This is a genomic window from Terrimicrobium sacchariphilum (genome assembly GCF_001613545.1).
Taxonomy (GTDB): Bacteria; Verrucomicrobiota; Verrucomicrobiia; order Chthoniobacterales; family Terrimicrobiaceae; genus Terrimicrobium; species Terrimicrobium sacchariphilum.
The window spans coordinates 3038696-3096366 of sequence record NZ_BDCO01000002.1; the positions used below are offsets into that span (position 1 = coordinate 3038696).

Annotated in this window: 53 protein-coding genes (2 of these 53 running past the window's edge); 44 read left to right on the plus strand and 9 right to left on the minus strand. The window is 61.1% G+C overall.

Annotated elements, in window-relative coordinates; genetic code table 11:
* The 8 genes from TSACC_RS14275 to TSACC_RS14310 all read left to right on the plus strand — a co-directional run.
* A protein-coding gene (locus tag TSACC_RS14275; RefSeq protein ID WP_169809650.1) for a 4-alpha-glucanotransferase crosses the window boundary here: on the plus strand, positions 1 to 1601 show its 3' portion. 61 nt of this gene lie to the left of the window's left edge; 1601 of the gene's 1662 nt are visible here — the last part of the coding sequence; its start codon lies off the left edge, out of view; the stop codon is at positions 1599 to 1601.
* A 62-nt stretch (positions 1602 to 1663) separates the two neighbouring features.
* Positions 1664 to 2008: an HU family DNA-binding protein gene (locus tag TSACC_RS14280; protein ID WP_075079918.1), complete on the plus strand. Its 345-nt coding sequence runs from the start codon at positions 1664 to 1666 to the stop codon at positions 2006 to 2008.
* An 816-nt stretch (positions 2009 to 2824) separates the two neighbouring features.
* The gene (locus TSACC_RS14285; protein ID WP_075079919.1) at positions 2825 to 3025 is read left to right on the plus strand and encodes a hypothetical protein; all 201 of its coding nucleotides are present in this window, start codon (positions 2825 to 2827) and stop codon (positions 3023 to 3025) included.
* A gap of 353 nt (positions 3026 to 3378) precedes the next feature.
* Positions 3379 to 4293: a nucleoside hydrolase gene (locus TSACC_RS14290; protein WP_075079920.1), complete on the plus strand. Its 915-nt coding sequence runs from the start codon at positions 3379 to 3381 to the stop codon at positions 4291 to 4293.
* 43 nt (positions 4294 to 4336) lie between these two features.
* Positions 4337 to 5107, plus strand: coding sequence for an SAM-dependent methyltransferase (locus TSACC_RS14295; RefSeq protein WP_075079921.1), 771 nt, complete (start codon positions 4337 to 4339; stop codon positions 5105 to 5107).
* A 134-nt stretch (positions 5108 to 5241) separates the two neighbouring features.
* The gene (locus TSACC_RS14300; protein ID WP_075079922.1) at positions 5242 to 5700 is read left to right on the plus strand and encodes a hypothetical protein; all 459 of its coding nucleotides are present in this window, start codon (positions 5242 to 5244) and stop codon (positions 5698 to 5700) included.
* A 64-nt stretch (positions 5701 to 5764) separates the two neighbouring features.
* Complete coding sequence (locus tag TSACC_RS14305) at positions 5765 to 6772, plus strand: NAD-dependent epimerase/dehydratase family protein (protein WP_075079923.1); 1008 nt, start codon at positions 5765 to 5767, stop codon at positions 6770 to 6772.
* An 11-nt stretch (positions 6773 to 6783) separates the two neighbouring features.
* The gene (locus TSACC_RS14310) at positions 6784 to 7677 is read left to right on the plus strand and encodes a glycosyltransferase family 2 protein (protein ID WP_075079924.1); all 894 of its coding nucleotides are present in this window, start codon (positions 6784 to 6786) and stop codon (positions 7675 to 7677) included.
* Positions 7678 to 7927: 250 nt separating this feature from the next.
* On the opposite strand, the gene TSACC_RS21885 is transcribed toward TSACC_RS14310, so the two are convergent.
* From TSACC_RS21885 to TSACC_RS14335, 6 genes are all read right to left on the minus strand, one after another.
* On the minus strand, positions 7928 to 8098 hold the full coding sequence (locus tag TSACC_RS21885; RefSeq protein ID WP_153811437.1) for a hypothetical protein: 171 nt from the start codon (positions 8096 to 8098) through the stop codon (positions 7928 to 7930).
* A gap of 24 nt (positions 8099 to 8122) precedes the next feature.
* The gene (locus TSACC_RS14315) at positions 8123 to 10120 is read right to left on the minus strand and encodes an alpha-1,4-glucan--maltose-1-phosphate maltosyltransferase (protein WP_075079925.1); all 1998 of its coding nucleotides are present in this window, start codon (positions 10118 to 10120) and stop codon (positions 8123 to 8125) included.
* Positions 10117 to 11106: an aminoglycoside phosphotransferase family protein gene (locus TSACC_RS14320; protein WP_075079926.1), complete on the minus strand. Its 990-nt coding sequence runs from the start codon at positions 11104 to 11106 to the stop codon at positions 10117 to 10119. Before TSACC_RS14320 ends, TSACC_RS14315 begins: the two co-directional genes overlap by 4 nt.
* A gap of 3 nt (positions 11107 to 11109) precedes the next feature.
* Positions 11110 to 12081 (minus strand): nucleotidyltransferase family protein, encoded by a 972-nt coding sequence (locus TSACC_RS14325; RefSeq protein ID WP_075079927.1) that lies wholly within the window; start codon positions 12079 to 12081, stop codon positions 11110 to 11112.
* A gap of 1 nt (position 12082) precedes the next feature.
* A complete protein-coding gene (locus TSACC_RS14330) occupies positions 12083 to 13918 on the minus strand; it encodes an FG-GAP repeat domain-containing protein (protein WP_075079928.1) in 1836 nt (611 codons plus the stop codon).
* Between the two features lie 68 nt (positions 13919 to 13986).
* Positions 13987 to 15321 carry an APC family permease gene (locus TSACC_RS14335; RefSeq protein ID WP_075079929.1) on the minus strand — a complete coding sequence of 445 codons (1335 nt, stop codon included), beginning with the start codon at positions 15319 to 15321 and terminating at the stop codon, positions 13987 to 13989.
* Between the two features lie 26 nt (positions 15322 to 15347).
* Here TSACC_RS14335 and TSACC_RS14340 point away from each other — a divergent pair, with 26 nt between their 5' ends.
* From TSACC_RS14340 to TSACC_RS14390, 11 genes are all read left to right on the plus strand, one after another.
* Complete coding sequence (locus TSACC_RS14340; protein WP_075079930.1) at positions 15348 to 15695, plus strand: hypothetical protein; 348 nt, start codon at positions 15348 to 15350, stop codon at positions 15693 to 15695.
* Positions 15696 to 15740: 45 nt separating this feature from the next.
* Positions 15741 to 17339 carry an apolipoprotein N-acyltransferase gene (gene lnt, locus TSACC_RS14345; RefSeq protein WP_153811438.1) on the plus strand — a complete coding sequence of 533 codons (1599 nt, stop codon included), beginning with the start codon at positions 15741 to 15743 and terminating at the stop codon, positions 17337 to 17339.
* Between the two features lie 48 nt (positions 17340 to 17387).
* Positions 17388 to 17621 (plus strand): phosphoribosylformylglycinamidine synthase subunit PurS, encoded by a 234-nt coding sequence (purS, locus tag TSACC_RS14350; protein WP_075079932.1) that lies wholly within the window; start codon positions 17388 to 17390, stop codon positions 17619 to 17621.
* On the plus strand, positions 17618 to 18331 hold the full coding sequence (purQ, locus tag TSACC_RS14355; RefSeq protein ID WP_075079933.1) for a phosphoribosylformylglycinamidine synthase subunit PurQ: 714 nt from the start codon (positions 17618 to 17620) through the stop codon (positions 18329 to 18331). Before purS ends, purQ begins: the two co-directional genes overlap by 4 nt.
* Positions 18332 to 18354: 23 nt before the next feature.
* Positions 18355 to 20583: a phosphoribosylformylglycinamidine synthase subunit PurL gene (gene purL, locus TSACC_RS14360; protein WP_075079934.1), complete on the plus strand. Its 2229-nt coding sequence runs from the start codon at positions 18355 to 18357 to the stop codon at positions 20581 to 20583.
* A 143-nt stretch (positions 20584 to 20726) separates the two neighbouring features.
* Positions 20727 to 21791, plus strand: a complete 1065-nt coding sequence (locus tag TSACC_RS14365; RefSeq protein ID WP_153811439.1) for a LacI family DNA-binding transcriptional regulator — start codon at positions 20727 to 20729, stop codon at positions 21789 to 21791.
* Positions 21792 to 21857: 66 nt separating this feature from the next.
* On the plus strand, positions 21858 to 22601 hold the full coding sequence (locus TSACC_RS14370) for a PEP-CTERM sorting domain-containing protein (RefSeq protein WP_075079936.1): 744 nt from the start codon (positions 21858 to 21860) through the stop codon (positions 22599 to 22601).
* Between the two features lie 47 nt (positions 22602 to 22648).
* Positions 22649 to 24382, plus strand: a complete 1734-nt coding sequence (locus TSACC_RS14375) for a right-handed parallel beta-helix repeat-containing protein (protein WP_075079937.1) — start codon at positions 22649 to 22651, stop codon at positions 24380 to 24382.
* Entirely contained in the window at positions 24379 to 25980 is a 1602-nt protein-coding gene (locus TSACC_RS14380) for a hypothetical protein (RefSeq protein WP_075079938.1), read from the plus strand. The genes TSACC_RS14375 and TSACC_RS14380 overlap by 4 nt, the downstream gene beginning before the upstream one ends.
* On the plus strand, positions 25977 to 26633 hold the full coding sequence (locus TSACC_RS14385) for a prepilin-type N-terminal cleavage/methylation domain-containing protein (RefSeq protein WP_075079939.1): 657 nt from the start codon (positions 25977 to 25979) through the stop codon (positions 26631 to 26633). Before TSACC_RS14380 ends, TSACC_RS14385 begins: the two co-directional genes overlap by 4 nt.
* A gap of 28 nt (positions 26634 to 26661) precedes the next feature.
* Positions 26662 to 28104 (plus strand): Gfo/Idh/MocA family protein, encoded by a 1443-nt coding sequence (locus TSACC_RS14390; RefSeq protein WP_084400484.1) that lies wholly within the window; start codon positions 26662 to 26664, stop codon positions 28102 to 28104.
* Between the two features lie 48 nt (positions 28105 to 28152).
* On the opposite strand, the gene TSACC_RS14395 is transcribed toward TSACC_RS14390, so the two are convergent.
* On the minus strand, positions 28153 to 28380 hold the full coding sequence (locus TSACC_RS14395) for a hypothetical protein (protein ID WP_075080758.1): 228 nt from the start codon (positions 28378 to 28380) through the stop codon (positions 28153 to 28155).
* Between the two features lie 107 nt (positions 28381 to 28487).
* Here TSACC_RS14395 and TSACC_RS14400 point away from each other — a divergent pair, with 107 nt between their 5' ends.
* The 25 genes from TSACC_RS14400 to TSACC_RS22760 all read left to right on the plus strand — a co-directional run bounded on the left by TSACC_RS14400 (position 28488) and on the right by TSACC_RS22760 (position 56928).
* Positions 28488 to 30314, plus strand: a complete 1827-nt coding sequence (locus TSACC_RS14400; protein ID WP_075079940.1) for an ATP-binding cassette domain-containing protein — start codon at positions 28488 to 28490, stop codon at positions 30312 to 30314.
* A 211-nt stretch (positions 30315 to 30525) separates the two neighbouring features.
* Positions 30526 to 31281 (plus strand): YebC/PmpR family DNA-binding transcriptional regulator, encoded by a 756-nt coding sequence (locus TSACC_RS14405; protein WP_075079941.1) that lies wholly within the window; start codon positions 30526 to 30528, stop codon positions 31279 to 31281.
* Positions 31282 to 31304: 23 nt separating this feature from the next.
* Positions 31305 to 32891, plus strand: coding sequence for a transcription termination factor Rho (gene rho, locus TSACC_RS14410; RefSeq protein WP_084400486.1), 1587 nt, complete (start codon positions 31305 to 31307; stop codon positions 32889 to 32891).
* Between the two features lie 302 nt (positions 32892 to 33193).
* Positions 33194 to 33643 carry a division/cell wall cluster transcriptional repressor MraZ gene (locus TSACC_RS14415; RefSeq protein WP_075079942.1) on the plus strand — a complete coding sequence of 150 codons (450 nt, stop codon included), beginning with the start codon at positions 33194 to 33196 and terminating at the stop codon, positions 33641 to 33643.
* Between the two features lie 147 nt (positions 33644 to 33790).
* Positions 33791 to 34777 carry a 16S rRNA (cytosine(1402)-N(4))-methyltransferase RsmH gene (rsmH, locus tag TSACC_RS14420; RefSeq protein WP_075079943.1) on the plus strand — a complete coding sequence of 329 codons (987 nt, stop codon included), beginning with the start codon at positions 33791 to 33793 and terminating at the stop codon, positions 34775 to 34777.
* A 14-nt stretch (positions 34778 to 34791) separates the two neighbouring features.
* Complete coding sequence (locus tag TSACC_RS14425; RefSeq protein ID WP_153811440.1) at positions 34792 to 35160, plus strand: hypothetical protein; 369 nt, start codon at positions 34792 to 34794, stop codon at positions 35158 to 35160.
* Entirely contained in the window at positions 35157 to 36938 is a 1782-nt protein-coding gene (locus TSACC_RS14430; protein ID WP_084400487.1) for a peptidoglycan D,D-transpeptidase FtsI family protein, read from the plus strand. Before TSACC_RS14425 ends, TSACC_RS14430 begins: the two co-directional genes overlap by 4 nt.
* Positions 36935 to 38425, plus strand: coding sequence for a UDP-N-acetylmuramoyl-L-alanyl-D-glutamate--2,6-diaminopimelate ligase (locus TSACC_RS14435; RefSeq protein WP_202815974.1), 1491 nt, complete (start codon positions 36935 to 36937; stop codon positions 38423 to 38425). The genes TSACC_RS14430 and TSACC_RS14435 overlap by 4 nt, the downstream gene beginning before the upstream one ends.
* Before the next feature lie 3 nt (positions 38426 to 38428).
* Positions 38429 to 39793: a UDP-N-acetylmuramoyl-tripeptide--D-alanyl-D-alanine ligase gene (locus TSACC_RS14440; protein WP_075079946.1), complete on the plus strand. Its 1365-nt coding sequence runs from the start codon at positions 38429 to 38431 to the stop codon at positions 39791 to 39793.
* Positions 39793 to 40929: a phospho-N-acetylmuramoyl-pentapeptide-transferase gene (gene mraY / locus TSACC_RS14445; protein ID WP_084400488.1), complete on the plus strand. Its 1137-nt coding sequence runs from the start codon at positions 39793 to 39795 to the stop codon at positions 40927 to 40929. The genes TSACC_RS14440 and mraY overlap by 1 nt, the downstream gene beginning before the upstream one ends.
* Positions 40926 to 42242 (plus strand): UDP-N-acetylmuramoyl-L-alanine--D-glutamate ligase, encoded by a 1317-nt coding sequence (murD, locus tag TSACC_RS14450; protein WP_075079947.1) that lies wholly within the window; start codon positions 40926 to 40928, stop codon positions 42240 to 42242. Before mraY ends, murD begins: the two co-directional genes overlap by 4 nt.
* Positions 42243 to 42303: 61 nt before the next feature.
* A complete protein-coding gene (locus TSACC_RS14455; protein ID WP_075079948.1) occupies positions 42304 to 43197 on the plus strand; it encodes a LysM peptidoglycan-binding domain-containing protein in 894 nt (297 codons plus the stop codon).
* Positions 43198 to 43263: 66 nt separating this feature from the next.
* Positions 43264 to 44406, plus strand: coding sequence for a putative lipid II flippase FtsW (ftsW, locus tag TSACC_RS14460; protein WP_075079949.1), 1143 nt, complete (start codon positions 43264 to 43266; stop codon positions 44404 to 44406).
* The gene (gene murG, locus TSACC_RS14465) at positions 44403 to 45515 is read left to right on the plus strand and encodes an undecaprenyldiphospho-muramoylpentapeptide beta-N-acetylglucosaminyltransferase (RefSeq protein ID WP_075079950.1); all 1113 of its coding nucleotides are present in this window, start codon (positions 44403 to 44405) and stop codon (positions 45513 to 45515) included. Before ftsW ends, murG begins: the two co-directional genes overlap by 4 nt.
* Positions 45512 to 47797 (plus strand): UDP-N-acetylmuramate--L-alanine ligase, encoded by a 2286-nt coding sequence (gene murC, locus TSACC_RS14470; RefSeq protein WP_075079951.1) that lies wholly within the window; start codon positions 45512 to 45514, stop codon positions 47795 to 47797. The genes murG and murC overlap by 4 nt, the downstream gene beginning before the upstream one ends.
* Positions 47797 to 48708 (plus strand): D-alanine--D-alanine ligase, encoded by a 912-nt coding sequence (locus TSACC_RS14475; RefSeq protein WP_075079952.1) that lies wholly within the window; start codon positions 47797 to 47799, stop codon positions 48706 to 48708. The genes murC and TSACC_RS14475 overlap by 1 nt, the downstream gene beginning before the upstream one ends.
* Entirely contained in the window at positions 48705 to 49664 is a 960-nt protein-coding gene (locus TSACC_RS14480) for a cell division protein FtsQ/DivIB (protein WP_075079953.1), read from the plus strand. The genes TSACC_RS14475 and TSACC_RS14480 overlap by 4 nt, the downstream gene beginning before the upstream one ends.
* The gene (gene ftsA, locus TSACC_RS14485) at positions 49664 to 50884 is read left to right on the plus strand and encodes a cell division protein FtsA (RefSeq protein WP_075079954.1); all 1221 of its coding nucleotides are present in this window, start codon (positions 49664 to 49666) and stop codon (positions 50882 to 50884) included. Before TSACC_RS14480 ends, ftsA begins: the two co-directional genes overlap by 1 nt.
* 6 nt (positions 50885 to 50890) lie before the next feature.
* The gene (locus TSACC_RS14490) at positions 50891 to 52315 is read left to right on the plus strand and encodes a cell division protein FtsZ (protein WP_075079955.1); all 1425 of its coding nucleotides are present in this window, start codon (positions 50891 to 50893) and stop codon (positions 52313 to 52315) included.
* Positions 52316 to 52419: 104 nt separating this feature from the next.
* Entirely contained in the window at positions 52420 to 52959 is a 540-nt protein-coding gene (locus TSACC_RS14495) for a hypothetical protein (RefSeq protein WP_153811441.1), read from the plus strand.
* A gap of 15 nt (positions 52960 to 52974) precedes the next feature.
* On the plus strand, positions 52975 to 53346 hold the full coding sequence (grrA, locus tag TSACC_RS14500) for a GrrA/OscA1 family cyclophane-containing rSAM-modified RiPP (protein WP_075079957.1): 372 nt from the start codon (positions 52975 to 52977) through the stop codon (positions 53344 to 53346).
* Between the two features lie 70 nt (positions 53347 to 53416).
* Positions 53417 to 54604 (plus strand): cyclophane-forming radical SAM/SPASM peptide maturase GrrM/OscB, encoded by a 1188-nt coding sequence (gene grrM / locus TSACC_RS14505; RefSeq protein ID WP_075079958.1) that lies wholly within the window; start codon positions 53417 to 53419, stop codon positions 54602 to 54604.
* Positions 54601 to 55158, plus strand: coding sequence for a hypothetical protein (locus TSACC_RS14510; protein ID WP_075079959.1), 558 nt, complete (start codon positions 54601 to 54603; stop codon positions 55156 to 55158). The genes grrM and TSACC_RS14510 overlap by 4 nt, the downstream gene beginning before the upstream one ends.
* 400 nt (positions 55159 to 55558) lie before the next feature.
* Positions 55559 to 56611, plus strand: a complete 1053-nt coding sequence (locus TSACC_RS14515; protein ID WP_075079960.1) for an LLM class flavin-dependent oxidoreductase — start codon at positions 55559 to 55561, stop codon at positions 56609 to 56611.
* A gap of 68 nt (positions 56612 to 56679) precedes the next feature.
* Entirely contained in the window at positions 56680 to 56928 is a 249-nt protein-coding gene (locus tag TSACC_RS22760; protein ID WP_169809651.1) for a type II toxin-antitoxin system Phd/YefM family antitoxin, read from the plus strand.
* Between the two features lie 15 nt (positions 56929 to 56943).
* On the opposite strand, the gene TSACC_RS14520 is transcribed toward TSACC_RS22760, so the two are convergent.
* Both TSACC_RS14520 and TSACC_RS14525 read right to left on the minus strand, forming a co-directional pair.
* Complete coding sequence (locus tag TSACC_RS14520; protein WP_153811442.1) at positions 56944 to 57498, minus strand: hypothetical protein; 555 nt, start codon at positions 57496 to 57498, stop codon at positions 56944 to 56946.
* A gap of 52 nt (positions 57499 to 57550) precedes the next feature.
* Positions 57551 to 57671, minus strand: partial view of a cupin domain-containing protein gene (locus TSACC_RS14525; RefSeq protein ID WP_075079962.1) — the end only. Its footprint extends 326 nt past the window's final position; 121 of the gene's 447 nt are visible here — the last part of the coding sequence; the start codon falls outside the window, past its right edge; its stop codon occupies positions 57551 to 57553.

The following is a 57671-nucleotide window of genomic DNA, read 5'->3' on the forward strand; positions in this document are numbered from 1 at the left end:
TTGTGACCTGGGCGGCCAGCCACGGGTTTGGCGCGGTGCAGGTGCTCCCGGTGAACGAAACCGGCAACGACTCCAGCCCCTATAACCTGCTGAGCGCCTTTGCCCTCGAGCCCTCGACCATCGCCACCACGCCGCGGGTCATCCCCGAGCTGGACGAGGTGAGTTACAACAAGGTCCTCAGCGACCACAACGTCCGCGCCCTGCAGGAAGGCCGGGTGCAGTACGGACCCGTAAAAACGCTCAAAAACGAACTGCTCCAGGCCGCCTTTGCCAACTTTCAGGCCAAGCCCGACAAGAAGCGGGCCAAAGCCTTCCAGGACTTCCAGAAGCAGAATGCCGACTGGCTGGTCGATTACAGCTTTCACCGCGCCCTCGTGGCCTGGAACCGCACCGAACTCGTCACCGAGTGGCCGGCGGAGCACCGCAGCCCGATCGCCGCGCAAGCCTGGGCGGACAAGCTCGACTCCGCCACGCGCAAGAAGCTCGACCTGAGCCGGAAATACTACGCCTTCATCCAATGGATCGCCTACGACCAGTGGCTCGCCGTGCGCCAGCATGCCGAGGCTGCGGGCGTGGCCCTCATCGGCGACGTGCCGGTTGGCGTGAGCCTCTTCAGCGCCGATGTATGGCGCGAACCGGAGATCTTTGACCTCGTGCGATCCAGCGGCGCTCCGCCGGAGAAGGTCTTCAAATCCGACCCGTTCACCGAGCAGTGGGGGCAAAACTGGGGCTTCCCGCTCTACGCCTGGGAGCGCATGTCGCGCGACAACTTCTCCTGGTGGCGGCGTCGGCTGCGGCTGCTGAAGGAATTCTTCCACCTCATGCGCGTCGACCATGCGCTCGGGTTTTTCCGCATCTACAGCTTCCCGTGGCGGCCGGAGGAGAATGCGAAGTTCATCGACCTCACGCCCGAACAGGCGGCCGAAATCACGCAAGGGCCGCTGCCGTGTTTCGTCGACCGCGACGACTCGACGGAGGAAAACCGCGAGTTTAACCGCCTGCATGGCGAGATGATCCTCAAGGTCTTCATCGAGGAAATGGGCGAACACCTGCTCATCGCCGAGGACCTCGGCGAGGTCGCGCCTTACGTACGCCCCACCCTCGCCAAGCTCGAGGTGCCGGGTTTCAAGATTCCCCAATGGGAGCGCGATTGGGACCGGCTGATCAAGGGTTCGCAGTATCCCCGCCTGAGCCTCGCCACCTTTGCCACCCACGACCACCCGCCGGTGAAGAAACACTGGACCGCGCTCTACACCGACGCCCTGAGCGAGGACCAAAAGACCCGCGACGCGGCCATTCACTCGATGTGGGAGCTCATGGACTTCTGCGGGCACCCGGATATCAAGCTCCCACAGCCCTACACCGAGGAAATCCACCAGATTTTCGTAAAAGGTCTCTTCGCCTCCAACTCCTGGCTGGCCGTCCACATGATCACCGACCTGCTCGGCACGGACGAGCAGTACAACGTCCCCGGATCTGCCGGAGACACGAACTGGACGCAGCGAATGAACGACCCCGTCGCTCGCCTAAACGAGGTCTGGGCGGGGGTTCTGCCTGCCATAGAAACCGCGGTTACCGAGACCGGACGGCGAGCTATTTGATTGCAAAGCTTGCGGTTGCAGGGATTTCCGTGTACTAAGCCAAGGCAGAACATCAGGACGCAATGGCAAACCTCACGAAAAGGGATCTGGTCATCAGGATCAGCAAGGAAACCGGGCTTGTTCAACAGGATGTCTTTGATGTGATCCAGAAAACCCTGGACTACATCACGGACGCCCTCGCCAACGGCCAGGACGTGGAGCTTCGCAACTTTGGGGTCTTCGAAGTTCGTCTGACGAAATCGCGCGTGGGCCGCAATCCGCACAAGCCTGAACACGACGTGACGATCCCGGCCCGGGCTACGGTTAAGTTCAAGTCCGGCAAGATCATGCGTCAGCGCGTCCTTCTTCGCACCGACGAGTTGAAGAACGCCACACCGGGCGACGCCGAGACCGCCCCGAGCGCGTAAGTCGCTTTCCTTCTCTTCCAAGCCTCAGGGGCCAGCCACTCCGCTGCCCCCTTCCCCGCTTCGTCTCTGGAGCGGTGGGTTTTTTCCCAAAAAGGCGTAATCACGCCCGGCTGCCGCCGACTTTGCGGCAAAGTCCGTCCATCCAGCCGCGCCGCCGGTGCCGCTTCCCTTCGTTTCCTCGTTTCCTACTAGGGAGAGGAAACGAGAAACGAAGTAGGACAAGCAGGCCCGGCCCTGAGAAGGGCGAACCGACCGGCTTGCGTTCCAACCATTTACGCGGTCCTCGCTCCCGATTTCCATGTAGATCGACGAACGACCCAGCGCCCCCCTCAAAGCAGTGCGTCCACTCCCGAGTCGCCCACCCCGCTCCACCCCCAGCCCCGACTGGCTGTGGCTTTCCCGAATCCCTCGCCTCCCCGAGGCCCTCTCGTTCGTTTCTCGTTTCCTCTTAAGGAGAGGAAACGAGAAACGAACGAAAACCGGGAGGGCCGCCCGCGATGAAGCGCGTCATTCCAGCGGACCCAACCGCACATCCATGGGGAGATCTGTCAGCGGAAAAACTTTGCAAAAGTTAGCGAGAGGAAAAACCGCTGCCGCACCTCGAGTGGTCCCCGCTTCAAGACTTTCTCAAAAAGGCTCCTGTTGAGCCGAGGACGCCGTTGCGCCACCAAAAGTGCGAGTAGGTACCTACTGCACACCGACCCCGTAGCGCCTTGGCAGCACCATTGGCAATGCTCCTGCCATCGCATGACACCGCCTAACAACCTCCATGGAATTCCGCCGCATAGCGCCCAAGTTGACAGCGCAGCCAGCGGTATGAACGCCTCATTTGACATCATGCCGGAGGGGATGAACAAAAACACCGATCACTCCCCGTGCAGCGCTCCCAACGGCCCCCTGCCCGCCTCCACAAAGCCCGAGAAGGAGCGCCACCAGGCTCCGCCTGCGAAGGAACCAAGAAAGCCTCGCCATGGGAAAAGGCGCAATCCCTACATCGACTGGCCGGGATGCTTTTGAGACAGCCACTCGCATTCGAGGTAGTTCCGAAGACAAACACGACTCCCTTGGAGAAGACGCCAGTGTCACCGGTGATACTGGCTCACAGCCTCCGATCGGCGAAAAGCTCGCTCAAGCTCGTCCAACCACTGGCCGTCGCTCCCTCCGTTCGTTTCTCGTTTCCTTTCCTTAATAGGAAACGAGAAACGAACGCGACGGGCCGCCTACGAGGCGCGGAATCTTCCGGAGCGTGCAACGGCTGCCGATTTCGAGGAGGCTGCCTTCTCCGGTCCATTGTCCGAATGAGGGTTCCGCGTTCGCTCCTTGCTGCGGTCGGGCGGCGGGAATAGCCTGCCGGTTTACTCTCTCCCCGCATGGCCATTCCTGTCATTCTGGATACCGATATCGGCACGGATATCGATGATACGTGGGCGCTGGCGCAACTCCTGCGCTGCCCGGAACTCGACCTCAAACTCATCCTCACCGCGACGGGCGATGCGGTTTATCGCGCGACGATCACGGCGCGATTTCTCGAGGTGGCGGGCAGGACGGACATCCCGATCGGCCTGGGGGTGAATTCCCATCCCATGACGGACGGGCGCAATCAGGACCCGTGGATCAGGGGCTACGACCTGGCCTCCTATGGCGGCGAGATCGCGGAGGACGGCGTGGGCCGCCTCATCCGGATCATCGAGGAAAGCACGGAGCCGGTGACGATCATCGCCATCGCGCCGTCCGGGAATCTCGCGGCGGCGGTGACCCGCGCCCCGCACATCGCGGCCCGGTGCAGGCTGGTCGGCATGTTTGGAAGCTTCGATGTCGGCTACTCCGGCGGCCTGCCCGCGAGCAATGAAACCAACGTGCGCATGGACCCCGCCGCCCTGCGCACCGTGCTTGCCGCCGACTGGCAGGACGTGCTGATCACGCCCCTCGATACCTGCAACGCCGCCGTGCTCACCGGCGAGAATTACCACCGCATCTGGTGCGCCACGAGCGACCCCGTCCTGCGCGCCGTGATCGAGAACTACTGCATCTTTGCCCCGCTCGTGGGCTGGATGCATTGCGACTACTTCGCCACCCGCTCGACCATTCTCTTCGATTGCGTGGCCGTGTACCTCGCCTATGCCGAGGATCTGGTCGAGACGGAGGCGATCCGCTTCGACATCACCGACGACGGCTACACCATCCGCGACGATGCCGCCCCCTACCCCGCCCGCGTCGCCCTGCGGTGGAAGGACCTCGACGGCTTTCTAAACCATCTGACGGAAAGGCTGCTGGCGGGAGCGTAGATCAGCACCCCGCCAATACCCCGCTTTTGCTTTTTTTACCTCAATGTCATCCGATCCCGCCCCTCCCGTAGACATCCCGCGCATCTTCAACATCATGGAGAGCGCGCACCGCATTCATAACCCGATCACCCCCGAAAAGCTCGCCACTCTCGGCGCTGCGTTGCGGCTCAAACCCGGAGCGCACGTACTCGACCTCGGCAGCGGCTCGGGGGAGATGCTGTGCACCTGGGCGCGCGATCATGGAATCACCGGGGTCGGAATCGACATGAGTCCGGTGTTCACCGCACAGGCAAGGCGTCGCGCTGAGGAACTCGGCGTCGCGGACCGGGTCGCCTTCCTCCATCGAGATGCCGCAGGCTATGTCTCCGAGGAAAAGGTCTGCGTGGCCGCCTGTGTCGGAGCCACCTGGATCGGCGGGGGAGTCGACGGCACCATCGAGCTGCTGACGCGGAGCTTGCGTGACGGCGGCATCATCCTCATCGGAGAACCCTTTTGGCGGCAGCTTCCGCCCTCGGACGACGTCGCCAAGGGATGCCTCGCCCATTCCCTCTCCGACTTCCTCCTGCTCCCAGACCTCCTCGCCTCCTTTGGCCGCCTGGGCTACGACGTCGTCGAGATGGTTCTCGCCGATCAGGACGGTTGGGACCGATACGAGGCGGCCAAATGGCTCACCATACGCCACTGGCTTGCCGCCAATCCCGACGATGAGCTTGCGCACGAGGTGCGCGCCAAGCTGACCTCGGAACCCGTGCGTTATGCCACCTACACGCGCGAGTATCTCGGCTGGGGCGTGTTTGCGCTAATGGCGAGGTGATATCTGGAGCCGTGGGGTCTGACCCCTCCAAACCCGGCGTCTGACCGAGAGTCACTCGCCACCGCGAGACAAGCCATGTCCTATCCTTGGTTTTCTCTTCCATAGAGTCTACAAGCAAACAAAGCTTAGACCTCATGGATTGCGCCAAGATTGCGGGAATCGGATACCTTATTCTCGCCGCATCGATTTCCGCCTGTACCACACCCAAACACGCCGAAGCCCTTGCGCCCTCCTCAGCAGTCGCTCAGCTCGCCACCTATGAAAAACGGGATGGCGCGCTCGACGCCGAGAAGGACTTTCAGAACGGCAAAGTGCACTTCCTCGCCGTGCAGGGCTATGCCCTGACCGTCCCCGGGGTTGATGACTTCTTTCCGAAGTTTTCCCATACGTACAAATACCACGTCATCGAAGGCACCTCGGATGTCATCCAGAACTCCAGGGACCTCCAACTCCAAGCGACTGCCGAATCCTACGCCCGAGCGTATAATCTCAAGCTGGCCCGGCTAGTTGAGCTACGAAGCCAACCAAGAAAAAAAGAAAACAATCCATGCATATCACCCGCAACGAAGACAGCCCCTAGTTCCAAGGCATAATCCGAGCCTAAATTCTGTTTATTACTGGACATTCTCAGCGCAGGATGGCTTCTAGAATAGCTAGATGTTTCGGAAAAATGTAAGAGTATTGGTCGCCGGTGCAGGCGGATTTATCGGAGGTCATCTGGTATGCAATTTACTAAAAGCAGGATTTCAGGTGCGTGCAGTTGACAGGAAGCCCCAATGGCAGTGGTACCAACGTTATGGAGAAGCAGAAAACCTGACATTGAATCTCGAGGAGAAGGAAGCCTGTATTCAAGCAGCCAATGGTTGCGACGAGATATACAACCTTGCAGCCGACATGGGAGGAATGGGGTTTATCGAGCTAAATAAAGGAAAGTGCATGCTTAGCGTCCTCATCAACACTCACCTTCTCCAAGCCGCTCAAATATGCGGTGTCCCCCGCTTCTTTTACGCCTCTTCTGCCTGCGTCTATGCAGGATACAAGCAAACGGAAACAAGCAATCCAGGATTGAAGGAAACGGATGCTTATCCGGCTGATCCCGAGGACGGCTACGGTTGGGAAAAGCTCTTCAGTGAAAGGATGTGCCGTCACTTCATGGAAGATTTCGGCATCGAAACTCGGGTGGCTCGCTACCATAACGTCTATGGCCCAAACGGCACTTATGATGGAGGACGAGAGAAAGCTCCTGCTGCTATTTGCCGAAAAGTGATCACAGCACTTCGCTCCGGAAAACTAGAGATCGACATTTGGGGGGATGGATTACAAACCCGTAGCTTTCAATATATAGACGATTGCATTTTCGGAACTCGAGCGATCATGGACAGCCAAATCCGCCAACCCCTCAACCTCGGAAGCGCAGAGATGGTATCCATCAATCAACTCGTTGCGATCGTGGAGGATATTGCCGGCGTGAAGCTGAAGCATAATTACCAGTTGGACAAGCCGAAGGGTGTTCGGGGCCGAAGCAGCGACAATACGCTTATCAAGGAACTTCTCGACTGGGAACCATCGATTTCTTTACGCGAGGGAATGGAAAAAACATATGCGTGGATTTATGATCAAATCGCTTCTGAAAAATCCGACTCTTCGATAGTGAATCGTTTTTAGCACCCTGTGACATGACAAACGACACAACGCGCAATGCAGCTAAAGTATATGTTGTAATCCCTGTTTATAATCGTCTTGAGTTGACATTGGGCTGCTTGGCTTGTTTGGAAAAACAAGATTATCGGAATTTTGAATCAATTCTTGTCGACGATGCCTCAACCGATGGCACCTCGGACCTTGTTGCCGAGAAATATCCGACCACTAGAATCATTCGAACTGTAGGAGACCGCTGGTGGACCGGGGCAACCAACGATGGCATACGCCTCGCGATGGAAACGGCTTCGGATGACGACTATATTCTGCTTTTGAACAATGACTTGGTATTCCCGCCCAACCTCCTGCGGGTTCTAACCTCAACACAAAACGCAAAAGGAAAAAATTCTGTTATCGGAGCGATCACGCTGGATTCTCGCGACGGTAAGACCATCCGCAATGGAGGCACGAATTTAAATCCGTGGACGATGAAGTTCTCTTTTCCCAACGCGGGACGATCGATTGCGGAGTTCTCGTCAGGACATGTGGAACCCACGGTCTACCAAACAGGCAGAGGGGTTCTCTATCCGGCGTGGATTTTTAGGAAATACGGGATGTTTGATGACATCCATTTCAAACAGTGTGGAGACTGCGAATTTCCCCTGCGTCTCGCCCATCAAGGAATAAGCCTCTGGATCGCCTACGATGCTCAGGTGCAGACTAATGATAAGGATACAGCCCAAATCAATCACACGGTTCGGAAAAAGCTTTCGGATTGGAGAGAGTATTTTTTTGGAGTTCGTTCCAACACGAATCTGAAGTACCAATACTATTTCGCTCGCGCGGCATCACGGCCCTTCTACAGACCGCTAGGTATAGGAATATACCTTTCCCGGGTGTTTCTAGGATTTGCCAAACGCGTAGTCAGATAGAAACCCCTCCCGCTCCAGGCATGCGCTGTGATCAATGAGCACAGGCAGGAAACCCGACATCCCTGTAGCGGAGCACAGTAGGTCAGGCGTCATTAATCAAAAAAGATCAAAGGGTCAGCGCGAACGGCTTTTTGGCAGCCCTTATCTGCATTTACCGCTTCCTCGTAGGCCCAACGCCTAATCTCCGAGCCTTATCGTCTCAGAGAATTCCCCGCTCCGCCTTGTCTCCACTTATGAGGACACGCTTCAGCTATTCAAGGGACGCAAAGGGGAGGTTGCGCCAGCCCTGAAAGGCTTCCCGCAACTCGGCGTCGTTCCGTGAGGTCTTGCGCCCGCACTCGTCGGGCGAAATCAAATTGGTCACACGCCGTCGCCGGGCGCGAGTGGCGAGCCATTCGGCTTCTGTCCACTTCGTTTTCATGGCGAGGACTATACTCGAACTCTCTTACAAATACACATCCCTACCCCCTTCGCGACCGGCCCAGCGGCGGACTCGGAAGATGTGGGCGGGGCGGGTGTGGGGGTTGAGGGAGACGAAGTTGCGGGAACCGGTCCAGGTGAAGCGTTCGCCGGTGAGCAGGTCCTCGACCTGATAGGTCTCGCGGTCGCCGATGCCTAGCTCCTCCAGCGGGACGTGCACGAAGGCGGTCTGCGGGTTGTAGGGGTCGACGGTGACGATGAAGAGGAGGGCGTTGTCCCCGGCGACGGTCTTCTTGCTGTAGAAGAGGATGTTGTCGTTGTCGGCGGGGTGGAAGCGCAGGTTGGCGTATTCCTGGAGGGCGCGGTTGTCGCGGCGGATGGCGTTGAGCCGGGTGACGTAGTCCTTGATGTTGCCGGGGGCGTTCCAGTCGCGGCCCTTGAACTGGTATTTCTCGGAGTCGATGTACTCCTCCTTGCCCGGAATGGGGGCGTTTTCGCAGAGCTCGAATCCGCTGTAGATGCCGTAAACGGGCGAGAGCGTGGCGGCGAGGAAGGCGCGAATGAGGAAGCCGGGGCGTCCGCTGCGCTGGAGATACTCGGGGAGGATGTCGGGGGTGTTGGTAAAGAAGTTGCCCCGGAAGTAGTCCTTCATCTCCGTCTGCGTAAGCTCGGTGAGGTACTCGGTGAGCTCCCACTTCGTATTGCGCCAGGTGAAGTAGGTGTAGCTCTGGGTGAAGCCGACCTTGGCGAGGACCTGCATCATCTTGGGCCGGGTGAAGGCCTCGCTGAGGAAGATGGCGTCGGGGTAGGTCTCGTGGATGTCGCCAATGAGGTACTCCCAGAAGGAGACGGGCTTCGTGTGGGGATTGTCCACGCGGAAGGTGCGGATGCCGATCTCGCACCAGAAGGCGATGACGTCGCGCATCTCCTGCCAGAGGGCCTGCCAGTTGTCGTTGTGGAAATTCAGCGGGTAAACGTCCTCGTATTTCTTCGGCGGGTTCTCGGCGTACTTGATGGTGCCGTCGGGACGCTTGAAGAACCACTCGGGGTGGCTCTCGACATAGGGATGGTCGGGCGAGCAGTTGATCGCGAAGTCGATGGCGATCTCCATGCCGCGCTTTTTCACCTCGCCGATGAGCCAGGACAAATCCTCGAGGGTGCCCAGCTCGGGGGCGACGTCCTTGTGGCCGCCGCCGTTGACGCCGTGGCGGTGGTTGCCGATGGCGTAGGGGACTCCGGGTTCGCCGGGCTCGGCGTGGAGCGAGTTGTTGCGGCCCTTGCGGTTCGTCTCGCCGATCGGGTGGATGGGCGGGAAGTAGATGACGTCGAAGCCCATGGCCTTGGCATCGTCAATACGCGGCAGGCAGTCGCGGAAGGTGGAGCCGCTGTCGGCCTTGCCCTCGGCGCTACGCGGGAAGAACTCGTACCACGCGGCGTAGGCGGCGCGCTCGCGGTCGACCCAGAGCGGGAGCGGGGCGTGGGTGGTGGAGAGCGAGCGGTCGGTCCACGCGATCATGAGCGCGGTGAGCTCGAGGCTGGCGGAAATGGTGCTGAGCGCCTCGGCGTCGGCCTGCTGGAGCTGGGAGGCGAAGGCTTTCAAGCGCTTCGCATCGGGCGATTTCCCGGCGCGGGCGGCGGCTTTGCTGACGAGGCTGGCGCCCTCGAGCGCCTCGCTCTTCAGGTCGCGGAGGCCGCCGTTGAATTTCTTGCGCACCTCGTCCTGCCACGAGCGGAAGGTGTCGCCCCAGGCTTCGACGGTGTATTCCCACGCCCCGATCTGGCCGACGGAGAGCGTGCCGGTCCAGCGGTCATTCTGCCCGAGCGTCATGGGCGTCTCGCGCCAGGCGGCGTCGCCTTTGGGACGCCACTTCAGGACGGCGGTGACGAGGTCGTGGCCTTCCTTGAGGATGTCGGCCTCGACGACGAGGTCCTGGCCGGAGATGCGCTTGACGGCGTAGCGGCCGCCTTCCAGTTGCGGGGTGATATGGTCGATGACGACGGTGTCGGCTTCGCTCAGCTTCATGGCAGGGAGTCGAGGAGTTTTACGAAAGGGTCGAGCCCGTCGAGGCGGGCGGCCACCTCGCGAAGGGATCGGCGGGCGGCGGGGATGTGGGCGAGGAAATCGGCGCGGCCCTTGTGGAGGCCGAGGAATCCGTAGGCTCCGAGCGCCTGCATGAGCCGCTGGAGGGCGCACTCGTGATAGACCTGCTCGAAGTCGGGCGCGATCTCCAGCCCCTCGCGGCGGGCGGCCTGCTGGTAGTAGGCGAGGAGGTGGTCGCGTTCGCTGCCGGAGAGCGTGACGTAGGGATCGTAAAGGAGCGAGGCCACGTCGTACTGCGGCAGGCCGGGGCGCATGCCCTGGAAATCAATGAGCCACGCCGCGCCCTGGTGGATGAGGATATTCTGCGACTGGAAATCGCGGTGCACGAGCACGCGCGGCAGGTGCGCGAGATGGTCGGCGATGCCGGTGAGCGCGGGCAGCGTGGCGTAGCGTTGAACCGTGGCGGCATCGAGGCCGAAGTGCGCCCCGAGGCAGTGCTCGAAAAAGTATCCCTGCTCCCACAGGTAAAGCTGTTCGCTGAATTCCCGCTCCAACCGGATGCCTGCGCCCTCGATGCGGCGGGTGGCGGAGGTGTGCATGCGGGCCACCTCGGTGAGCGCAGCCTCGTAGAGCGGGCGGCGGATTTCCCATGGCTCCGCGCGGTAGGCCCAGAGATCGTCATGGCCGAGGTCCTGCATCCAGATGAGGCCCTCCTCCGGGTCGTGAAAATAGATCTTCGGCACGCGCACACCGGCGGCGGCGAGGAACTGCGCGATGTCGACGTAGTGGCGGTTTTCCTCCTTCTGGCTGGAGTACTTCACCACGATCATCGAATGCTGCCCGGCGGCCTGGATGCGGTAAAATTTGCGATCCGACCCGCCCTTTTCCAACGGGCTGACCTCGAAGTCCTCGGTGGAGAAATCCGGGAAGCGCTCAAAGGTCTGGTTGATGACAGAGTGCGGCAACATTGCTTAAAAGTCGGCGTTGCGCCGATCCCCGCCAGCATGGCGATGGTCCCGGACAATGCAAGATTCCAAGCGAGCCCCGGGGGCGATTTCCGCGCCTTCCCAGAGGACGGTGTCATGAAGTTCGGCTCCCGCGCCCACCTTGGCCCCCTCCCCGATGGCGACGAAGCCTTTCAACGTCACATCGACGGGCAGGCGGACGGAGGGGTGGATGGGCTCCGGCCAGGGGCGGTCGAGCGGGTAGGTCAGCGCGAGGTCGCCTGCGGCGATACGACGGTGGCACTCCAGATAGGATTCGCGCGTGCCGAGGTCGAACCACGTGCCCTCGTCGAGGATCACGCCGCCGATGGGGGTTCCGGCGCGGATGAGGCCGAGCAGGATGGGAATGATCGAGGTGATCTCCCCCGCCGGGATGTGGTCGAAGATCGCGGGCGAGAGGACGTAGACGCCGGTGAAAAGGAACGACGGGAGATTCGCGCCGAGGCCGAGCTGATTGCGCACGTCGGCCATGAGGCCGGTGTCGGGATTCCACTGCACGTGGAGCGGGCCGCCGTGGGAGCGGAGGCCGATGGTGGCGATATTGCCGCTGCGGATATGCGAGGCGATGAGTCGGTCGATGGCGAGATCGGCGAGGACGTCGCCATTGAAAACGAGGAAGGGCTCGTCGCCGACAAGGTCCTGGATGTTCTTGATGCCGCCGCCGGTGTCGAGCAGGACCGGCTCGTGGCGGAAGGCGACACGGCAGCCCGCGTACTCCGCGGCTCCCCCGCTTTCGCCGAGCAGGGTCGAGTAGGCCTCGGCCCGGTGGTGGGTATTGACGATGAACCGCGAAACGCCAAACGCCCTGAGGTGATCGAAGGCGAAAGTGACGAGCGGTTTGTGAAAGATGGGAACGAGCGGCTTCGGTCGATCCTCGGTGAGCGGGCGGAGACGGGTCCCCAGCCCCGCCCCAAGCACGAAGGCCGTCGAAATCCCCATCCTATTTCTCGGTCAGCTTGAAGTCGTCGAAGTACACCGTGCCAGCACCCGGAGAGAGGGTGAACATGATCTCGATGGCCCCGCTAGACTGGGTGGTGGGATCATTGAGCTTGCGGTCCTTCACCGAGAGGCGGAAGTCCTTGCTGACATCGGCCCAGGCCGGACCAGCGCTAAAGGGCGCCTCTATGCTGCCGGATTCCTCGAGCACGTTGCGGATGATCTTCACATCGCCACGACTGCCACCTTCGATCTTGCGATCATCGCTCAGCTTGCGGGTGATGTTCCAGGCGGCCATGACCTGCCCCCCACTCAAGCCGCTGCCTTTGACCTTGAAGGAAATCGTGTAGGATTTTTCCACCTTGAGCGGCACACCGTAGACGCGAAGCAGAAAGGTATTCGCCGGCATGACACGCATGACCTCGACCGCCCTGTCCTCACCCGCGGGATCAGCTTTCTTGTGCTCAACCTTTGGATCGAGGGAGCCGGAGTACGAATTCGCAGCCGGTGGGGCCATGACCTTGTTGGGGCTCGGCACATAACCGACCTTGAGGCAGGCCTTGCCTTCCGGCGGATTGGCGTCCGGATCGTCGGCAGCGGTGACGACGTTCATGTAGCCGTAAAAGTTTCCGCGTTCGAGGCCGTAGCTGATATCCCAGCCGCTGGGGAGGCGGAAGGGTTTGGTGCCGGCGTCGCCCTTGAGTTCGACGGGCTGGCCCCACTTCGGCTCGGTCTTGGTGCCGGTGTTGTAAATGACAGCCACGCGACCATTGGTCTTGCCCACGACGATGTCGAACAGACCGTCGCCGTTGAGATCGCCTGTAGTGATGGTCGAGATGCCACCGAGAGAGATCGGGGTACCAGTCGAGCCACCAGCGGAGAGGAACGACGTGAACGGAAGCTCCACACCGGGTTTCCACGGCTTGCCGTCATTCAGGTGGAGGGCGATTTTGCCCGTACGCTCAGTGACGAGGAGATCGGGCAGGCCGTCGCCATTGTAATCCACCACGGTGGGAGAGAGCTGCTCACGTCCGTCGCCAAAGGCGATAACGGTGCGGTTGGTCTCCTCAAAGACCGGACGGGCGGGCGAGCCGGAGTTGATCAGGAGATGGATATTATTGGCGGAGTAGGAGCCTTCTCCGAGGAGGAGGTCCTCCTTGCCATCGCGGTTCCAATCCCATACGGCGGGCGAAAAGACGTTGCCCCACTTCGTATTCGATCCCTTGGCAGTCGGGACGACGATCTTGTTGATATCGGAGGGCTGGCGAAAGTCAGGCTTCGCGCCGGAACCATCGTTTTTCAGGAAGAGGACTTCACCCCAGTAGTTGCCGATATAGAGGTCGTTCTTGCCCGAGCGCTGGCTGTCATACAGGGCAAAGCGGGGAGCGAGGCGCACGGTGGGAGGCAGTACGCCGCCCCGGCGATCCGGCGAGGGAATCCAGCTGCGCGTGAGAAAAATCGGGACGATCTCGGCGGTGGTGAACTTTGGTTCTGTCTTGGTGCCCTGGTTGAAATAGATGCGCATGTACCCGGTCGGGTCCATGGTCACGATGTCGGGGAGGCTGTCGCCATTCATGTCGGCGACCTGGACGGAAACCGGCATGCTGCTGTCCGCCACAGTGCCGCTGGTCATAAGGACCGGCACCTGCTCACGATCCCCGGCGAGGAAGCCGGCGGCATCCACGCCGTCCCAGAGGTCTTCGCGAGTGCGGGAAAGTTCGAAGCCGCCGTTACGAATCAGCGCCTTGGGAGGCGCCGGGGCGGGAGAGGGAGCTTGAGCGATGAGGCTCTGCGCGACGGAAAAGACCGCCAGTATGGCCAGAGGGGAAGAGATGCGCATTTTTCTGAAATCCGAACGAGTGACAATGCCTCGAAGCGAGGGGGAATTGCAAACGGTTTCGCTCCGCCTCAGTCCATACCGACCAACTTCGAGCGGTCGGGGCGCATGATGAAGTACAAAATGCTGATCAGGACGATAAGGACAAGGGCAATGAGGGGCGCTTTTGGGTCGGCCCCGGCAGAGGCGAGGCGCGAGCCGATGAGGACAAAGCACACGATGCAGCCGAGGATGGGTATGAAGAGCGGAATCTCAAACTTCCCGGGCTGCTCGCCCTTGCGGAGCTTCAGCACGATGAGCGAGGCGTTCATGAGGGCGAAAACCAGGAGCAGGAGGAGTGATGTGGCGGAAGCAAGATCCTTGATGTCCCCCGCGAAGGCGAGACAGGAAACCATGAGCGCCAGCACGAGGATTGAGACATACGGAGTGCGGCGGGATTTGTGCACGGTGCCGAGAGCGGAGGGCAGGAGGCCCTGCTTTGCCATGCCGTACATGAGACGGGACCCCATGATGAAATTCATCAACGCGGTATTGGCCACAGCGAACAGGGTGATGAAGGTGTAGGTATTCTTTGGCAGCCACGGAGCGGCCACGGCAGTGATCTGGGCGAGCGGAGCTCCGAGGCTCAGATCGCCGAGGCGGGAATACGGAACCACGGAAACCGCCGCGATGCTGACCAGGATATAGACTACCGTGACGCAGGCCACCGCGCCGACGATGCCCCAGGGCATGTTTCGCTGGGGGTTTTTGACTTCCTCCGAAAGGTTCAGCAAATCCTCAAAGCCGACAAAGGCGTAAAAGGTCAATACCGCGCCCGAGAGGACAAGACCCGGCGAAATCGCCCCGGCGGAAGCGGGAACCTCCAGGTAATCGACCGAGCCGAAATACGGCAGGCTGACCCAGATGACAAAAAGCAACCCGCCGACCTCGACAAAGGTGCAGACGATGTTGACCCACACGCATTCGCGGATGCCGATAAAGTTCACCAGCGTAAGCAGCCCGATGAAGCCGAGGAAGAGCAGCCAGAGTGGCGGCAGACCGACAAGCGGCTGAAGATACTGCGCAAAAACCCGACTGCCGGCCGCCATGGAGGTGAGGCCCGAGAAAACAACAGCCAGGCCAACCACGTAGGAAAGAAACTCCCAGCCAAACGCCCGCTCAGTGACATAGGCCGCTCCGGCGGCACGAGGGTGCCGGGAAGCGAGGGAAGCATAGGACAGGCCCGTAAAGAGCGCCGCGATCATGGAAAATACGAAAGCCAGCCAGACAGCGTTGCCCATCTTTCCCGCCGCGACGCCGATGGTGCCATAGATACCGGCGCCGATCATATCGCCGACGCCGTAGATGATCAGCGCAAAGAGCCCGATATTCCGCGCCAGGGCGGTATTGTCCTTTCCCTCGCTCATAGGCGGGCGATAATGAGGAAATCCCGATGAGTGGCACGAAAAAAACCCTCTTCACCGGAATCGCGGTCGCCGCCGCCCTGATCGTCGCTTGTGCGCTCGGGTGGATATTAACGCATTCCCTCCCACACACGGAACCCGTCTCGAGCCGCCAGGCGCTGGTGGAGGCAAACGGCCAGGTCCTCGCGCGCTTCGATTCCACCGCCGGGATCAAGCCTGGCATGAAAGCCATGGTGCGAACCGACGAGACCCAAACCTCCGCGAAGGTGGAGGCGGTGAATGGCGCCTGGGTCGTGCTAAGCTTCATCGAAAAGAACCTGCCCGCAGGCACGAATTGCCGAGTCACGATCGATCCCTCCGCGCCGGGCGCGCGATGAGACTTGGCGGCGGGTGCGGTGTGGTGTTTGTTGTCGGCCTTGCTGATGAAGAACTACGCGCCCTGGCTTTGCGCCGTCCTGTCCGGAATCCTGCTGGCCCTCAGCTTCCCTCCCGCCGACTTTGACGGACTAACCTGGGTGGCGCTCGCCCCGGTGCTGTGGGCGATCTGGTTCTCCCAGCCCTGGACGAAGCGCGAGCCGCTGCGGCTTTTCCTCCTCGGGTACATCGTCGGCCTTGGGTATTTCGTCGGCAGCCTGCAATGGCTCACGACTGTGACGGTGGCCGGGTGGCTTGCCCTGGCGGCGTATCTGGCGATCTACCCGGCGCTCTGGGCGCTTTTCGTCGGGCTGGTAGCGCGGGTCAAGGTGGAGAATTTCGGTCCCGAGGGTAGCGCATGGCGCAAAAGTCTGCGGAACTTTGGCACGGCGGCGCTCGCAGCTGCAGCCTGGACGTCGCTCGAGTGGCTGAGGGGGATCATTTTCACGGGCTTTGGGTGGAACTCCCTCGGGATTACTCTACATAACAATCTCGCCATCATCCAGATCTGCGACATCACTGGCGTGGCGGGGCTATCCTTCCTCCTCGTACTGGTCAATGCAATGCTCGCCATCACGGCGAAGCGGCTCCAGGTCGAGATCGCTCGCAAGAAAGTGCGTCCCCATTACGACCTGACCCTGGCCATCGCGCTGGTGGCGCTGGCTTTCGGCTATGGTGCAAGGCAGCTCTTCGCCCCGGCCCCGGAGTCGGAAACCGTCACGGTGGCCGCAGTGCAGGCCAATGTGCCGATCCTCGAAAAGCGCGACCCGGCGCACGAGGACCGCATCCTCAAGCTGCACCTCGACATGAGCGAGAAGGCGCTCGCCTTGCGTCCCGACCTGCTGGTGTGGCCCGAGGCGGCGACGCCCCGTCCACTCTTCCAGGACCAGTCGACCTGGGACGCGGTGCGCAAACTGGCGGAGGGGACCACGGCGGATTTTCTCACGGGCACGGTGTATTTTGGCCCCGAGGGCGACTTCAACTCGGCCGTCATGCTGACCGAGCATGCAAAGAAGGCGCAGCTCTATCATAAGATTCACCTCGTTCCGTTCGGAGAATATGTTCCTATGCGGCAAAGCTTTCCGCTATTTGCCATGATCGTCGGCAACCTCGTGCCAGATGACTTTGACTTTGGGCGCGACTACACGGTGATGAAGCTCTCCAGCAAGCCGGTAAAGATCGGCCCATTGATTTGCTTTGAAGACACGCTGGGCGATCTGGCCCGGCACTTCGTCCTGCGCGGAGCGCAGATGTTTGTTACAGTGACGAATGACGGGTGGTTCCTCGACAGCGTGGGGTCGCTCCAGCATCTGCGACAGGCGCTCTTCCGCTGCGCGGAGAATAAAATCCCCATGGTGCGCGCGGCCAATACCGGAGTGACGTGCAGCATCGACCGCTTCGGTCGCGTCGACCAGATGCTGGCGACCGACCAGGGAAAGACGAACTTCGAGGGGTTCTTCTCCGTGCCGGTGCAGGCCCCGAAAAGCCCGAAACCGACGTTTTATGCCCGATACGGCGATGTTTTTGCCATGCTCTGCCTCATGGCGACGGTGGCGGTGGTGGGATTCGGATTCCTGCGACCCGGACGGGGTCGGAGAAAACTCTAGCGAAATCCGCTTGTCGCACGGGCGCGGAAACGAAATCTTGAGCGGCGAATGAAAGCCATTGTCACCGTAATGCCCAAACCCTCCGTGCTTGATCCCCAAGGCGCGGCGACAGCGGAAGCGATGAAGCACCTCGGCCTCGAAAGCGTCGGCCGCGTGCGCGTCGGCAAGTCGATCGAGATCGAGCTGCCAGGCGAGCCCAACGAGGAAAAGCTGCATGAAATCGCCCGCGACCTCCTCTCGAACCCTGTGATCGAGGACTACGCCCTCGAGATCGTCCGATGAAGTTCGCCGTCCTCCGCTTCCCGGGGTCGAACTGCGACCAGGACTGCATCCACGCCCTCTCGACCTTTCCCGGGACCGAGGCCGACTACGTGTGGCACAAAGACACCTCGCTCGGCGGGGCTGACGTGGTGGTGGTGCCGGGAGGCTTCTCCTACGGCGATTACCTGCGCACGGGCTCGATCGCGCGCTTCTCGCCCATCATGAAGACGGTGAAGGAATTCGCCGCTGCGGGCGGGCTGGTCATCGGTATCTGCAACGGCTTCCAGATCCTCTGCGAATCCGGCCTCCTGCCGGGCGCGCTGGTGCGCAACCGCGACCTGCACTTCCTCTGCAAGCACGTGTTTCTCCGCGTGGAGCAGACGGATACCCCCTTTACCAACGCCTCCGCCAAGGGCGCGGTGCTCAACGTCCCCGTGGCTCACGGCGAAGGCTGCTACTTTGCCGACGACGAGACGCTCCAGCGCCTCAACGCCGAGGGCCGTGTGCTCGTGCGCTACTGCGACGCCCAGGGTCAGGTCAACGAGGCCTCGAACCCGAACGGCTCCAAGGAAAACATCGCAGGCATCTGCAACGAGGGCCGCAATGTCTTCGGACTCATGCCCCACCCCGAGCGCGCCTGTGATCCCTTCCTCGGCAGCACCGATGGAAGCGTGATCTTCCAGAGCCTGCTCAACTGGCCGACCTCGCCCCTGCGCAAGTCGGCTGCTTAATTCCTTTTTCTCCTGTTACTTTCATGAACGAACCCGCCATCACACCCGAGATCATCGCCAAGCACGGTCTCACGCCCGACGAGTACGAGCGCATCCAGAAAATCCTGGGCCGCGACCCGAACTTCACGGAGCTGGGTGTCTTTTCCGTCATGTGGAGCGAGCATTGCTCCTATAAAAACTCCAAGCCCGAGCTGCGAAAGTTCCCCACCACCGGCGACACGGTGCTGGTGAAGGCGGGTGAAGAGAATGCCGGCGTGATCGACGTGGGCGACGGCTGGGCGGTGGCGTTCAAGATGGAGAGCCACAACCACCCGAGCGCGGTCGAGCCCTTCCAAGGCGCGGCGACCGGCGTGGGCGGCATCATCCGCGACATCTTCACGATGGGCGCACGGCCGGTTTTCAACCTGAATTCGCTGCGTTTCGGCGACATCCGGGGCGACTCCGCCGAGGCCAGGACGAACCGCCGCCTCTTCGCAGGCGTCGTTTCCGGCATTGCCCATTACGGCAACTGCATCGGCATCCCGACGATCGGCGGCGAGGTGTACTTTGACGAATCCTACTCCGGCAATCCGCTGGTGAATGTCTTCTGTCTCGGCGTGCTCAAGCACGAGGAAATCGCGCGCGGCGCGGCCTCGGGCATCGGCAACCCGGTCTTCTACGTGGGTGCGGAGACGGGACGCGACGGACTCGCGGGCGCGGCCTTTGCCTCGCGCGACCTGACCGAGGAATCCAAGCAGGACCGCCCTGCCGTGCAGGTGGGCGATCCGTTCCGCGAAAAGCTCCTTTTGGAAGCCTGTCTCGAACTCCTGGCCAGCGGCTGCGTCGCGGGCATCCAGGACATGGGTGCGGCGGGGCTCACCTGCTCGACCTGCGAAACGGCAAGCCGCGGCGGTACGGGTGTCGAGATCGACCTCGCCCTCGTGCCCAAGCGCGAGACGGGCATGACGCCCTACGAGACTCTCCTGAGCGAAAGCCAGGAGCGCATGCTCGTGATCGTGAAGAAGGGCCAGGAGGATTCCGTGCGCCAGATTTTCGAGAAGTGGGATCTCCCGTATGCCGAGATCGGCACGGTGAAGGACGACGGCTTCATGCGCGTGAAAGAGAATGGCGTGACCGTGGTGGAGATTCCCGCCCGCTCGCTAGCGGACGAAGCTCCGATTTACAACCGCGAGGTTTCCGAGAAGAACCTGCCCGCTCCGTTTGACGCGGCCACGCTGCCCGAGACGGACGTGACGGCGGCCCTCGTGGCGCTGATGAGCCACCCGAGCCTCGCCTCGAAGCGCTGGGTCTGGCGTCAATACGACCACATGGTGCGCCTCGGCGCGACCGTGCTGCCGGGTTCCGACGCAGCGGTCTTCATCGTGCGCGAGGCCAACAAGATCCTCGCCGCCACGTCGGACTGCAACGCCATCTACTGTCGCCTCGACCCGCGCGAAGGCGCGAAAGTCGCCGTGGCCGAAGCCGCCCGCAACCTCGCCTGTTCCGGCGCGGTGCCGCTCGCGGTGACGGACAACCTGAACTTTGGCAATCCGCACAAGCCGGAGAATTTCCTCATGCTCCGCGAGGCCGTGGAAGGCCTAGCGGAAGCCTGCCGCGAGTTCAACACCCCGGTGACCGGCGGCAACGTGAGCCTTTACAACGAAAGCCCGAACGGCACGATCGATCCGACCCCGACGGTCGGCATGGTCGGCCAGATCGCGGACATCAAGCACGTGACGACGCAGGCCTTCAAGGCGGCGGGCGACGTGATCCTGCTCCTCGGCCAGCTCGGCGACGAGATCGGCGGCTCGCATTACCTCAAGGTGGTGCATGGCCAGAAGGCCGGCCTCCCGCCGCGCCTCGACTACGCCACGGAGAAGGCCCTGCACAACGGTGTGCGCGAGATCATTCGCAAGGGGCTCGTCCAGAGCGCCCACGATCTTTCGGAAGGCGGCATCGCCGTCGCCGTCGCGGAGTCCAGCCTCTCGGCCAAGCCCGCGCTCGGCGCTTCCATCGACCTCGGCCCGACGGGCCTGCGCCCGGATGTCGCGCTCTTCAACGAGTCGCAGTCCCGCATCATCGTCTCGGTCACGAGCGACAATGCAGCCGAGGCGGAATCCGTCCTCAAGTCTCTCGGCGTCCCGGTCCAGCGCATCGGCACCGTGAACAGCACGGGCACGCTCCAGATCGCCGCTGATGGTAAGTCGTACTCCTGGCAGCTCTCCGACCTGGAGACCGCCTGGGGCGAGACCATCGGCAAGCTGATGGAATAAGTTTCTCAAAAGGAGCTTCGCCCGGAATCAAGGGCGGAGCTTCTTCTCCTCGAGCGGTTTTTCTCTCAGCCCATGCGTCGGTGGCGGAACGCTCTGAGGTGTCCCGTATTGATGAAGCGGATGAACTCGTTATTTTCAAGAGAGTGAAGCGCCCTTCGAGTCCAGCAAAGTCTCCCGGAGAAATCCAATCCATCTCAGACTTCGCGACCTATCTCGGATTGTCCTACTGCACGGTATCCCGGGCGCTCAACGGGCATCCCATGGTCAAGGCCGAAACGCGCGAACGCATCCTTCGCGAAATGGATGCCATCGGCTTCCGCCCAAATCCCTTTGCGCGTAGTCTGCGAGGACAGGGACTGGGTTTGATCGGCATTTGCGTGGTGGGCGTGAACGCTCCCATCCTGAGCACAAAAATCTTTCACCTCCAAAAGTTCCTCCGCGACCACAACCTTCGCGGGCTCCTGGAAATCGCCGAGGACACCCAGGAAAGCGAACTCCGGGTCATCGAGGATTTCGTACGCATCCGCACCGAGGGAATCGTGCTTATCTACTCCTGCCTGCCGGCAGCGACGACCCGGGACTCTTTCACCGAAATCCCCTTTGTCCATGTCGACCCTCAGGATATGAGGCAGGTCCCCAGCGTGGCCTTGGATCGTCCGAAAGCAATGACCCGGCTATTCGATCATCTCTTTGAGCTTGGGCACCGACGCTTTGCGCTAATGGGTGTGAGCCGAAAAGACAGATGGCGCGGGCCTGCTCTCGAGCGGCGAGCCCAGGAGGTTGGGCTGGATCCAGATTGCTGCTTCGAGGAATTACCCAAGTTCACCAAGGACAGCTCCATCTCCCAAGGCCGAGCGTTGGTTGAGAGGTATCTGCGGAACAACCCCGATCCGGCGACAGCCTTTATTGCTCTGGACGATGTCACAGCCATCGGAGTCACCGAGGGCATCCGACGCCTTGGCTATCGTGTTCCCGAGGATTTCTCCGTCACGGGCTTTGATCATCTGGAGATCGGACAGGAACTCACTCCTTCACTAACCACCATCGAGCAGGAATCGCAGGAAATGATGGACGCGGTGGGCAAACTCCTGCTTCAGGAAATCTCCAATAAGCGGTCCGCTCCGAGCCTCCATCTCGTCGAGCCACGCATCGTGCTCGGACAATCCACCGGACCAGTGCGTTCGCACCGGCTCCACTCGCTCACGTAGCGGCGACGTTTTTTGTTGCTTTCGCGCGATTTTCGCTCAAATTGCTACACGTATCGCATTTCCCTCATGAAAATCCCCCATCTCCTTCTCCTCCTGTCTGCCACGCTCCTGACTGTCACAACTACCCCGGCCGCCGTGGTGGTAACGACGAGCACATCCCTTCCCTCCGACGTGGTCTTCAGTAATGTCGCCACATCGACCAACACCACGATCTCGTGGTACAATACGGTCAACTCGACCGAGCGAGAAATCGCCCAGAGCTTCCAGGCGACTTCGAGCTTCACGCTCGACTCGATCACGATGCTCCTGAATGACTCCGGATCGGCGGTGGGCAACGGGTCAGGCACTGGAACCACGAACACGCAGGGCGCGACTTTCACGGTGACGATCTACTCTTCGACGACAAACCGCTTTGACCTGTCGAGCACGATACAGATGGTCTCCAGCCAGACCGGCACGCTGCCGACAACTGGATTCACCGGGGCGAATGTGCGAGGCAACTACATCACCTTTGACCTCGGCAGCAATGTCGCACTCACCAGCGGCTTGTATTACGCCTTCGCGTTTTCCTTCCCCACGGCGGCCACCGACCGCAGCCTGCAATTTGTGGTCAATGGCAATACGCTGTCCACCACAGGCTACGCCTATACGTTCACCAACTCGGCGTCTTCTCCCGGATCATGGACGGCCAATGGTGGTAATGACTACGCCTTTTACCTCTCGGCCGTACCGGAACCCGGAGCCTTCGCGCTGGCTGGCCTGGGAATGCTGTTGCTGCTGATCCGCCGCCGACGCAGCATGGTCCACTGAGCATCCAGCCTTCGCACGATCCGGCGCCTCCCCCCGGGAACACTCTGATGAAGAAGCCCCTCACCTTTATCCTGCTGCTCGCACTCTCCGGAGCCTGCGTCTCCGCCGACGAGGCCTTTGACCTGAAGGCGGCGCTGGCAACGATGCAGAGAAAGGGGGAAAAATCCCTCAAAGTCCCTGCCGGAACGTATCGCCTGCCCGAGGCGGGACTCGCTCTCAGCGGGCTAACCGATGTCACGCTGGACCTGAGCGGTGTGACTCTCATCGCCACCTCTTTTGACCGACCGGCATTGAATCTGATGGATTGCCGCAACGTTACCATCAAAGGTCTCACCGTAGATTACGATCCGCTGCCTTTTACCCAAGGGTCCGTGACGGCGGTGAATCGCGAGGCGCGCACGGTCGAGTTTGCCGTACACGAGGGTTATCCATCGCTCACCAGTGAGTATCTGGTCACTCGCTTCCATCTCTTTGAGAAGCAGGAGCATCGCTGGAAGAAAGATGCGCCCGACTATTACGTGTCCAGGACCGAGCGCATCGACGACCGGCACGGGAGGTTCGTCTTCGGACCAGATTCCCCGGGACTGGATCGGATCGAAGTCGGTGATCGGGTCGCGCTAAACATCCGAGAGGCCCCTGCCATCTCGATCTCCTCGGGAACCAGCGGAACGGTGATGGAGGATTGCACGATCCACGCCAGCCCGGGGTTGGGAGTGATCATCCGTTTCGCCGAAGACTCGGGGACCTACCGGCGTTTGAAAATCCTGCCGGGACCTCGTCCTGCCGGAGCCACAGAACCCCGTCTCCTCTCAACCTGCGCCGATGGACTCAACGCCGCCTACACAAGGAAGGGTCCGGTGCTGGAGGACTGCGAGTTTGCCTACATGGGGGACGATTCCCTCAATGTGCATGGCACGATCCTTCCGGTCCTGGAGGTTTATGAGGATGGAAGCTTCCTCTCGGTGCGTCCGCAAAAAGGAGAAGTCTTTGACCTCGTGGTAAAGCCCGACGACGACCTGCATTTCCTGCAAGCTCCGACCTATGCGATCACAGGTCGCAGCAAGATCGCATCCTTCGAGCGAGTCGCGGGCGACTCCGATCAATGGCGGGCTCAGGCTCGGAAAATCTGGCCGACATTTGGAAGCAAGGGTGAAATGACCTTCTTTCGCGTGCGCCTTCAATCCCCTTCGGGAGAGGCGAAGCCGGGGATGTTCTTTGAGATCCCAGCGACGGCGGCGGGAGGGTATGTGGTGCGCGACTGCTATTTTCACGATCATCGGGCTCGCGGCCTGCGCCTGATGGGCGGCGACGGGCTGGTGGAGAACAACCGCTTCGAACGGATCAAGGGCGTCGCCATCAGCATCGGCCCGTCCTTCGCCTTCTGGCGCGAGGCCGGCTGGTGCCGCAACGTCACGATCCGGAAAAACGAAATCCATGACGTGGGCGAAGGGACAAATCTCCGCCTGCCCGACAGCTACACCGTCGGGGCCATCTCGGTCATCGCCCGGGTGGACCCTACGCCCGGAGGCAGGATCGATTACTTCCCGGGCAATGAGGACATCCTGATCGAGGGCAATACCATCGACGGCAGCTCCGTGGGGGCGATCCAGATCTGCGCGGCGAAAAACACCACGGTAAAAGACAATATCATCCGCAATGTCTGCCTTGCCCATGCGACGGACGCAGGCCGCGAATATGGTCTCCTCTCGGGCCGCCCCATCGATGTCACCCAGGCGGAAGTCGAACTCGAAAACAATCAACTCCCTCCCACCCAGCCATGAAACGCCTCACACTCGCCATCGCGCTCGGCCTCCTCAGTCTGCCAGCGAGCCTCCTTGCCATCGATACCGCAACAACGAAGGTCGTCAGCGGTGATCCGCCGCTGCAGCGCAATGTCAGCCAGGGGGAGGCCGGTGACGCCAAGGGCATGGGATGGCGCTGGACCGCATCGGGCGGACGCCGCGACATGGGGCAGATCTTTGAAGTAAAGACCGCCTTCGAAGCTCGCGACCTGGCTCTGCAGATCGCGGCGGGAGTGGACGCACAGGAGTTCGACCGACCATTCCGCCTCTCATTCTTTGAGGTTCCGGAAGGCATCACGCCGCGCGGCGAACCCATTGCCGCCCTGGAAGGAACGGTGCCGCCAAAGGGACAGGCTCCGCGCAAGGGCTCGTGGGTGGTTATTTCCTTCGATCCCATCGCCTTCAAACCGGGGCGTTATGCGTTCCTGCTGGAGTTTCTCGATGAGGGGACCGATGGCCAGGCCATCACGCTCGCCGTGGGCGATCCTGCCTCGGCAGCCCAGCCAGGATTCCTGAGAACCCCGGAAGAGGGCTACAAAAAGGGCTTCCCGCTGTACTTCATCCTCTCTTCTGGACAAAAGACTGCCTCAGCGGTTCCGGTTCCCGCCCCGGCTGAGCGACGCACGCTGGTGGTTGACCAAAAGACCGGCCAGCCCTTTGCTTCCATCACCGCCGCGGTGAAAGAAGCCCGACCGGGCGACACGATCCAGCTCGCCAAGGGCTCCGGCCCTTACCGCGAAGTGCTGCACATCAGTCAGTCCGGGCTTCCGGATGCGCCCATCGTCTTTGATGGCAACGGCGAGGTGATCACTGGCTTTGCGCCTCTGGAAGGTTTCCGCGAAGCCGACGGGCAGACACTATGTCCGTTGCCCGTACCTTTTCCCTGTGTGCTGACCTATCAGGGAGAGAGGCTCGTGCAGGATGCAGCCACAGGCCAGTTCACCAAATGGGCGCGCCTGTCCGACGACGGCAAGTCGCTCATTCTACTGCCAGGAACCAAGACGTCGGGGTGGGAGGTTTCGGTGCGCGACTTTGTGGTGCAGGTTCTTAACGCCTCGCACCATGTTTATCGCAACATCCGGGCGTCAGGATCACTGAATGATGGATTCAATCTCCATGGCACGGGCACGGATCTGGTATTCAAAAACATCGAGGGCTTTCAGAATCTCGACGAGGGCTTTTCGGCCCACGACCAGATCGCCTGCCGGATCGATGACGGGCAGTTCTGGGAAAACGACAACGGCATCGGCAATGTCGCCCGCTCCTCGATGGAGGCGGCAAATATCCGCTGCCATTCCAATCTCGGCTGGGGGCTGTGGCTGCGGGAATGCAGCGCCGACTTGAAAAACGTGCGCGCCTGGGACAATGGAGCAGCGCAGATCTGTTTTGATATCAACAGTCAGGCGGCATGTGCAGATGTGCGGTTCACTGATCCCAACCGCTCGGCCCGCCCCTGGATCAGCTACAAGGAGACACGCCAGATCGCAACGCAGCCCGCTTATGTAAAGGTTGGGAGCGCTGCTGTTACCGGCGAACCACCGTCCCCCGTCACCGCCGAACACGTCACCTCGCGATGAAGACCCATTTTCTCCGTCGAGCCTGGAGCAGGAGCGGCTTCACGCTGATCGAGCTCCTGGTAACGATCTCCATCATCGGCGTGCTTGCGACCCTAATCCTCGGAGCGTCCACCGCCGCACGCAAGCGGGCGGATACCGCCGTATGCCTTTCCAATCTGCGGCAGCAGAGTGCTGTCTTTGCGATTTATGCAGCGGAGAACGATGGCAGCCTGCCTGCCGCCCTGGGCAACGTCGACCCCTACAACAGCGGCACCCTCGTGTCCTGGATGATGGTCGTGCAGTACTACGCGCAGATGAATTTCCCCAAGGACCGGCAGCGCAACATCCTGCTATGCCCGAGCGCGATGCAGACCTACCCCGGGAAGGTGGCCCGGCGTACCTATGCGATGAATGTCGCAGGAGGCGCAGGCAATACGCCACAAAAGCTCGCCCGCTTCACCAAACCGTCCACGACCGCCCTCGTGGTCGATGCCCGCGCGGTCGGCACTGCCGGAGACAGCAGCTCGACCTTTGGCCTCAGTGACATCAACACCACCCCTGAGTGGCGCCACCAGGGCGCGCTCAACGTCCTCTTCGTCGATGGCCATTGCCAGACCATGCCCGCCAGCGCGAAGACGGACTTCCAGCGCTACGTCCAGAACTTCGCACCCTAAAAGCACTTTTCACCGACGCAAAGCATTCATGAATACTCTCATCCAGCAACCCCGCTCCCCCGAGCCCGCCACCACATCCGACCGCAGCGCAAAGGCAACCCGGAGGTTTGCGTATGTCGGCACTGGCGGACGGGTAAAAATGTTCCTCGATCCCGTAGCTGAGAGCTATCGCGAGGAGGCTGAGATCGTGGCCCTCTGCGACCTGAGCCTGACAAGGGCGCGTTTTCACAACCGCCGCCTGCAGGAGCGATTTGGCTACCACCCGGTGCCGGTCTATCACTCCTCCGACTTTGGGAAGATGTTGCAAGAGACGACGCCTGACGAAGTCGTGGTGTGCACGATCGACCGTGAACACGACCGATATATCATCGAAGCGCTTGAGGCAGGTTGCGATGTGGTAACGGAGAAACCCATGACCATCGATGCGGAGCGTTGCCGTCGCATCCTCGATGCGGTCGAGCGCACAGGACGGACTGTCCGGGTGGCATTCAATTACCGCTGGGCTCCGGGAGCCACCAAGGTCAAGGAGATCCTCGCCTCGGGAGTGATCGGCCGTATCAGGCAGGTGACCATGGAGTATTTTCTCAATACCAGCCATGGCGCGGATTACTTCCGGAGATGGCATGCGAACAAATCGGACTCCGGCGGCCTGCTCGTGCACAAGTCAACCCACCACTTTGACCTGATCAACTGGTGGATCGACAGCATCCCGGAAAGCGTATTTGCCCGGGGAGGGCTCTGTTTTTACGGCTACGACAATGCGGTGGCCCGGGGCGATGCCGCGCTCACCCGTTATCCGCGGTACTTCGGTCACGACACAAAGGGAGACCCCTTTGCCTACACCTATGGTGACTCCATGGTGGAGGATTCCACCTATGAGGAGGGCCTCTATCTGCAGGCCGAGGCCGAAACCGGCTACGTGCGAGATCAAAATGTGTTCCGCAAAGGGATCTCGATCGAGGACGTGATGAATGTCATGGTGCGTTACCGCTCGGGCGCACTGCTCAACTATACGCTCAATGCTTTCAGCCCCCAGGAGGGCTACCGGGTCACCTTCTCTGGTGACGGAGGCCGTATCGAGTACGAGGAGGACCACGGCGCTCACATCCTCGATGCCGAGGGACGCCGTGTGCCGGTAAACGAGCACTCCCACGGCGGGCCTCACCGGCTTCGTGTCTTTCCCCACTTCCGACCCTCCTACAGCATCCCAGTCTCCGCAGGTACAGGGGGACACGGCGGTGGCGACTGCCTGCTCCAAGAGCAGATCTTTGCCGCCCACCCGCCAATCGATCCCTTTGGCCGCTCAGCCGGGCACCTTCAAGGCACTGCCTCGATCCTGGTTGGCATCGCTGCCAACCGGAGCATGGAACATGGCGGAGAGGTCATCATCCGTGACCTGGTCGATCTGACCCCATGCGCACTGCGCCTATCCGAGCTAGACACCGTGCAGAGCGAGACACCGGCAAGTTGAGGAATAAAGGAACCTCACCCTGGATGAACGGGAGGGGAGGTCTTGGGTTTACCGGGGCTTATCAACCCGAAAAGCGAGGTTTCCTTCAGAACCGCTGGACAGCCATTGCCTCATCTGGTGCCGGAGGTCATTCTCCGACATCACCCGGCCAGCTTTTACTCCCTCCAGGGCTGCATCCAGCCCGGCGAGAAACTGGATTTCCTCAATGATTTCCCGGATCGTGACGTCCTCGGGAAGCTTCGCCACGAGCTCAAGCACCATTTCGCGATCAGTCATGAGGCTCTGATAATAGCGCAGGGGGCCAAAGGCAACCGGAACGATTCCCCGGCGCAACGGTGCGGTTTCGCATTGCGCTCGGGGCTGTCTTTGGCAAGGCTCGATGAGTGCTCGAACTCAGAGACGTTACCCTCTTCATAGAACAGGGCGGCGATGTGAAGCCGCTCCTCTCCGATGTCAGCGCGAAATATCCTCGCGGGCATTTCGGCGCGATCATCGGACCCTCGGGCTGCGGAAAAAGCACGCTGCTCAAGGTCATCACGGGCGTGGCCCATGGCGAGGAGGAGGGAGAGGTGCATTGGGATGGCCGCAACCTCATGCTTCATGATTTTGCACCATCCGAGATCGGGTTCGTTCCACAGTTCAGCATCGCGCATGAGGAACTGACCGTACGCGAGTGTGTGGCATACGCGATGCGGCTGCGAGTTCGCGGCATGCACGCCGAGGCGCTGCGCGAAGCCGTGGAACGCATCCTGGATGAAGTCAATATGACGGAGTTCGCCGATCGTCTGGTGCAAGTGCTGTCAGGCGGGCAGAAGCGCCGGCTGGCACTGGCGATGGAGCTGACGAGCAAACCGCCGATCCTGCTTTGCGACGAGGTGACGAGCGGACTCGATCCGCAGTCGGAGGATGAAATCGTGAGCCTGCTGCACGGTCTTTCCCGATCCGATGGACGCGTCGTTCTCTCTGTCACACACAGCCTGCGGCACCTGAGCTACTACGATTCCGTGCTTGTGCTTTACAAGGGCGTGGTGGCCTATCAGGGACCGCCGGAGTTTCTCTGCCATTACTTCCGCTGCGACGACCCGCATGACGTGTTTGCGAGGCTCGAGTTGCGCGAGGCAAAAGACTGGGGTCAGTCATGGAAAAAGCATCGTCAGGCCTTCATGGAAAGCGTGACGAAGGAGGATTTCGACAAGGACGATGCGGGAGACAAACCCGATATCGATGACGAACTCCCTGCCGTGGCGGATATCGAAATCCTACCCGCGGGAAAGGAAACAGAGACGCTGATCGACATCGAAGCCGAGGTCCAGCCGCAGCTCGATCTGCCGGAAGAGGAGCCGGATGGCGTACCGACACCCGGCATCCTCAGCCAGGTGCTGACTCTCACGGAGCGGAGATTCCGCATGTTTTCCCGGAACAAGGTGCAGATCCTTCTGCAACTCGGACTGATCCTGGGCTTTCCCATACTGGTCGCGATCTTTGCCTGGAACGGCCTGCCTGCGATCACCAACCAGAGCATGGGCCTGGAGCAGAATATCGTGGAGCAACTCCTGGAGGCCAAGGAGTTCATCGTGCAGGCGAGCAAGGTCGGCAGCCTCGTCTCGGGCATCGTGATGTTTGAAGTGATCCTGCTTACGCTGATGGGCGCGAACAACTCCGGGCGTGAAATCGCGGCGGAGCGCCTGATCTTTGAAAAGGAGAAACTCTCGGGGCTGAATCCCCTCGCCTATATCCTCAGCAAGGGCATCTTCCTCGGCGTGCTTGTAGTGGCGCAATCGGTGTGGATGGGCTTGTTTGTGAGCTTTGTCTGCAGCTTTCCCGGCGATCTGCTCACGCAATTGCTATTCCTGCTGCTGGTCAATGCGGCGATGACGTCGGTATGTCTGGCCATCTCGGCGTGGATGGGATCTGCGGAGCAGGCTTCTCTGGTGTCGATTTACCTCGTGGGCTTCCAGCTTCCGCTCTCCGGCGCGGTGCTGGCGCTGCCCGCGTGGGTGGCAAGCCTCGCGCAGCCTTTCATCGCAGCTTACTGGAGCTGGTCAGGCATCCTCGAAACGCTGAAAGCCGAGCGCTATTACGAGATCGTGCAGATGGTGATCCAGACGAGCACGGCCCCGGCCTCGCTGTGCCTGTGGGTGCTTTTTTCGCACGTGGTGATCGGCATTTTCGTCGCGTGGCTGGGCTGTCACCGCAGCCGGATGGCTTGATTTTCCGGCGAAAAGGCGTTGACAATCCCGTGGCTTCCTCCATGCTTTTAGCCGTTGTTTGATGTGAGCCGTCGGTCGTCGACGCTCCGCTCATCGAACCCCACTGCACGCAAAGTAAGCATCGTTTTTCAGTGATCTGTCCGCTTGTGGCGCGCTCTCCAAAGACGCACTCCCGAGACGAATATCGTTCGCTGACCCAAGATAAGAAAATATGGCCGGCCACAGTAAATGGTCGAAAGTCAAACGCCTCAAAGGCGCTCTCGACGTAAAGAGGGGCAAGCTTTTCTCCAAGCTGTCCAAGGAAATCGTCGTCGCAGCCAAGCTGGGTGGAGGAAATCCTTCGCTCAACCCTCGGCTGCGCGCCGCGGTGATGGCTGCCCGCGCCCAGAGCATGCCGAATGACAATATCGACCGGGCTATCAAGAAAGGCTCGGGCGAGCTGGAGTCGGCGCAGATGGAGGAGATCGTGTACGAAGGGTATGCTCCAGGAGGAGTAGCCCTGGTGATCGAGGCCGCAACAGATAACAAGAACCGCACGGCCGCCGACCTGCGATTAATCTTCAGCAAAAACCACGGCAACCTGGGCGGACCGGGCAGTGTTTCCTTCATGTTTCATCGCAAAGGACAAATCACGGTGCCGCTGACCACCGCGGAAGAAGACCGGCTCCTTGAGATTATTCTGGAAGCAGGCGCGGAGGAACTCACCAGCGACGACGAACACCATATCATCACCACTCCACCCGACCAGCTCTACGCGGTCGCCGAGGCTCTTAAGAAAGCCGGAGTGGAACCCGACTCACAGAAACTGACCTACATTGCAGAGAACCATGTCGCAGTGGCGGACCCGCAGACAGCCAGCCAGGTGCTGAGGCTGTATGACGCGCTCGATGATTGCGACGACGTGCTCAACGTGCACGCCAACTTTGACATCTCCGACGAGATCCTCGCCTCCCTGCAAGATACCTAACATTTATTAGCATAGTGACTTTTATGACCGACGATAATCCGAACCTCTTCGAAGCCGACACCGAAGCCGCTCCGAAGCGCCGGACCACCCGCAAAAAGACAGAGACCGCACCCAAGGCGCCGACACGCAAGCGCGCCGCGGCTCCCCGCAAGACGAAGGCCGCCAAGGCTGACGACGCTCCTGCGGCAGCGGAATCCGCTCCCGCCACGCAACCTGCGCAGGCCGAGCTTCCCGTGGCCGCCGCGCCAGCTCCTGTTTCCGCTCCCGAGGCTCCGGCCGCACCGGAGATCCCGGCCGCGCCCGCTCCAGTGGAAGCTGCCCAGCCAGCAGAGGCCGCAGCCCAATCTGCCGAGGCTCCCGAGCAGCAGGCACAGCCCCAGCGGCAATTCCGCGGAGACCGTCCCCGGCACCATCAGCAGGGACGGCACAATAACAACGGCAACAACAATAATAACAACCAGCAGCCGCAGCAGCAACGCCCGCAACAGCCGCCCCGTCCGCCCGAGCCCCCGACATTTGCCGAGGGCATCGTCGAAGTGTCCGGCAAGGGCTTTGGCTTCCTGCGCGAGCCGCGCCGCAATTTCTCACAGTCGAACAATGACGTCTTTGTGACACCCGAGGTGGTGCGCAAGCACGCCCTGCGCGATGGCATGTGGATTCGCGGTGAGACGCGCCGCGGCAGCCGCGGCCCTCAGCTCTTCAAGCTCCTCGAGATCGAGGGCCAGAGCCCGGATTCGTTCCAGAACCTCCCTGTCTTTGAGGAGCTGACCACGATCAGCCCGAACAAGCGCATCCGCCTGGAAACCGTGCCGGATCGCTACACGACCCGCGTGATGGACCTGATGACGCCGATCGGCAAGGGCCAGCGCGGCCTCATCGTGGCTCCGCCTCGCACGGGCAAGACGACGCTCTTGCAGCACATCGCAGATGCCGTGGTACAGAATCACCCGGAGATGAAACTCATCATCCTGCTCGTGGACGAACGTCCCGAGGAGGTGACGGAGATCCGCCGCACGGTGCCGACCGCCGAGCTGATGGCCAGCTCGAACGACTCGGACATCAAAACGCACACCCGCATCGCCCAACTCGCCTCCGAGCGCGCCAAGCGCCTCGTGGAGATGGGCAAGGATGTGTTCGTGCTCATGGATTCGCTCACCCGCATCGGTCGCGCATTCAACAACGCCCAGGGCGGCGGCGGACGCACCATGTCGGGCGGCGTGGACTCCCGCGCGCTGGAAATCCCGCGCAAGATCTTCGCTGCGGCACGCAACACGGAGGAATCCGGTTCCCTCACCATCATGGCGACAGCCTTGATCGAGACAAACAGCCGCATGGACGAGCTGATTTTCCAGGAGTTCAAGGGCACGGGTAACATGGAGCTGGTGCTGGATCGCAAGATCAGCGACCAGCGCATCTACCCCGCCGTGGACATCTTCCTCTCCGGCACCCGCCGCGAGGAACTGCTCCTCACCGCCGAGGAACTCCACAAGATCAACGTCATCCGCCGCGGACTGGCGGGTCACAAGCCGATCGAAGCCATCGAGCGTCTGCTCTTCTTCATCCGCAAGTACCCGACCAATACCGAATTGCTCCGGAATATCCCGGGCTAAGCACGGATACGCAACGTTTCATAGCTTTCCCCACCAGCCCCGGAGCAGCCCCCTGGCCGCTCAAACCCAGAAAGAGGCCCGCCTTAACCGGCGGGCCTTTCGTTTTATAGCCCGAGAATGCGCCAAATCAGGCGAAAACAGCCCTCAAAGGCGTAAAAAAGGCTGATTTTCCGCAAAAATCCCGCGTAAGGGCCTGAAAGAGAGGGGGGTCGTAAACCGACGATTCCGATTGACTTCGCACCCATAAAGTGGTGAAAAGTGGGGCGCTGTGGAGGCAAATGGTAACTGAAACCTAAAATACGATGGGACAAGACGCAACAACGCTCTACTCCGGGACCTTCGAACGTTCCATGGACGCGAAGAAGCGTGTTGCCGTGCCCGCATCGTGGCTTTCCAAGGAAGACGGAGAGCTTTTCCACGTAGTACCCCACCCCACGGAGGGATATTTGATGGTGATGCCTACGGCGGAGTTTGACCGCTGGGAGCAGCGCATCCAGGAAACCTCCCTGTCGCCAGCACAGAAACGCATGGCGATCCGCAAATTTTACAGTGAAGCCCACTCCGTCACGACGGACAAACAAGGGCGTATCCTGCTGAACGAAAAACACTGCGAACGCGCCGGATTGACTGACGAGGTGGTGTTCGTGGGTGGCAGAAGCCGCTTCGAGCTCTGGAGCCGGGCCAAGTACGCGGAGGTGGAAGCCTCCGAGACCCAGGCCTACCAGGAAGTGGCGGCAGCCATCGGACTCTAACCAATTTCCAAGGTGACCAACCTCCTGAAACCAACCAGCTGATGACCAAGCGCGGCCGGGTGTACTGCTTCGGATTCTGCTCCACGAAGGGCTCCGACGGGAAGCCACAAGGCCACGCCGCCATCAAGATCCGCCCCCGCAACGCGTATGAAATCGTGGGACTTCGAAGACCAGGCTCTTCTCATTTTGGAAAAACCAACTGACAGCGAAAGTTCCTCGGGAAGCTATCACATCCCCGTGATGGCCGACGAGGTCGTCGCCCTGCTGCGTCCAGCGCCAGGTATGCTTTTCCTCGACGGCACGGCCGGAGGGGGAGGCCATACGGAAAAGCTGCTCCAGCATGGCGCGGACGTGATTGCACTGGACCAGGACTCCGATGCGATCGCGCAATGTCATGACCGGCTGGCGACGTATGGCCGGAGGGTGCAGATCGTGCAGAGCAATTTCCGGCACGCCGACACGGTGCTGGCCGGACTCGGGATCGACAAGGTGGGCGGCGCGTTGATCGATGTCGGCGTATCCTCGCACCAGCTCGACACGGCCGGGCGCGGATTTGCCATGATGAAGGATGGTCCGCTCGACATGCGCATGGACCGCGAGAGTCCCCGCACGGCGGCGGATATCGTCAATACCGAGAGCGTGGGCGAACTGGCCCGGATCTTCCGGGAGTACGGCGAGGAGCCGAGGGCGATGCACATCGCGGCGAGGCTGGTGGCGGCACGAGAGAAGCGCCAGATCCTGACGACCTTTGACCTGACGGCGGCCATTGCCTCGATCATCCCGCGCACAGGACCGCGGCACCCGGCCACCCGCATCTTTCAGGCCCTGCGGATCGCCGTGAACGACGAGCTTGGCGTCATTCGCGAGGGGCTGGAGGTGATTTCCCAGCGGCTGGCGCATGGAGCGCGCTTCGCCGTGATCACATTTCACTCGCTCGAGGATCGCATCGTGAAGAACTACTTTCGCGACAAGAGCACCGAGTGGATCGACCGGCCGGAGTGGCCGGAGCCCCGCCGCAATCCTGAACGAATTTTCCGACTCCTGACACCCCGCCCCATCGACCCGTCGAAGGAAGAGGTGGAAGCCAACCCACGCTCGCGCAGCGCCAAATTGCGCGTTGTCGAGCGCATCTAACCTACTGCCTGACCATGAGCACGAACCGCAGAAAAGAAGTGAACCAGATTCAACTGGGCCCGTTGTTCAAGTGGCTGACGCTTGCCGTGATGATCGGTGGCTGCGGACTGCTTTTCGTGTACGTGAAAAACCAGCAGCACACCCTCGGGCAGGAAACCCGCAAGGTGGAACTCCAGATGCGCGAGGTGCGTGCGTACAACGAAGTGCTCCTGGCCAAAATCTCCCAGCTCTCCTCCCGACCGGCGCTGCAGCGCAAATTGGAACAAACCATGGTGGCGCTCGTGCCGATCCAGGATAACTCCATCGCACGCCTCGTTCCCCCGGTGACGGTGGGCAGCGAAGGCTTGCTGCGAACTGCGGCCAACGAGAGGTATCGCCCGTGAGATGGCTGGCCAGACGTCGAGCCGCTGTAGCCTGTGTCCTGGTTGCCCTGGTCTTCACAGGCTATTCGGCGCGTCTGATCCACCTGCAGGTGGGAATGCACGAGGAGTACTCCGCGATCGCGGCCTCCAAGCATAGCATCCGCAACACCATACCCGCGCGCCGGGGACTCATCACCGATCGCAACGGCGAGATCCTCGCCGCCAACATGCCAGCCCAGCGTGTGGTGGCGGATGGTTCCCACATCAAGGACAAGGCGGCGCAGGTGGCAGAGGTCGCCGCACCGTATCTCGGCATCCCCATAGCGGAACTCACTGAGCGCCTGGCTCAACCGAACAACAAGTACAATGTCATCACTCCCAACCTGGAGGAGGACAAGGCCATCGCGCTGAAGAAGGATCTCGATAAGAAAGGTCTGCGCGGCCTCTATTTTTACCCAAACAGCGTCCGCACATATCCGAATGGTGCCATCCTGAGCCATGTCCTCGGCTTCATGAGCCGCAAAAACCCGAGTGATGAAGTGCTGGTGGGTGTGGACGGCATCGAGCGGAGCATGGAGTTGCAGTTGCACGGAGAGGACGGCTTCCGCCACATCGAGCATGACCGGGCAGGCCGCGAGCTCGTCGTCTATCGCGGCCAGGAGAAAGCTCCCCGACATGGCTCCAATGTTGAGCTCACCATCGACATGGCGCTCCAGAGCATCCTCGAAGCCGAGCTCGAAAATGCCTACCGCGAGTTAAAGCCCGACACGGCGATCGGCATCATTGCCGATCCCAAGACTGGCGAGATCCTCGCCATGTCCAACCGGCCCACCTTTGACCTGAATAACCTCAATGCGGCGAAGCCCGATGAGATGAAAAACCGCGCCATCATGGACATGGTGGAGCCTGGGTCCACTTTTAAGATCGTCGTCGCATCGGGTGCTCTGAACGAACACACTGTCACCGAAAAAACCGAGGTGTACTGCGAGGGCGGGCGATTCCTATACGGAGGACGCATCCTCAAGGATCACCACGGTTATGGCAACATGACGGTCGAGCAGATCCTGATCAAGTCCTCCAACATCGGATCAGCCAAGATGGCCCTCATGATGGGGGACGACAAATATTACGAATACGTGAGACGGTTCGGCTTTGGCGAACGCACAGGCGTGGCGCTCCCGGGGGAAATCCCCGGTCTGGTACACCCCCCTGCCCGTTGGGACAAGCTGACAATCACCCGCATGGCAATGGGGCACTCCGTCGCGGTAACTCCTCTCCAGATCGTGATGGGAATGTCGGTCATCGCCAACGGCGGAAAGCTGATGAAGCCGCAGATCATCCACTCCATCAAGGATGAGGATGGCCAGGAGGTCTACCGCTTTCAACCGGAAGTGGTGCGCCAGGTCATTCCCGAATCAACGGCGAGATTTGTCGGCAAGGCACTCACAGGAGTCTGCGACGACGGAGGCACCGCCACACTGGCTCGCGTGAACGGCTTTGACGTGGCCGGCAAGACCGGCACCGCCCAGAAGGTGAATCCCAAGGGCGGCTACATGGAGGGCAAGTATGTCGTGTCCTTCGTTGGTTTCATGCCGGCCCAGGACCCGCGCTTCGTCTGCCTTATCATGATCGACAACGCCAAGATCGCCTCGGGCCTGAACTATGGAGGTCTCGTCGCCGCACCGATCTTTTCCCGGGTCGCAGAAAAGACCGCCCGTTATCTCGATCTCGTCCCGACCGCTCCTTCCATGCTGCCTATCGCACTTTCCGAACCATCCAGCAGAAAGGTCACGCAATGAGCATGCCCTTATCGCAGCTACTCTCAGCCGCAGGGCTTCCCCATGCGGTGGCGAGTCCGAATCTGTCTATCGAATCCCTTTGCTACGATTCCCGCAAGGTGAAGCCTGGCGCCCTGTTCTTTGCCCTGAAAGGGGCGAAGGCCGATGGAGGCGCCTTTGTCGCGCAGGCTGCCGAATTGGGGGCGGTTGCTATCGTCTCCGACGCTGCCTCGTCAGCCTGCGCGCTTCCCTTTATCGTAGTGCCCGATCCGCGAGCGACCATGGCCGACCTCGCAGCGGCATTCTACGGGCGTCCATCGGATTTCCTCAAGACCATGGGCGTGACCGGCACGAACGGCAAGACGACCACGGCCTTTCTGGTAAAGCATCTGCTCGATGCGGACCAGCGCCGGTGCGGCCTGCTCGGCACGATCAAGTATTCTGTCGGCGACTTGGAAATTGACGCCCCGCGCACCACGCCGGAGTCCATCGACCTGCAGGAACTCCTCGCCCGCATGGTCAACTCGGGCAGCAAGGCGGTGGCGATGGAGGTCTCCAGCCACGCGCTGGTGCAACATCGCGTACGGGGCATCGAGTTTGACACGGCTGTCTTCACAAATCTCACGCAGGATCACCTGGACTACCACAAGACGATGGAGAAGTACTTCGACGCGAAGGCGCTTCTCTTCGACGGCCTCGCCAAGCAGACGAAAAAGCGCGGCAAGGCGGTGATCAATGGCGACGAACGCTACGGTCGCATGCTGGCCGAGCGCACGGCCAAGAAGGGCGTGCAGGTCATCACCTATGGCCAGGGCGTCGGCATGGACTTCCGCGCGACGGATGTGCGTTTTGATGCGACAGGCAGCTCGTTTCACCTCGAGGCGAAGGGCAGGAAATACCTCGTCCGCCTCCCGCTGATCGGCGCCTTCAACATTTACAATGCGCTGGCTGCCCTCGCCGCAGCCTCGTCGATGGGCATGGAACTACGCGCCGCCGTGGCCGCCATCGCCAAGGCCCCGCAGGTGCCAGGACGTCTCGAGCGCGTGCCGGTGAAACGGAGCTTCCAGGTCTTCGTCGACTATGCGCATACCGATGACGCACTGCGCAATGTCCTGCGGACGTTGCGCAACCTGAAGCCAGAGCGCCTCATCACGGTCTTTGGCTGCGGCGGAGACCGGGATCGCGCCAAGCGTCCGCTCATGGCGGCAGCGGCCGAGGAGTTCTCCGACTGGACGATTCTCACTTCCGACAACCCGCGCACCGAAGACCCGGAGCGCATCCTCGCCGATGTGGCAAAGGGATTCCGCGGCCAACGGCATGAGCAGGCTCTCGATCGAGCCGAGGCAATACAAAAAGCCGTCGCTCTCGCAGCCCCCGGAGACATCGTGCTCATCGCGGGCAAGGGTCACGAAACCTACCAGGAATTCGCGGACCGCAAGGTTCCCTTTGATGACGTGGCAGTCGCTGCCCGTGCGGTCGAAGCAAAGCGTGTGGAGGTAGAGGAATAATCTATGGATTGGCTCTCTCTTTCGGAAGTCGCCGACATGACTGCGGGTACGCTGACAGGCAGCGGCTCGCAGACGGTCCGGCGTATTTCGAAAGATACCCGCACCCTCGTACCGGGCGACCTGTACCTGGCGCTCCGTGGGGAAGCCCACGACGGCAACCTGTATGCACGCACGGCGATCGAGAAGGGTGCGGCAGCAGCCATCCTTGACCGGCCCGACGCGGCGGGCGACCTGCCACAGGATTTCCCCGTCATCGTCGTGCCCGATTCACTCACAGCCCTGCATCGCATGGCCAGTGCGTGGCGTGATCGGCTCGCCATCAAGGTGGCGTGCATCACCGGCAGCAGCGGAAAGACGAGCACGAAGGAATTTACCGCTGCCGTCCTCTCCGTGCGCTACCGAGTCACGAAGACCGAAGGGAACTTGAACAATCACATCGGCCTGCCGCTTTCCATCCTCGCCGCCTCATCCGCAGACGATGCGGCTGTGTGGGAACTGGGTATGAACCACGCGGGAGAAATCGCCCCCCTCGCCGACCTCGCCCGTCCCGATCTCGGCATCATCACCAACATCGGCGTGGCCCATATTGAGTACCTCGGCTCCCGTGAAGGCATCGCCGCCGAGAAGAGCGAACTACTCGCCGCGCTCGGCTCGAATGGCTCCGCCGTACTACCAAACGAGGACGACTTTGCCGACTACCTGTCCACTCGCACCAAGGCTCGCGTGATCCGTGCGGGGCTGGAGGGCGGCCAGGTAATGGCGACGAATATTTCCATGGATGTGGATGGGTGCCGATTCACGATCTGCGCCGATGGGGAGTTCCTTCCCGCGTACCTGCCCGCGCCTGGTGTGCACATGGTCAAAAATGCGCTACTGGCGGCTGCGACCGGGCTGGAATTTGGCCTTTCCCTCGAAGAATGCGTCGAGGGTCTCTCCACCGCTCGCCTTACCGGCGGCCGCCTTACGCGCAAAACGATTCGCGAGGTCACCATTCTTGACGACACGTACAACGCAAATCCCGACTCAATGAAGGCCGCGCTAGCCACACTGGCAGCGCTGCCCGGCAGGGGCAAACGGGTCGCAGTGCTCGGTCGCATGGGCGAACTTGGAGAACATGCCGAAGAAGGTTATCGAACAGTTGGCACAACGGCGGCAAATACAGTACAAACTCTGATCGCAGTCGGCCCGGAGACTGCTCCCTTGAAAGAGGCCGCCCGCAGAGGTGGCATGAGCGATTTGCACACCGTTGATTCCCCCGAGGAAGCAGCGGCCCTCCTGAAGCAAATCCTCGGTCCGGGCGATATCGTTCTAGTGAAAGGCAGTCGGGCTGCCCGCATGGAGCGTGTCATCCAATCCTTTGAAATCTAATGCTTTCCTATCTCGCCAACCTCAGTGAATGGGCTCTGAAGAGCGGTCACGACAGTGATCTCTTCAAGGCCATGAACGTGTTTTCCTACATCACGTTCCGCGCCATCTGCGCCGCTGCGACCGCGTTTCTCATCTCGATCATTTGCGGCAGCTGGGTCATCCGCAAATTGATCTCGCTGAAATTTGGCCAGCCCGTGCGCAGCAAGGAAGAGGTGCACAAGCTGTACGAACTGCACGGCGCCAAGAAGGGCACGCCGACGATGGGCGGCCTGCTCATCATCGGCTCGATCGTCATCTCGGTGGCACTCTGGGCCAAGCCCGAGAATCCCTACGTGTGGATCGTGATGTTCAGCACTCTATTCCTCGGCGCGATCGGATTTTACGACGATTGGTTGAAGGTCACGAAGAAGAGCTCCGCGGGCATCAGCAGCCGGCAGAAGTTTCTGCTCCAGTGTATCCTCGCTGCGGCCTTTGCAGCGTTCTTCCTCTTCTCGCCCGACCCGAAGGTGCGCGAGATGGCGACGAAGCTCTATATCCCCTTCATGAAGGATCCGCTGATCTTCAGCATCCCGATCCTCATCCCGATTTTCTACCTACTCGTGATCGTGGGCACGTCCAATGCAGTGAACCTCACCGACGGACTCGACGGACTCGCCACAGGCTGCACGGCAACAGTGGCCTCGGCCTATGCGCTGCTGGCTTATCTCGCAGGCAATGTGAAGGCGGCGGAGTATCTGCAGATTCCCTTTGTCACCTACTCGGGCGAGCTGACGATCGTATGCGCAGCCCTGCTCGGCGCATGCCTCGGCTTTCTCTGGTGGAACGCGCATCCCGCCAAGGTATTCATGGGCGATACGGGTTCCCTGGCCATCGGCGGCATGCTCGGCGCGGTGGCGATCTGCGCCAAGCAGGAGCTCCTGCTCGTGATCGTGGGCGGTGTGTTTGTGATCGAGGCGATGTCGGTCATCCTGCAGGTCGCGAGCTTCAAACTCACCGGCAAGCGCATCATCAAGATGTCGCCGCTGCACCATCATTTTGAACTCAGCGGCTGGAAGGAAAACACGGTGATCGTGCGCTTCTGGATCATGTCTGTGATCTGCGCCCTGCTCGGCCTGGCAACCTTGAAACTCCGATGATTTACTCTGGCAAAACCGCAGTCGTGCTCGGGCTCGGCCACAGTGGCGAGGCCGCCGCGCTCCTCCTCAGCGAGGAAGGCGCGACCGTGACCGTGTGCGAGAGCAAGGAGACGCCGAGTCTGCGTGAACGCGCGGCAAAGCTCGAGGCGCAAGGAATCAAGGTGCTCTTCGGCACAGCGGCAGATACGGACGCGACGGATTATGACGTCTGCATCCTCAGCCCCGGCATCGATCCTGTCGTGCCACTGGTGCAGAACGTGATCGCCAAGCGAATCCCGATCATCGGCGAGCTTGAGCTGGCCTACGAGGAATGCATCTGCCCGGTCATCGCCATCACCGGCACAAACGGCAAGACGACGACGACCGAACTGACCACCGAGATGCTGAAAGGTTGCGGCCTGCGCACGATGTCGAGCGGCAACATCGGTCTGCCCTTTGCCACCGCGGTCAAGCGCAGCCACGAGCTCGACGTGATGGTCCTGGAGGTGAGTTCGTTCCAGTTGGAAACGATCAAGGCCTTCCGCCCGCAGGTGTCCGCGTGGCTCAACCTGAGTCCGAACCACCTCGACCGCTATCCCGGCATGGCCGAGTATCGCGACGCGAAGCTGCGCATCTTTGAAAACCAGACGGCGGAGGATTTCGCCGTGGTCAATGCACGCGATGAACTCCCGGAGATCGCCGCGAAAAAGCTGACCTTCAGCGCGTATACGGATGATGCGGACCTCACCCTGCGCGACTCGGTGATTTATTTCCGCGGCGAGCCCGTGCTCGACCAGCGCAACACGAAGCTGCCCGGCATTCACAACGCGGAGAACCTCATGGCCGCTCTGGGGATGGGGTATGCTTTCGGCCTCGATTTTGACAAGATGGCGGCGGCGGTGACCGAGTACACGGCTCCGGCGCATCGCTGCGAGTTTGTGCGCACGCTGAACGGCGTGCGGTTCGTAAACGATTCCAAGGCAACCAACCTCGACTCCGTCGAGAAAGCGATCCTCTCGCAGGAGGGTTCGCTCGTGTTGATCGCGGGAGGCAAGGACAAGGGCTTTGAGTTTGATCCCATCGCCCCCCTCATCCGGGAACGGGTGAACGCGGCGGTGCTCATCGGCGAGATGAAGGAACGCATCGCAAAATCCTGGTCCGGCGTGCCGGTGCAACTGGCCGACACACTCGAGGAAGCCGTCGAGAAGGCGCGCGCGGTCGCGCAACCCGGCGACACTGTCCTGTTTTCCCCCGGGACCTCGTCCTACGACATGTTCCGCAACTACGGCGAACGCGGCAATCGCTTCAAGGAAGCCGTCAACGCCCTGAATTAAAAAGAATCACGAACCCTAACGGATAAGCAACGAAGCCATGAAAATGAAAAAAGTCGTGAGAATGCCATTGCGCCGAGCACCTCAGCGCCCCCGCCCGCAGGCCGCCCAGCCGATGCGCGCACGGACGGCGACGGTCGACGAAGCGTACGATGACGAGGAGGAGGATTACGGAGGCGAGGCCGAGCCGAACATGAAGTTCTCGCATGCCGTGGTCGTAGTGCTCGCGCTGCACCTTATCGCGGTGGGCGGTATCTTTGCCTTCAACTCCATCAAGGCCAAGCAGACGGCGGACTCCAAGACCGGCAAGGCCGCTGCGGTCTCCTCAGCGTCCAGTACCGCAGCAAGTGAAAACGAGCCGGAGGTCGCTCCTGCCGACGTGCCAGCCCAGGCAGCCAGTGCTCCGGTGAAACCGCAGAACCTCGACAGTTGGATCGGGCGCTCGCACACCGTGCAGGCAGGCGAGACGCTCTCGCGTATTGCGGCTCAGTACAAGGTGACTGTCAGCGCCATCGAAAAAGCCAATGAGATCACAAGCTACTCGACTCTTGTAGTGGGCCAGGTGCTGAAGATTCCTCCTACTGGCGCTCCCGAGACGAAGCAAACTGCACCCGCCTCGACCGCGAAGCATGAAGCCGCCCCGGTCAAAGCTCCGGCGGCCACGGGTACGATCAGTTCTGCCACACGACCGACAACAACGGCTACGACCGCAGCCATCACGACAGCCGAAACAAGCAAGCCCGCTCCGGCGACCAAAGCCGAGGCGGAAACCGACACGCCAGGCGCACATGGCACGGCGTCGGGCGATGTGTACACCGTGGCCAAAGGGGACAACCCGTACTCCATCGCAAAGAAACTCCATGTGAGCTATAGCGACCTGCTTTCCGTCAACGAAATCAAGGACCCGACAAAAATCCAGATCGGCCAGAGACTGAAGATTCCCGCCAAGAAGAACTAAACACCCCGTCCGCCGATACATAACGCCCCAGGCCGGCCAGCCCGGCCTGTAGCCGTTTCCCGGATCATGCAGAAAAACGCCATCACCGTACTCCTGTTTACTGTGGCAGCTTTGACAGCCCTGGGCTTTGTCATGCTCTTCAGTACGAGCGCGTTTGCGCAGGAGAGCCATGGCGACATTTATTTCTTCGTGAAGAGGCAGGGATTCTGGCTCGCCATCTCGGTGGCAGCGGCGCTGGTGGGAGCCACGATCGACTATCATTGGTGGCGCAAGCTGTGGCCGGTTTTTTTCGGGGCGTCTTTCATCCTGCTCCTGTTCTGCTTCGTACCGGGCATCGGCATGAAGATCAACGGTTCCTACCGCTGGCTTAACCTCGGCGTTGCGACCTTCCAACCCAGCGAACTGGCCAAGCTCGCGGCCATCTTTTTCACCGCGTGGTGGTTTGAGAAATACGAGGCCAATGCCGGGGAGTTTCTCAAGGGAATCGTATTTCCGTTTGCGGTCGTTGCGATCCTCCTGGCTCCCATCGCCAGACAGACCGATCTCGGCTACACTGCGCTGATCGGGGCCACGACGCTCGCGATCATGTTCATCGCCGGCATTCGCCTGCGTTGGGTGATTCCCGCCGCCATCATCGGCGTAGTGGGCATCATTTACGTGGCCACGCACATCGACGAACGCCAGAATCGGCTCATGGCGTTTCTAGAACCCGAGAAACACCAGGCGGGGTCCGGTTACCAAGGTTACCAGGCGCTGATCGCCTTTGGCTCCGGCGGCACGGAGGGATTGGGCCTCGGCGAGGGGCGGCAGAAAATGTCGTACCTGCCCTACGCGCACACGGACTTTATTTTCCCCATGATCGGCGAGGAGCTCGGGCTGAAATTCACCCTCCTCACCGTCTTTGGTTACCTGCTGATGTGCCTTTGCGGCGTGATGGTGGCCATGAATGCGCGCGACCGGTTCGGGATGTTGCTAGGCTTTGGCTGCATCATGATCGTCGTTTTACAATCCATCGTGAACATTGGGGTGACCACATCCCTGCTGCCCAACAAGGGCATGCCGCTGCCATTCATCAGTTTTGGTGGTTCGAATCTGGCAATCTGCTACTTCATGATGGGTATCCTGGTGAACATCCACCGCCACGGAAATCCGCTGGTATCGGTGTCTTCGCCCATCCTCAATCACGTAAGAAACTACTGCCGCCTGTGAGCACACCTTTTCGCGTTGTCATAGCCTGCGGAGGCACCGGGGGGCACCTGTTCCCCGGGCTGGCCGTGGCGGAAACCTTGAAGCAGCGCGGACACGAGATCCTCCTCATCGTCTCCGAGAAATCCATCGACAGCATCGCGCTGAAGGCGCACCCGGAGTTCCGGGCTGAGAAGCTGCCCTCCATCGGCATGCCATCAGTGCTGTCACCCGCCTTTGTCCGATTCCTGCGCCGGTCGTGGGAAAGCCTCGGCCATTGCCGCGACGTGTACCGAAGGTTCCGCCCCTCGGCTGTGCTGGGCATGGGCGGTTTCACCTCGACGGCTCCGCTGCTGGCAGGCCGGATGCAAAAGCTGCCGACCTTCATCCACGAGTCCAATGCCATTCCCGGCCGGGCCAACAAGCTCGCGGCGAAGTTCGTCACAAAGGTTCTGCTCGGGTTCGGCGCATGCGCCCCGTATTTTGAAGGCAAGCCTTATGCCGTGACGGGTACGCCGGTACGCAAGAATCTCGGGGGGGCCATCCCACGCGAAGAAGCTCTGGCTGCGCTAAAGCTCGATCCGGCACGCAAAACGCTGCTCGTGATGGGCGGAAGTCAGGGCGCGGCGGGCCTGAACCAGGCGATCTTCAAATGTGCCCCGCTCTGGGTCGACCAGCCGGTGCAGATCATTCACCTCACCGGTGATCGCGACGACCGTCTCGCGGCGGCGAATTACCAGCGCGAGCACCTTCTGCATTACGTCGCGCCGTTCCATCACAAGATGGAGGAGGTCTATTCCGCTGCGGACCTCGTCATCTCGCGCGCGGGCGCATCGAGCCTGAGCGAACTGTCGCAGTTTGGGCTACCCTCGATCCTTGTCCCCTATCCGTACGCCACCGATGACCACCAGACGGCAAATGCCAAGGTCTTCATCGAAGCTGGAGCTGCCGAACTGGTGCAGGAAGCGAAGATGGCACCCGATTCCTTCGGCTTGCTGGTGACCAATTTGCTAACGAACGACCGCCGCCGCGAACAAATGGCAGCCGCAGCGCGCGCCATCCTGCCGCACGACGCGGCTGGTAACGTGGCTGATGAGGTGGAGAAAGCCGTGCAGGAGGCGCAGACACGATGAACCTCGCAAGCCTCACGGAATTTCTCACCAGCGGATCGCGCCGCGTGCACCTGATCGGCGTCGCCGGGTCGGGCATGAGCGGTATCGCCGCGCTTCTTTTGGCCCTGGGCCATCGCGTGAGCGGATCCGACAAAGTCGACACTGTCGAGGTCGAGCGTTTGGTCAAAAAGGGCCTGGATTTTCACAAGCCTCACCTGTCAGGAGAAGTCAACGGCGTCGAGCTGGTGGTTTACTCCTCCGCGATCAAGGCGGGCAACGTGGCCTACGACGAGGCCGTGCAGCTCGGCATCCCCATGGTGCGCCGCGCCGACGCGCTGGCCGCGATCATGAACTCCAAGAAGGGCGTGGTTGTGTGCGGCATGCACGGCAAGACCACGACGTCCTCGATGGCTGCGCATGTGCTGCGCTCGTGCGGGCTGAAGCCGTCGCATTACGTCGGCGCGGAGATTCCGATCCTCGGCACAAACGCGCGATGGGATTCCGAGGGCGAGTACTTCGTGGCTGAGGGCGACGAAAGCGACGGCACGCTGATCAACTACCATCCCGAGCACGCCATCGTTCTCAACATCGAGCCCGAGCACCTGGATTTCTACAAGGATCTCGCCGCCATCGACGCGGTCTACACCAAGCTGGTCACGCAGACACGCGGCAAGGTGATCTACTGCGGCGACGACGAGGGCGCGACCCGCGTCTGCGCTTCGCATCCCGGCGCTGTGAGTTACGGGCATGATGCGAAGAACCGCTACCGCATCACGGACCTCGTGGTGAAAAATTTCCGCTCGCACTTCACGACCTGGCGCGGCGACGACAAGCTGGGCGACGTAACGCTGAACATCCCCGGCGCTCACAACGCGCTCAACGCCCTCGCCGCCATCGCGCTGGCCACGGAGATCGGACAGCCGTTTGACCGTATTGCCTCGGCCCTCGAGACCTTCCGCGGAGCCCGCCGTCGGTTTGAAATCCGGCACGAGTCGCCCCGTAACCTCGTGGTGGACGATTACGGACACCATCCCACGGAAATCGCCGCGACGATCGCGACGGCGCGCACGGGCGATTGGAAGCGCGTACTCGTCATGTTCCAGCCCCACCGCTATACGCGCACGCTGGCACTGAAGGAGGAATTTGGCCGCGCCTTCGGCCTGGCGGATCATGTGTTCGTCGCCAATGTGTACCCGGCGAGCGAAAAACCGATTCCCGGCGTGTCAGGCCAGACCATTGTCGACGCCGTGCTGGCGAACGGGCATCCCTCCGCCTTCCACGAGGAAGACATCACTCGCATCCATCAGCTCGCCGGGGCGAAAATCCAGGATGGCGACATCATTCTCAGCCTGGGAGCAGGAAATATCCACGAGGCGGGCGCCCGCCTCGTGAAGGACCTGGAAACACGCGACGCGCTCAGCGCGGTGATGGGGTCGGGTGCGATCAAGCTATACGAGCCTCTTTCCCGGCATACGACGATGCGCGTGGGCGGGCCGGCTCAGTTCTGGGTCGAGCCCGAGACGGAGGAAGGTTTCGCCGACCTCGTGAGCTACTGCGACGACCATGACATCCCGTTTATGGTGATGGGCCGCGGGTCCAACCTGCTCGTGCGCGACGGGGGCATTCCCGGCGTGGTGGCGCAGCTTTCCCGTGGGGAGTTCGCCCGCTACGAGGTCAACGGCATGGAGATCACGGCGGGCGTCGGCCTCAAGCTCAAGCAGCTCACAGCGGTGGCTCAGAATGCGGGCATCGGCGGATTTGAGTGGATGGAAGGCATCCCCGGCAATCTTGGCGGCAGCCTGCGCATGAATGCGGGCGCAATGGGATCGCAGACTTTTGAACAGGTGGTACGCGTGCGCTATTGCGATACGGACGGCAACATCTTCACCCGCACCCCGGCCGAAATGGAGGTGCATTACCGCGACGTTCCCACGTTGCGACAGAATTACGCACTCTCCGCCACGTTACGCGGCTTTCCCGCCAGCTCCGAGGAGATCGCGGCAAAGATCGCCGAGTCGACGCAAAAGCGCAAAACCTCGCAGCCCATCGCGGCCAGCGCCGGGTGTATTTTCAAGAATCCTACCAGCATCCCGGCGGGCAAGCTGGTCGATGAACTCGGATTCAAGAACTTCGCCGTGGGCCGGGCCCGCGTCTCCGAGGTTCACGGCAATTTCATCGTCAACGACGGCGGAGCGACGGCGGAGGAAATCCTCACGCTCATCGGCGAGATCAAGGCCGCCGCGGCGCGCGAGCGCGGGATCGAATTGGAAACCGAAGTACAGATCGTAGGAGTGGACGCATAATGAGCAGTGGAATTTTGAATGAGAAGGTGGTGGCGGTGCTGATGGGCGGACCGGGCGCTGAGCGCGAGGTCTCCTTGCGATCGGGCGCCGCTGTGGCGCGTGCGCTGAGCACGCTTGGCGCGAAGGCGGTCGAAGTCGACGTGACCGGGCCGCATTTCACCCTGCCCGAGGGCGTGCATCTCGCGTACAACATGATTCACGGCACGTTCGGCGAGGATGGCCAGCTCCAGGCGATACTGGAAGCGAAGGGCGTCCCGTACACCGGTGAGGGAGTCGAGGGAAGCCGTCTCGCCTTTGACAAGATCGAGAGCAAGCGAAAGTTCGACGCGGCAGGCGTACCGACGGCAGCATTTGAGGTGCTCGGTCGTGGCGATCAGCCCGGCCTCATTGCCCCGTACGTGATCAAGGCGCCCCGCCAGGGATCCAGTGTGGGCGTGCACATCATTCACGACACGGCTCATGTCCCGGCGGCGCTGGAGGATTGCTTCCAGTTCGGCGACGAGGTGCTGGTGGAGGATTTTGTCAAAGGCCGCGAGCTGACGATCGGCATCCTGGGAGGAAAGGCGCTGCCGGTGATCGAGATCGTGCCCAATGAGGGATTCTACGACTACGCGCACAAGTACACGAAGGGCGCTTCGTCGTACTATGTGCCCGCCGAAATCGGCGAGGAAAACACGCGGAGGGTACAGGAAGCCGCCGAGGCCGCACACAAGGCGTTGGGACTGGAAATTTATTCGCGAGTGGATATTCTGTTGGCCGCCGACGGCAGCTTGAGCGTGCTGGAGATCAACACGATCCCGGGCATGACGGAAACCAGCCTGCTGCCAAAGGCTGCGGCGGTGGTCGGACTCGACTTCCCCGCGCTCTGCGAACGTATTGCCGAACTTTCCCTGGCCCGACATAACCGATGATTCAACGCCGCTCCACCGCTCGTCCCGCCAATCGCCGCTCGAGGCATGCCTCGCCGCGCGCGCATTTGCTCGACGTGCAAATCCGCACCTCCACGGCGCGGAGACAGCGGAATGAAAAGGTGGGCAAGTGGGTCTTCAACCTCGTCCTCATCGGGTCCGTCTCCGTGGCGGCCGTGTTGGGACTCAAGACCGGACTCGACAAGTTCTTCTTTCAAAACGCCGACTACACCCTGAAACGTATCAGCCTGGAGCTCGACAATATCCTGACTCGCGAAGAGGCACTCGAGGAAACCGGGCTGCGGGAGGGGGAGAACATTTTCTCTGTCGATCTGGCCAAGGTGGAGGCGAAGCTCAAGGCGATCCCGCAGGTGGCGAGTGTCCACGTCGAGCGCGAACTGCCTGACCATATCTCGGTGACCATGACGGCCCGGGACCCGGTAGCCTGGGTGGCCGCTCCGGGTGAGACAGGCGACGTGACCGCCTCGGAGAAATCCATGCTGGTCGACGCGACGGGCTTCCTTATGCGCCCGCGTCACATCCAGCCCGAATACTTTCATCTCCCCGTGATCTACGGAGTGAAAAGCGACGACGTGCAGGACGGCGAACTGCTGGCCAATGAAGACCTGCGCGTGGCCCTCAACCTCATTCAAACCGTGTACTCGCGCCCCGAGTCACTGCTGCGCATTCGCACGCTCGATATCTCCAAGGGGTACAGCATCACGGTCGTGAACGACCAAAACGCACACATCGTCTTTGCCGCGTCCAACTTCGACGAGCAGCTCGCCCATTTGCAGAAGCTGCTCCAGCATTGCGAGGAGACGGGCCGCACCCTGGAGAAAGTGAATTTAATGGTTAAGCGGAACACCCCTGTAACCTTCGTCGTCGCCTCAGCTCCGCCCGAGGTGACGCAGAAATCCCAACCCATCGGAAGCTCGCCGAAAACCCGGAGAAACTAATGGCTCGCTCAGACATCCTCGTCGGTGTGGAGGTGGGAACCTCCAAGGTATGCGCGGTCGTCGGAGAGACTGGCCGCGAGGGTACCCTGCGCATCCTCGGCGTGGGCTCGGCCCCATCGCGCGGCGTGCGCAAAGGTGAGATCGTGGACATAGCCATCGCCACGGAGTGCGTGCACGACGCCCTGGCAGATGCGGAGACCAACAGCGACGCCGAGATCGGCAGCGTGTCGGTTGCGGTGACGGGCAGCCACATCCGGAGTTTCAACAGCCGTGGCGCGATCCTGATCCCGTCGGAGCGCTTCGAGATCGATGAAGAGGATGTCTCCGAGGTCGCCGTGAAGGCTCGCGAGGTAAACATCCCGACCGAGAATGCCTTCCTGCATTCCATCATCCAGCATTACTACGTGGACGGCCAGGACGGGGTGCTCAACCCGATCGGCATGGTCGGCCGCAGGCTGGAGGCGGATTACCACATCATCCATGGCGTCAAGACGCGCCTGCAAAACACCCTGCGCTGCATCCGCGAAAATGGCGTGCAGCTCGACGAGGTGGTGGTGAATTCCCTCGCCTCCGCACAGGCTGTACTCGACCAGCACCAGAAGGACCTCGGCGCGGTCGTGATCGACATGGGCGGCGGGGTGACGGATTACATCGTCTACGAGAACGGTGCGGTGCGCCACAGCGGCGTGCTGGCCGTGGGCGGCGACCATATCAGCAACGACATATCGCTGGGCTTGCGCATTCCGCTCACCCGCGCGGAGAAACTCAAGGTCGAGGAAGGTTCCACCGTGCTCGGCCAGGGGACGCCGGGCGAAATGATCGTGCTGAAGAACGACGCAGGATTCTCCGGCAAGGAGGTCGAGCGCGAGATGCTCAACACGATCATCCATGCACGCGTACGCGAGATGTTTGAACTGATCCGCAAGGGGATCGAGAGCGAAATCCCGCTCCACCTGCTCGGTGCGGGCGTGGTGCTGACGGGCGGATGCAGCCTGATCAAGGGCATCAAGGACGTGGCGGAGTCGGTCTTCGACCTGCCGGTGAGCCTCGCGCGCGAAGCGGGAGTATCGGGACCGAAGTCGGTACTGAACAACCCGCAATACTCGACGGCGATCGGCTTGATCAAGTTTACCCAGGCTTTACGAGCGGAAGAGGAAGACCCCGGTCTTTTCGGCTCGGTGCTCCAAAAAATCGGGGGAATCTTCCGCAGAAAGGGCTAGATCTCCATGATTTCCTATCCACGATCCGAAGCCGGAGAACCGGCGAGCGTCCAGGCCCTCGTGCTGGGACTGGGCAATGCTGGCGTGCATCTCGTGGATCGCCTGACGATGTCGGGCATCGCCGACGCGGATTTTATCGCGCTCAATACCGACGCACAGTCGCTGACCTCCTCGATCACGCAGACGAAGATCGCGCTCGGCCAGAAGGTGACACGCGGACTCGGCACGGGCGGAGACCCGGAGGTCGGCTACGAGGCGGCGCAGGAGTCGCTCGGGGAGATCCGCTCCGCACTGGAGGGAGCGCAGATCGTGTTCCTCTGCACGGGACTCGGCGGCGGCACCGGATCGGGCGTGGCCCCGGTAATCGCCGAATCCGCCCGCGAGGCGGGAGCGATTGTTATTTCCATCGTCACATCGCCGTTTTCCTTCGAAGGCAAGCGGCGTAGCGCCCAGGCGCGTGAGGGATTGGCAGGAGTGGCGGAGTTTTCCCACGCGGTGCTGCACTTCGAGAACGACCGCATGTCGGAGCTGGCCTCGCCGCGTGCCGGGATCGAGGAGACGTTTTCCATTTCCGACAACTTCCTCGGCTCGGCGGTGATCTCGCTGCTGGAGATCCTGCGAGGCGGCGCACCGCTGCCAGTAGGACTGGCCGACGTGCTTTCCGTGCTCGGCGGAGGTTCCGCTGCAGCGCTCTTCGGACGTGGTGAGGCGACCGGCGACAACCGCGCCCACGAGGCACTGGAGCGTGCGCTGAAAAGCCCGCTGCTTGATCGTGGTCGGCTCCTGGCCGAAAGCCACGCCATCATTTCCCACATCTCCGGCCCCGCTTCACTGTCTTTCGCGGAGGTCGCCGCCATCATGCGGGAACTCGGCAAACACGTGGCGGACTCAGCACAGCTATTCCTGGGTGTGACCAGCCTGCGAGATGCAAACGCACCCATCACAGTGACGCTGATAGGCAATTATTCGGGAGGCGAGCACGACTCGCCACCCGTGACTGAGCATCATGCCGTCGAGCGCCCTGCTCCGCGTCAGCGCCCGACTTTTGCCGCTCCGACTCCTCACCATGAGGCGGAGGAATCCACCACGGCCCCGCGTCAACGGTACGCACCCTCGCCGGTCGCAGAGGAACCTGCCCCGCTTTTTTCCGAACCTGTCGTGGAACCTGTTGCAGAAGCTCCTGAGGCCCCAGCGCCCGTGTCGGCTCCCCCGGCGGCCCGCCCTGCGGCAACACGCGAACATCGTCCTGCGGCCGCCCCAAAACAACAGCCGCAGCCAGTTGCTCCGCCGACCGCGCCCAAGGTGAAGCAGGAAACGCTGCAGTTTGAATCCGTAGCGCGCGGGCGGTTCGAGAAAAGCGAACCGACGATCGTGGAGGGTGAAGACCTCGACGTCCCCACTTTCCTGCGCATGCGTGGGAAGACTCGATAGACCACCGTTTTCAAGGCCGCCGGAAAATCGTCGAGAATATCTCCTTTTCCAGTTTGACAATGGGAAGGGGCGGGAGCAGTTTGCCCGCAACCCACGTGAAATCCATGCTCAGAAGCGCTATGCTCTGCCTGGTTGCGTCTACCGCCATCTCCACGGCGTTACATGCGCAAGACACACCGAACACAACCATCCACCCCGGTTCGCCCGCCTACCTCGATTCGCTCGACGGGTTCCGTGGAGTCAAATTCGGAACGGAATTTGGCAAATTCACGGGACTGGTTCTCGATCAGGACCGCGGGAAGCTGAAGCTGTACACGAAGAAGAACGAGGATCTGACGCTCGGCCTGGCCAAGCTCTCGGCCATCGTCTACCACTTCTTCGATGGCAAGCTCCAGGCGGTGACCATCCACACCACCTCGATGCCCGACGGACGCACGCTGACGGCGATCGCCAACTCCGGCTTCGGCGCGGGCACGAAGCTCGACCCGTACAACACGATCTGGCAGGGCGAGACAGCCTGGGCCCAGCTCTCGCAGAATGAAGGCACCGGCGAGGTGACCCTCACGATCGGCGACGCGGAGATCTCCCGCGACCTCGGAAATTACGAACAGCAGCAGGCCCAGGAGGCCGCCGCGCAACTCTAAACTCCACATCGAGCCATGAAGAATACTTCACTCAAACAGTCGCTCCCCGCGTTGATCGCTGTCACCGGCGGAGCCCTCGCCGCAGGCGCCGCCTCGGCGGAAGCCGCGCAGTCCGCCGTACGTCCCTCGACGGCCACGAACGAAACCGCTCTGGAAACCCGCATCAGCAACGTCCAGGACAAACTCAATGGCAAGCCAGGTGTGACTTTTGCCGAACGCTCCATGGAAACCCCGGAAGGACTCCAAACCTTCTGGTGGGGCAACTGGCATAACGGCGGCTTCGGTCCCGGCGCCTGGCACAATTGGGGCAATGGCGGCTGGCACAACTGGGGCAACGGCTGGGGTAACGGCGGCTGGCACAACTGGCATAACTGGGGCAACTTCTAGGCTCCCAGGAAACCCATCCCTTACGTCTCACCTCGCAGTTAACTAGCGGGGTGAGACTTTTTTCCCTTCCGTGAACGAAACCGGATCGCCGAATCCCCAAGGCTGCGCGCCTGATCCGTGGATCACGCTCCTGGTGTTGCAGCCCTCGCCCTTTTGCAACATCAACTGCGACTACTGCTACCTGCCGAACCGCACGTCGACGAAACGCATGGCGATGGAGGTGCTGGAAAAGGCGGTGGAGCGCACCTTTGCCTCCGATCTCGTCCAGGGCGATCTCACGCTCATCTGGCACGCGGGCGAGCCCCTGGCCGTGCCGATCGCGTGGTACGAGGATGCGATCCAGGTCATCCGGCGTATTGCACCGCCGGGGCCGCAGATCCGGTACTCCGTGCAATCCAATGGCACGCTGATCAACGACCAGTGGTGCGACTTCATCCAGCGCGAGAATTTCTGCGTGGGCCTCAGTATTGACGGACCCGCCTTCCTCCACGACGCGCATCGCAAGACGCGGCGCGGCGAGGGAACACATGCCGCCGCCATGCGCGGACTACGCATGCTGCGCGAGCGTGGCATCCCATTTCACGTCATTTCGGTGATCACGCGCGAGGCCCTGGGCCATGCGGAGGAGATTTACGATTTCTTTGAGTCCGAGGGCGTCGAGCGACTGGGGCTGAACATCGAGGAAGTGGAGGCTAACAACATGTCGTCCACCCTCGCCGCGCGCGAGGATGCGCGGGTGCGCGAATTTTACGAGGTGATGTTTCAGCGGCAGAAGGAACGCCGAACGATCACGATCCGCGAATTCGACGCCGCGCGGCAGAAGGTGCTCGGCGGCGTGTCGCTGCGGGATTTTGACTTTCCGTGGTTCAACGAACAGGCGCGCCCCTTTGGCATCGTGAGCGTGGACTGGGAGGGAAACTTCGCCACGTACTCACCGGAGCTGCTGAGCATGCCGGTGGACCCATACGGCACGTTTGCCTTTGGCAATGTGAAGACCGACGACTTTTGCGACGCGCTGGAGACACCGAAGTTCCAAAAAGTGCTCACGGACATCCAGGCGGGCATTCGCAAGTGCGCCGCGACATGCAGCTACTACGGCTACTGCGGCGGCGGGGCTCCGGCGAACAAGTATTACGAAAACGGTACTTTTGCCTCCACTCAGACGATGTACTGCCGCTACTCTGTGCAGATGCCGCTGGAGATCGTTCTCTCCGACATTGAAAAGGACCTCCAGCTGGCGACTCCGTCAGCTGCATGAAAAAAGCCCTCGCCCTTGCCTTCCTTGCGGCCGCCATCCTGGCGGTCGCTCAGTCGCCCGAAATGAACGAACTTTCCGCGAGCACCGCGCTCGGCGGCAAGGCGGCCTATGATGCGATCCGCAATGCCACGAAAGTGACAGTGCAGCGAGTCGACACCATCTTTCCGCCCGAGGATGACCCCAATGGCAAGTCGAAGGTCGTCGATCTGGGTGATCCCTTTGCCGTCCCTGCCGAGCAGGCGCAGGCGCTGAAAGATGCCTTTTGCAGTGGCAAGACGTATCTCTCGCCCTCCAAGACATGCCGGTTCCGCGCAAATGTACGGTATGGATTCGAGGGAGCCGGAGACAAGGTGACGCTGGTGTTGTGCTTTGGCTGCGGCGAGATGGAGGTCTGGCAGAAGGGCGAAATGGTGTCCTTCGGCCCTTTTGACGGCGGGTACGGGCACATCCTCAAACTTACCCAGTCGCTTTTCCCGAAAGACGAATTCCTCGCGCAGTTTAACGAGAAGATCTTCCAGGAACGCGCAAAGCGGATGGAAGTGATGAAGCCGTAGATCTCCTGAAGAGAAGGAAGCGAAGGACTGCCTTTCGTGTTTGCGGGACGGCTTTTTTCAGAAGAGACGACCGTGCGGAGGCGTAGAGGCGGCATCCTGCCAACCTGTGAGTTTGGCTACACTGTCGCGGCGAATGTCGGCACAAAGCCTGGAGAAAAGGTCCGGCGGGCGGGACGCCCACCCTACGATCGGTTTTCGAAGCGGGTCAGCCGTGTTTCACTGCGTCAGCTCAGCCTCTATTCCTCCCCTAGACTTTAGCAAAAGCCTTCTGCCTTTCCCTTTGTTTCCTTCTGTTTAAAGGTCCTTCCGCGGTGTCCATGGCAAGCCAGTCATACTGTGTGACAAAGGCGGGCTACCATCGCTCCTTGCCGAGTGGCAGGGGCCGGGGCATGATGCCGCCGTGCAAATCGGTTTGGACAATTTTGTCACGGCGGCCCCAGACCCCGTGACCGGCGAACAGCGCGACCCCTCCCAGCGTCTCAGCGACCTCCTGGATGAGATCTCCCATGCCGACGAGGTGGGTCTGGATGTGGTTGGCATCGGAGAGCATCATCGCGAGGAATTCCTCGATTCCGCCCCGGCGATCCTGCTCGCAGCGGCGGCAGCGCGCACAAAACGCATCCGGCTGGCCAGCGCCGTGACGGTGCTGAGCGCGGACGACCCGGTGCGCGTGTTCCAAAACTTTGCGACGATCGACATTCTTTCGCGAGGCCGGGCCGAGATCATCGCGGGGCGCGGTTCCTTCGTGGAAGCGTATCCGCTCTTTGGGCTGAACCTCGAGGATTACGACGACCTATTCACTGAGAAGCTCGACCTGCTGATCAAGCTGCGCGACAACAAAACCATCACCTGGGAGGGCAAATACCGTCCCGCCCTGCACGAACAAACAGTGTATCCACGTCCCGTGCAAGACCCCCTGCCCGTCTGGGTGGGTGTGGGAGGTTCGCCGGGGTCCTTCGCCCGTGCGGGGGTGATGGGATTACCGCTCATGGTCGCCATCATCGGCGGTGAGCCGCGCCGGTTCCGCCCCATGATCGACCTTTATCGCGAGGCAGGCCGCCGCGCCGGGCATCCGCCGGAGCGACTCAAGGTCGGCGTGCACGCGCTCGGCTATGTCGCGGAGACGAATGACAAGGCAGCGGATGATTATTTTCCTGGTTACGAGCGGATGTTCACCCAGATCGGCCGCGAGCGCGGCTGGCCGCCGGTGAAGCGCATCCACTTTGACATGCTGCGCGGCCCCGAGGGCGCGCTCATGGTCGGAGACGTCGAAACCGTGGTGGAGAAGATCCTCCACTACGACCAAGTGCTCGGCGGCATCTCGCGCATCACCTTCCAGATGAGTCCCGCCTCCCTCCCCCATGAGAAGGAGATGAAGGCCATCGAGCTCCTCGGCAAACAGGTGTCCCCCTGGGTGAACACCGTGCTGGAGAAGAAGAAGGCGCAGGGGTAGCGGCAGGGTTCATTGGATCGGACGCGTCGCCGCTTGAGGATTCGTCCAAAAGCGGTCATACTTTGCCGGTGACAACGATCTCGGTCGAGGAACTGCAAGCACACACGTCTGACATTGTCCGTCGAGTCGTGAAAAGCTCACAGCCCATCGCGATCACTGATAGTGGTGAAGTGGTGGCAATCCATACCGCCACCCCGAATATTTCTCACTCGCGGTCGAGACAGCGTACTTTACTGCCTGAATATGCCGAGTTGATGGCAAGTCCACCCACTAGCGACGTAATCGCTGACCTGAACGCCACGCGCGGCGACAGGTAGCTGGGCTGCATGGATTCAAGGTCTGGGCACAGATGGAACTCCAGTTCTGTCTGCCAGAGCCTCGTACCGTTCAATAAAGTGCATGCGAGCTTCCTCAAAAAGTTGAAGAAACCGATCAAAAAGCCGCCCGCATTCCTTGGCCAAAACAACAACCTCTGCGAGGTTACCTCTATCGATCATTTTGTGAGCGACGGGTATCCTGCATTTTGAATTGATACTCTGAGCAATCTCAAGAATCTCGTTCTTTTGGGAAAAATCCTGCCTTCGACGAATGCGGTCAATCAATTGTCCAAACATCAGGCGTTCTACCTCGAAGTATTCATAATGAGAGGGGTATATCCCTAGAACTTGCTCGTAAAAGCACGAGTAATCCAAAAGCCAAAGAAGTTCCTCGACAAGCTGTTGGAAAAGTAAAATAGCTGAGATCGAATGCGCTTGATCCGGGGTATCCAGCATCTCCCTGGCTAGCTCGAGCACATCAAGGTACAAAGCTGCGTTTTCCTCTTCAGGCCAGACGCGCATGGCAATCTGTTTTTCCAACGAAAGCCCCCAATGAGTTAAGCGTTTCACACGGGAAGTAATTCCAAATTGCCTTAATAATGAAACGTAGATTTTCCGTGCTCTACGGCTGGACGAAGTGGATGCCGTACTTCTCCGCGATGGCGATGGCGGCAGGTACGTCTGGACCGTCGGGTTTGGCGAATTCGGCGGCGGCTTCGATGAAGAACTGCTCAAAGCCCGAC

What these genes read in the sequence shown, in the direction of transcription:
- TSACC_RS14280 (WP_075079918.1), top strand. Translation starts at nt 1,664, where the DNA reads ATGGCAAACCTCACGAAAAGGGATCTGGTCATCAGGATCAGCAAGGAA.
- TSACC_RS14285 (WP_075079919.1), top strand. Translation starts at nt 2,825, where the DNA reads ATGAACGCCTCATTTGACATCATGCCGGAGGGGATGAACAAAAACACC.
- TSACC_RS14290 (WP_075079920.1), top strand. Translation starts at nt 3,379, where the DNA reads ATGGCCATTCCTGTCATTCTGGATACCGATATCGGCACGGATATCGAT.
- TSACC_RS14295 (WP_075079921.1), top strand. Translation starts at nt 4,337, where the DNA reads ATGTCATCCGATCCCGCCCCTCCCGTAGACATCCCGCGCATCTTCAAC.
- TSACC_RS14300 (WP_075079922.1), top strand. Translation starts at nt 5,242, where the DNA reads ATGGATTGCGCCAAGATTGCGGGAATCGGATACCTTATTCTCGCCGCA.
- TSACC_RS14305 (WP_075079923.1), top strand. Translation starts at nt 5,765, where the DNA reads ATGTTTCGGAAAAATGTAAGAGTATTGGTCGCCGGTGCAGGCGGATTT.
- TSACC_RS14310 (WP_075079924.1), top strand. Translation starts at nt 6,784, where the DNA reads ATGACAAACGACACAACGCGCAATGCAGCTAAAGTATATGTTGTAATC.
- TSACC_RS21885 (WP_153811437.1), bottom strand. Translation starts at nt 8,098, where the DNA reads ATGAAAACGAAGTGGACAGAAGCCGAATGGCTCGCCACTCGCGCCCGG.
- TSACC_RS14315 (WP_075079925.1), bottom strand. Translation starts at nt 10,120, where the DNA reads ATGAAGCTGAGCGAAGCCGACACCGTCGTCATCGACCATATCACCCCG.
- TSACC_RS14320 (WP_075079926.1), bottom strand. Translation starts at nt 11,106, where the DNA reads ATGTTGCCGCACTCTGTCATCAACCAGACCTTTGAGCGCTTCCCGGAT.
- TSACC_RS14325 (WP_075079927.1), bottom strand. Translation starts at nt 12,081, where the DNA reads ATGGGGATTTCGACGGCCTTCGTGCTTGGGGCGGGGCTGGGGACCCGT.
- TSACC_RS14330 (WP_075079928.1), bottom strand. Translation starts at nt 13,918, where the DNA reads ATGCGCATCTCTTCCCCTCTGGCCATACTGGCGGTCTTTTCCGTCGCG.
- TSACC_RS14335 (WP_075079929.1), bottom strand. Translation starts at nt 15,321, where the DNA reads ATGAGCGAGGGAAAGGACAATACCGCCCTGGCGCGGAATATCGGGCTC.
- TSACC_RS14340 (WP_075079930.1), top strand. Translation starts at nt 15,348, where the DNA reads ATGAGTGGCACGAAAAAAACCCTCTTCACCGGAATCGCGGTCGCCGCC.
- lnt (WP_153811438.1), top strand. Translation starts at nt 15,741, where the DNA reads ATGAAGAACTACGCGCCCTGGCTTTGCGCCGTCCTGTCCGGAATCCTG.
- purS (WP_075079932.1), top strand. Translation starts at nt 17,388, where the DNA reads ATGAAAGCCATTGTCACCGTAATGCCCAAACCCTCCGTGCTTGATCCC.
- purQ (WP_075079933.1), top strand. Translation starts at nt 17,618, where the DNA reads ATGAAGTTCGCCGTCCTCCGCTTCCCGGGGTCGAACTGCGACCAGGAC.
- purL (WP_075079934.1), top strand. Translation starts at nt 18,355, where the DNA reads ATGAACGAACCCGCCATCACACCCGAGATCATCGCCAAGCACGGTCTC.
- TSACC_RS14370 (WP_075079936.1), top strand. Translation starts at nt 21,858, where the DNA reads ATGAAAATCCCCCATCTCCTTCTCCTCCTGTCTGCCACGCTCCTGACT.
- TSACC_RS14375 (WP_075079937.1), top strand. Translation starts at nt 22,649, where the DNA reads ATGAAGAAGCCCCTCACCTTTATCCTGCTGCTCGCACTCTCCGGAGCC.
- TSACC_RS14380 (WP_075079938.1), top strand. Translation starts at nt 24,379, where the DNA reads ATGAAACGCCTCACACTCGCCATCGCGCTCGGCCTCCTCAGTCTGCCA.
- TSACC_RS14385 (WP_075079939.1), top strand. Translation starts at nt 25,977, where the DNA reads ATGAAGACCCATTTTCTCCGTCGAGCCTGGAGCAGGAGCGGCTTCACG.
- TSACC_RS14390 (WP_084400484.1), top strand. Translation starts at nt 26,662, where the DNA reads ATGAATACTCTCATCCAGCAACCCCGCTCCCCCGAGCCCGCCACCACA.
- TSACC_RS14395 (WP_075080758.1), bottom strand. Translation starts at nt 28,380, where the DNA reads ATGACTGATCGCGAAATGGTGCTTGAGCTCGTGGCGAAGCTTCCCGAG.
- TSACC_RS14405 (WP_075079941.1), top strand. Translation starts at nt 30,526, where the DNA reads ATGGCCGGCCACAGTAAATGGTCGAAAGTCAAACGCCTCAAAGGCGCT.
- rho (WP_084400486.1), top strand. Translation starts at nt 31,305, where the DNA reads ATGACCGACGATAATCCGAACCTCTTCGAAGCCGACACCGAAGCCGCT.
- TSACC_RS14415 (WP_075079942.1), top strand. Translation starts at nt 33,194, where the DNA reads ATGGGACAAGACGCAACAACGCTCTACTCCGGGACCTTCGAACGTTCC.
- rsmH (WP_075079943.1), top strand. Translation starts at nt 33,791, where the DNA reads ATGAAATCGTGGGACTTCGAAGACCAGGCTCTTCTCATTTTGGAAAAA.
- TSACC_RS14425 (WP_153811440.1), top strand. Translation starts at nt 34,792, where the DNA reads ATGAGCACGAACCGCAGAAAAGAAGTGAACCAGATTCAACTGGGCCCG.
- TSACC_RS14435 (WP_202815974.1), top strand. Translation starts at nt 36,935, where the DNA reads ATGAGCATGCCCTTATCGCAGCTACTCTCAGCCGCAGGGCTTCCCCAT.
- TSACC_RS14440 (WP_075079946.1), top strand. Translation starts at nt 38,429, where the DNA reads ATGGATTGGCTCTCTCTTTCGGAAGTCGCCGACATGACTGCGGGTACG.
- mraY (WP_084400488.1), top strand. Translation starts at nt 39,793, where the DNA reads ATGCTTTCCTATCTCGCCAACCTCAGTGAATGGGCTCTGAAGAGCGGT.
- murD (WP_075079947.1), top strand. Translation starts at nt 40,926, where the DNA reads ATGATTTACTCTGGCAAAACCGCAGTCGTGCTCGGGCTCGGCCACAGT.
- TSACC_RS14455 (WP_075079948.1), top strand. Translation starts at nt 42,304, where the DNA reads ATGCCATTGCGCCGAGCACCTCAGCGCCCCCGCCCGCAGGCCGCCCAG.
- ftsW (WP_075079949.1), top strand. Translation starts at nt 43,264, where the DNA reads ATGCAGAAAAACGCCATCACCGTACTCCTGTTTACTGTGGCAGCTTTG.
- murC (WP_075079951.1), top strand. Translation starts at nt 45,512, where the DNA reads ATGAACCTCGCAAGCCTCACGGAATTTCTCACCAGCGGATCGCGCCGC.
- TSACC_RS14475 (WP_075079952.1), top strand. Translation starts at nt 47,797, where the DNA reads ATGAGCAGTGGAATTTTGAATGAGAAGGTGGTGGCGGTGCTGATGGGC.
- TSACC_RS14480 (WP_075079953.1), top strand. Translation starts at nt 48,705, where the DNA reads ATGATTCAACGCCGCTCCACCGCTCGTCCCGCCAATCGCCGCTCGAGG.
- ftsA (WP_075079954.1), top strand. Translation starts at nt 49,664, where the DNA reads ATGGCTCGCTCAGACATCCTCGTCGGTGTGGAGGTGGGAACCTCCAAG.
- TSACC_RS14490 (WP_075079955.1), top strand. Translation starts at nt 50,891, where the DNA reads ATGATTTCCTATCCACGATCCGAAGCCGGAGAACCGGCGAGCGTCCAG.
- TSACC_RS14495 (WP_153811441.1), top strand. Translation starts at nt 52,420, where the DNA reads ATGCTCAGAAGCGCTATGCTCTGCCTGGTTGCGTCTACCGCCATCTCC.
- grrA (WP_075079957.1), top strand. Translation starts at nt 52,975, where the DNA reads ATGAAGAATACTTCACTCAAACAGTCGCTCCCCGCGTTGATCGCTGTC.
- TSACC_RS14510 (WP_075079959.1), top strand. Translation starts at nt 54,601, where the DNA reads ATGAAAAAAGCCCTCGCCCTTGCCTTCCTTGCGGCCGCCATCCTGGCG.